At 64.5% G+C, this 57,671-nt stretch carries 54 protein-coding genes and 3 pseudogenes (1 of these 57 running past the window's edge); 25 read left to right on the top strand and 32 right to left on the bottom strand.

Features of this window, described 5'->3' with window-relative positions; translation table 11 throughout:
• A protein-coding gene (locus tag BLW84_RS20305; protein WP_093267505.1) for an IS3 family transposase crosses the window boundary here: on the top strand, positions 1-878 show its 3' portion. It extends 7 nt beyond the left edge of the window; 878 of the gene's 885 nt are visible here — the last part of the coding sequence; its start codon lies beyond the left edge, outside the window; its stop codon occupies positions 876-878.
• 449 nt (positions 879-1,327) lie between these two features.
• On the opposite strand, the gene BLW84_RS20300 is transcribed toward BLW84_RS20305, so the two are convergent.
• The gene (locus BLW84_RS20300) at positions 1,328-1,522 is read right to left on the bottom strand and encodes a hypothetical protein (RefSeq protein ID WP_093267503.1); all 195 of its coding nucleotides are present in this window, start codon (positions 1,520-1,522) and stop codon (positions 1,328-1,330) included.
• Positions 1,523-1,729: 207 nt separating this feature from the next.
• Here BLW84_RS20300 and BLW84_RS20295 point away from each other — a divergent pair, with 207 nt between their 5' ends.
• Positions 1,730-3,307, top strand: a complete 1,578-nt coding sequence (locus tag BLW84_RS20295) for an alkaline phosphatase D family protein (protein ID WP_093267501.1) — start codon at positions 1,730-1,732, stop codon at positions 3,305-3,307.
• A gap of 59 nt (positions 3,308-3,366) precedes the next feature.
• Here BLW84_RS20295 and BLW84_RS20290 read toward each other — a convergent pair whose 3' ends face one another.
• The 4 genes from BLW84_RS20290 to BLW84_RS20280 form a co-directional block, all read right to left on the bottom strand.
• Positions 3,367-3,735, bottom strand: a complete 369-nt coding sequence (locus BLW84_RS20290; RefSeq protein ID WP_177226580.1) for a hypothetical protein — start codon at positions 3,733-3,735, stop codon at positions 3,367-3,369.
• 765 nt (positions 3,736-4,500) lie between these two features.
• A complete protein-coding gene (locus BLW84_RS20285) occupies positions 4,501-4,935 on the bottom strand; it encodes a hypothetical protein (protein ID WP_093267500.1) in 435 nt (144 codons plus the stop codon).
• A 111-nt stretch (positions 4,936-5,046) separates the two neighbouring features.
• Complete coding sequence (locus tag BLW84_RS46310) at positions 5,047-5,301, bottom strand: hypothetical protein (RefSeq protein ID WP_143061011.1); 255 nt, start codon at positions 5,299-5,301, stop codon at positions 5,047-5,049.
• A 70-nt stretch (positions 5,302-5,371) separates the two neighbouring features.
• Positions 5,372-5,842 carry a hypothetical protein gene (locus BLW84_RS20280; RefSeq protein ID WP_093267498.1) on the bottom strand — a complete coding sequence of 157 codons (471 nt, stop codon included), beginning with the start codon at positions 5,840-5,842 and terminating at the stop codon, positions 5,372-5,374.
• 830 nt (positions 5,843-6,672) lie between these two features.
• Here BLW84_RS20280 and BLW84_RS20275 point away from each other — a divergent pair.
• Positions 6,673-7,548, top strand: coding sequence for a helix-turn-helix domain-containing protein (locus BLW84_RS20275; RefSeq protein ID WP_093267496.1), 876 nt, complete (start codon positions 6,673-6,675; stop codon positions 7,546-7,548).
• 19 nt (positions 7,549-7,567) lie between these two features.
• On the top strand, positions 7,568-7,969 hold the full coding sequence (locus tag BLW84_RS20270; protein WP_093267495.1) for a DUF397 domain-containing protein: 402 nt from the start codon (positions 7,568-7,570) through the stop codon (positions 7,967-7,969).
• Between the two features lie 132 nt (positions 7,970-8,101).
• Here the strand turns inward: BLW84_RS20270 and BLW84_RS20265 are convergent, their stop codons facing one another.
• A complete protein-coding gene (locus BLW84_RS20265; RefSeq protein WP_093267493.1) occupies positions 8,102-8,713 on the bottom strand; it encodes a hypothetical protein in 612 nt (203 codons plus the stop codon).
• Between the two features lie 5 nt (positions 8,714-8,718).
• Positions 8,719-9,483: an EndoU domain-containing protein gene (locus BLW84_RS20260; RefSeq protein ID WP_177226579.1), complete on the bottom strand. Its 765-nt coding sequence runs from the start codon at positions 9,481-9,483 to the stop codon at positions 8,719-8,721.
• 107 nt (positions 9,484-9,590) lie between these two features.
• Here BLW84_RS20260 and BLW84_RS49155 point away from each other — a divergent pair, with 107 nt between their 5' ends.
• Both BLW84_RS49155 and BLW84_RS49150 read left to right on the top strand, forming a co-directional pair.
• The gene (locus BLW84_RS49155; RefSeq protein ID WP_245761261.1) at positions 9,591-10,013 is read left to right on the top strand and encodes a hypothetical protein; all 423 of its coding nucleotides are present in this window, start codon (positions 9,591-9,593) and stop codon (positions 10,011-10,013) included.
• A gap of 48 nt (positions 10,014-10,061) precedes the next feature.
• Positions 10,062-10,466: a phosphotransferase gene (locus BLW84_RS49150; RefSeq protein ID WP_245761260.1), complete on the top strand. Its 405-nt coding sequence runs from the start codon at positions 10,062-10,064 to the stop codon at positions 10,464-10,466.
• A 19-nt stretch (positions 10,467-10,485) separates the two neighbouring features.
• Here BLW84_RS49150 and BLW84_RS20250 read toward each other — a convergent pair whose 3' ends face one another.
• The 12 genes from BLW84_RS20250 to BLW84_RS20200 form a co-directional block, all read right to left on the bottom strand.
• Positions 10,486-11,199 carry a GNAT family N-acetyltransferase gene (locus BLW84_RS20250; RefSeq protein ID WP_245761259.1) on the bottom strand — a complete coding sequence of 238 codons (714 nt, stop codon included), beginning with the start codon at positions 11,197-11,199 and terminating at the stop codon, positions 10,486-10,488.
• A gap of 253 nt (positions 11,200-11,452) precedes the next feature.
• On the bottom strand, positions 11,453-13,447 hold the full coding sequence (locus BLW84_RS20245) for an ABC transporter ATP-binding protein (RefSeq protein ID WP_093267489.1): 1,995 nt from the start codon (positions 13,445-13,447) through the stop codon (positions 11,453-11,455).
• 149 nt (positions 13,448-13,596) lie between these two features.
• On the bottom strand, positions 13,597-13,905 hold the full coding sequence (locus BLW84_RS46305; RefSeq protein ID WP_143061010.1) for a hypothetical protein: 309 nt from the start codon (positions 13,903-13,905) through the stop codon (positions 13,597-13,599).
• A 127-nt stretch (positions 13,906-14,032) separates the two neighbouring features.
• Positions 14,033-14,683, bottom strand: coding sequence for an L-threonylcarbamoyladenylate synthase (locus BLW84_RS20240; RefSeq protein ID WP_093267487.1), 651 nt, complete (start codon positions 14,681-14,683; stop codon positions 14,033-14,035).
• Between the two features lie 4 nt (positions 14,684-14,687).
• Positions 14,688-15,455: a phytanoyl-CoA dioxygenase family protein gene (locus tag BLW84_RS20235; protein WP_093267485.1), complete on the bottom strand. Its 768-nt coding sequence runs from the start codon at positions 15,453-15,455 to the stop codon at positions 14,688-14,690.
• Positions 15,439-16,275, bottom strand: coding sequence for a creatininase family protein (locus tag BLW84_RS20230; protein ID WP_093267483.1), 837 nt, complete (start codon positions 16,273-16,275; stop codon positions 15,439-15,441). Before BLW84_RS20230 ends, BLW84_RS20235 begins: the two co-directional genes overlap by 17 nt.
• Entirely contained in the window at positions 16,272-17,069 is a 798-nt protein-coding gene (locus BLW84_RS20225; RefSeq protein ID WP_093267481.1) for a class I SAM-dependent methyltransferase, read from the bottom strand. Before BLW84_RS20225 ends, BLW84_RS20230 begins: the two co-directional genes overlap by 4 nt.
• On the bottom strand, positions 17,066-17,731 hold the full coding sequence (locus BLW84_RS20220; RefSeq protein WP_093267479.1) for an HAD family hydrolase: 666 nt from the start codon (positions 17,729-17,731) through the stop codon (positions 17,066-17,068). The genes BLW84_RS20225 and BLW84_RS20220 overlap by 4 nt, the downstream gene beginning before the upstream one ends.
• Positions 17,728-18,171 carry a hypothetical protein gene (locus BLW84_RS20215; protein WP_093267477.1) on the bottom strand — a complete coding sequence of 148 codons (444 nt, stop codon included), beginning with the start codon at positions 18,169-18,171 and terminating at the stop codon, positions 17,728-17,730. Before BLW84_RS20215 ends, BLW84_RS20220 begins: the two co-directional genes overlap by 4 nt.
• Positions 18,153-19,223, bottom strand: coding sequence for an enolase C-terminal domain-like protein (locus tag BLW84_RS20210; protein WP_093267475.1), 1,071 nt, complete (start codon positions 19,221-19,223; stop codon positions 18,153-18,155). The genes BLW84_RS20215 and BLW84_RS20210 overlap by 19 nt, the downstream gene beginning before the upstream one ends.
• A complete protein-coding gene (locus tag BLW84_RS20205; RefSeq protein ID WP_093267653.1) occupies positions 19,220-21,271 on the bottom strand; it encodes a phosphoketolase family protein in 2,052 nt (683 codons plus the stop codon). The genes BLW84_RS20210 and BLW84_RS20205 overlap by 4 nt, the downstream gene beginning before the upstream one ends.
• Positions 21,271-22,314, bottom strand: a complete 1,044-nt coding sequence (locus BLW84_RS20200; protein WP_218157383.1) for a hypothetical protein — start codon at positions 22,312-22,314, stop codon at positions 21,271-21,273. The genes BLW84_RS20205 and BLW84_RS20200 overlap by 1 nt, the downstream gene beginning before the upstream one ends.
• 989 nt (positions 22,315-23,303) lie before the next feature.
• Between BLW84_RS20200 and BLW84_RS20190 the strand changes: the two genes are divergently transcribed.
• On the top strand, positions 23,304-24,074 hold the full coding sequence (locus tag BLW84_RS20190; protein ID WP_093267472.1) for a helix-turn-helix domain-containing protein: 771 nt from the start codon (positions 23,304-23,306) through the stop codon (positions 24,072-24,074).
• 55 nt (positions 24,075-24,129) lie between these two features.
• A complete protein-coding gene (locus tag BLW84_RS20185; protein WP_245761266.1) occupies positions 24,130-24,528 on the top strand; it encodes an NUDIX hydrolase in 399 nt (132 codons plus the stop codon).
• Positions 24,529-24,534: 6 nt separating this feature from the next.
• Here BLW84_RS20185 and BLW84_RS20180 read toward each other — a convergent pair whose 3' ends face one another.
• The 8 genes and pseudogenes from BLW84_RS20180 to BLW84_RS20145 all read right to left on the bottom strand — a co-directional run.
• On the bottom strand, positions 24,535-25,122 hold the full coding sequence (locus BLW84_RS20180; RefSeq protein ID WP_093267468.1) for an HD domain-containing protein: 588 nt from the start codon (positions 25,120-25,122) through the stop codon (positions 24,535-24,537).
• A gap of 1,063 nt (positions 25,123-26,185) precedes the next feature.
• Positions 26,186-27,217 carry a hypothetical protein gene (locus tag BLW84_RS46300; protein ID WP_143061008.1) on the bottom strand — a complete coding sequence of 344 codons (1,032 nt, stop codon included), beginning with the start codon at positions 27,215-27,217 and terminating at the stop codon, positions 26,186-26,188.
• A 145-nt stretch (positions 27,218-27,362) separates the two neighbouring features.
• Positions 27,363-27,644: a colicin immunity domain-containing protein gene (locus BLW84_RS20170; RefSeq protein ID WP_177226578.1), complete on the bottom strand. Its 282-nt coding sequence runs from the start codon at positions 27,642-27,644 to the stop codon at positions 27,363-27,365.
• A 49-nt stretch (positions 27,645-27,693) separates the two neighbouring features.
• Positions 27,694-28,173, bottom strand: coding sequence for a colicin D domain-containing protein (locus tag BLW84_RS20165; RefSeq protein ID WP_093267463.1), 480 nt, complete (start codon positions 28,171-28,173; stop codon positions 27,694-27,696).
• Between the two features lie 316 nt (positions 28,174-28,489).
• Positions 28,490-29,311 (bottom strand): annotated as a pseudogene (locus BLW84_RS20160) (transposase); the annotation flags it as partial.
• Positions 29,312-29,416: 105 nt separating this feature from the next.
• Positions 29,417-31,198 (bottom strand): reverse transcriptase/maturase family protein, encoded by a 1,782-nt coding sequence (locus tag BLW84_RS20155; RefSeq protein WP_177226576.1) that lies wholly within the window; start codon positions 31,196-31,198, stop codon positions 29,417-29,419.
• Between the two features lie 534 nt (positions 31,199-31,732).
• Positions 31,733-32,134 (bottom strand): annotated as a pseudogene (locus tag BLW84_RS20150) (transposase); the annotation flags it as partial.
• Positions 32,135-32,338: 204 nt separating this feature from the next.
• Positions 32,339-32,446, bottom strand: a pseudogene (locus BLW84_RS20145) (transposase); the annotation flags it as partial.
• Positions 32,447-33,097: 651 nt separating this feature from the next.
• Between BLW84_RS20145 and BLW84_RS20135 the strand changes: the two are divergent.
• The 3 genes from BLW84_RS20135 to BLW84_RS20125 all read left to right on the top strand — a co-directional run bounded on the left by BLW84_RS20135 (position 33,098) and on the right by BLW84_RS20125 (position 35,651).
• Positions 33,098-33,748 (top strand): NUDIX hydrolase, encoded by a 651-nt coding sequence (locus tag BLW84_RS20135; RefSeq protein WP_093267459.1) that lies wholly within the window; start codon positions 33,098-33,100, stop codon positions 33,746-33,748.
• Between the two features lie 78 nt (positions 33,749-33,826).
• Positions 33,827-34,075, top strand: a complete 249-nt coding sequence (locus BLW84_RS20130) for a UDP-N-acetylglucosamine 2-epimerase (protein WP_342743164.1) — start codon at positions 33,827-33,829, stop codon at positions 34,073-34,075.
• 925 nt (positions 34,076-35,000) lie between these two features.
• Positions 35,001-35,651 carry a GNAT family N-acetyltransferase gene (locus BLW84_RS20125; protein WP_093267456.1) on the top strand — a complete coding sequence of 217 codons (651 nt, stop codon included), beginning with the start codon at positions 35,001-35,003 and terminating at the stop codon, positions 35,649-35,651.
• Positions 35,652-36,542: 891 nt separating this feature from the next.
• Here BLW84_RS20125 and BLW84_RS20120 read toward each other — a convergent pair.
• On the bottom strand, positions 36,543-36,782 hold the full coding sequence (locus tag BLW84_RS20120; protein ID WP_093267455.1) for a hypothetical protein: 240 nt from the start codon (positions 36,780-36,782) through the stop codon (positions 36,543-36,545).
• Between the two features lie 536 nt (positions 36,783-37,318).
• On the opposite strand from BLW84_RS20120, the gene BLW84_RS20115 reads away from it, so the two are divergent.
• The 3 genes from BLW84_RS20115 to BLW84_RS20110 all read left to right on the top strand — a co-directional run bounded on the left by BLW84_RS20115 (position 37,319) and on the right by BLW84_RS20110 (position 39,774).
• The gene (locus BLW84_RS20115) at positions 37,319-38,653 is read left to right on the top strand and encodes a NucA/NucB deoxyribonuclease domain-containing protein (RefSeq protein ID WP_177226575.1); all 1,335 of its coding nucleotides are present in this window, start codon (positions 37,319-37,321) and stop codon (positions 38,651-38,653) included.
• Positions 38,654-38,721: 68 nt separating this feature from the next.
• Positions 38,722-39,171 (top strand): hypothetical protein, encoded by a 450-nt coding sequence (locus BLW84_RS46290; RefSeq protein WP_143061006.1) that lies wholly within the window; start codon positions 38,722-38,724, stop codon positions 39,169-39,171.
• 360 nt (positions 39,172-39,531) lie between these two features.
• On the top strand, positions 39,532-39,774 hold the full coding sequence (locus BLW84_RS20110) for a transposase (protein WP_218157382.1): 243 nt from the start codon (positions 39,532-39,534) through the stop codon (positions 39,772-39,774).
• A 534-nt stretch (positions 39,775-40,308) separates the two neighbouring features.
• Here BLW84_RS20110 and BLW84_RS20100 read toward each other — a convergent pair.
• Both BLW84_RS20100 and BLW84_RS20095 read right to left on the bottom strand, forming a co-directional pair.
• On the bottom strand, positions 40,309-41,388 hold the full coding sequence (locus BLW84_RS20100) for a hypothetical protein (protein WP_245761258.1): 1,080 nt from the start codon (positions 41,386-41,388) through the stop codon (positions 40,309-40,311).
• 29 nt (positions 41,389-41,417) lie between these two features.
• Positions 41,418-42,365 (bottom strand): radical SAM protein, encoded by a 948-nt coding sequence (locus BLW84_RS20095; protein ID WP_093267452.1) that lies wholly within the window; start codon positions 42,363-42,365, stop codon positions 41,418-41,420.
• A gap of 209 nt (positions 42,366-42,574) precedes the next feature.
• Here BLW84_RS20095 and BLW84_RS20090 point away from each other — a divergent pair, with 209 nt between their 5' ends.
• The 7 genes from BLW84_RS20090 to BLW84_RS20060 all read left to right on the top strand — a co-directional run bounded on the left by BLW84_RS20090 (position 42,575) and on the right by BLW84_RS20060 (position 49,354).
• Positions 42,575-43,720: a hypothetical protein gene (locus BLW84_RS20090; protein WP_143061005.1), complete on the top strand. Its 1,146-nt coding sequence runs from the start codon at positions 42,575-42,577 to the stop codon at positions 43,718-43,720.
• Between the two features lie 5 nt (positions 43,721-43,725).
• The gene (locus tag BLW84_RS20085) at positions 43,726-44,400 is read left to right on the top strand and encodes a class I SAM-dependent methyltransferase (protein WP_245761257.1); all 675 of its coding nucleotides are present in this window, start codon (positions 43,726-43,728) and stop codon (positions 44,398-44,400) included.
• Between the two features lie 11 nt (positions 44,401-44,411).
• Positions 44,412-45,188, top strand: a complete 777-nt coding sequence (locus tag BLW84_RS20080) for a glycosyltransferase family 2 protein (RefSeq protein WP_177226574.1) — start codon at positions 44,412-44,414, stop codon at positions 45,186-45,188.
• On the top strand, positions 45,185-46,216 hold the full coding sequence (locus BLW84_RS20075; protein WP_093267446.1) for a nucleotidyl transferase family protein: 1,032 nt from the start codon (positions 45,185-45,187) through the stop codon (positions 46,214-46,216). The genes BLW84_RS20080 and BLW84_RS20075 overlap by 4 nt, the downstream gene beginning before the upstream one ends.
• Positions 46,217-46,364: 148 nt before the next feature.
• On the top strand, positions 46,365-47,687 hold the full coding sequence (tyrS, locus tag BLW84_RS20070; protein ID WP_245761256.1) for a tyrosine--tRNA ligase: 1,323 nt from the start codon (positions 46,365-46,367) through the stop codon (positions 47,685-47,687).
• A 9-nt stretch (positions 47,688-47,696) separates the two neighbouring features.
• Positions 47,697-48,377 carry an HAD family hydrolase gene (locus BLW84_RS20065; protein WP_093267443.1) on the top strand — a complete coding sequence of 227 codons (681 nt, stop codon included), beginning with the start codon at positions 47,697-47,699 and terminating at the stop codon, positions 48,375-48,377.
• Entirely contained in the window at positions 48,374-49,354 is a 981-nt protein-coding gene (locus BLW84_RS20060; protein WP_093267441.1) for a zinc-dependent alcohol dehydrogenase, read from the top strand. Before BLW84_RS20065 ends, BLW84_RS20060 begins: the two co-directional genes overlap by 4 nt.
• Positions 49,355-50,105: 751 nt before the next feature.
• Here the strand turns inward: BLW84_RS20060 and BLW84_RS20055 are convergent.
• Positions 50,106-51,056 carry a hypothetical protein gene (locus BLW84_RS20055; RefSeq protein WP_143061004.1) on the bottom strand — a complete coding sequence of 317 codons (951 nt, stop codon included), beginning with the start codon at positions 51,054-51,056 and terminating at the stop codon, positions 50,106-50,108.
• A 348-nt stretch (positions 51,057-51,404) separates the two neighbouring features.
• Here BLW84_RS20055 and BLW84_RS20050 point away from each other — a divergent pair, with 348 nt between their 5' ends.
• From BLW84_RS20050 to BLW84_RS20035, 4 genes are all read left to right on the top strand, one after another.
• Positions 51,405-53,273, top strand: coding sequence for a hypothetical protein (locus tag BLW84_RS20050; RefSeq protein WP_177226573.1), 1,869 nt, complete (start codon positions 51,405-51,407; stop codon positions 53,271-53,273).
• A 1,895-nt stretch (positions 53,274-55,168) separates the two neighbouring features.
• Positions 55,169-56,662 (top strand): phosphotransferase, encoded by a 1,494-nt coding sequence (locus tag BLW84_RS20040; RefSeq protein ID WP_143061003.1) that lies wholly within the window; start codon positions 55,169-55,171, stop codon positions 56,660-56,662.
• A gap of 141 nt (positions 56,663-56,803) precedes the next feature.
• Entirely contained in the window at positions 56,804-57,085 is a 282-nt protein-coding gene (locus BLW84_RS48395) for a hypothetical protein (protein ID WP_218157381.1), read from the top strand.
• Positions 56,997-57,392 carry a CYTH domain-containing protein gene (locus BLW84_RS20035; protein ID WP_218157393.1) on the top strand — a complete coding sequence of 132 codons (396 nt, stop codon included), beginning with the start codon at positions 56,997-56,999 and terminating at the stop codon, positions 57,390-57,392. The genes BLW84_RS48395 and BLW84_RS20035 overlap by 89 nt, the downstream gene beginning before the upstream one ends.
• Before the next feature lie 92 nt (positions 57,393-57,484).
• Here BLW84_RS20035 and BLW84_RS47545 read toward each other — a convergent pair.
• Positions 57,485-57,671: hypothetical protein (locus BLW84_RS47545; protein ID WP_177226572.1), on the bottom strand; the 187-nt coding region annotated here is incomplete at its 5' end.

The following is a 57,671-nucleotide window of genomic DNA, read 5'->3' as shown; positions in this document are numbered from 1 at the left end:
GCAGCTACCGGTTCATCTCCGAACACCGCGCCGTCTTCGGCGTCGCACGGCTGTGCCGGGTCCTGGGTATCAGACGTCCGGGCTTCTACGAGTGGCTGGCCGCCGCGCCCGCACGCGCTGAACGAACCGCCGCCGACGAACGGCTGGCAGCCGAGATCGCCGAGGTCCACGCCGAGCACCGTGGGGCCTATGGTCGCCCGCGGATCGTTGCCGCGTTGCGCCGCCGCGGCCGGCGGGTCAACCACAAACGTGTCGAGAGGATCATGCGCGAGCACGGCATCGTCGGCATCACGCGGCGTCGGCGCCGGTCACTGACCAGGCAGGATGAGACCGCTGCCCCGGTGCCCGATCTCATCGGCCGCGACTTCACCGCCCCAGCACCCGGCAGACGGCTCGTCGGTGACATCACCTATCTGCCCACACAAGAGGGCTGGCTGTATCTGGCCACGGTGATCGACCTGCACAGCAGGGAGGTCATCGGCCACGCGATGGCCGGGCACATGCGCGCCGAACTGGTCGGTGACGCGATCGTTCTGGCCGCCCGGCGTGGCCTGATCGGTAACGACGCGGTCTTTCATTCCGACCGTGGCTCGCAATACACCTCGGCCGCCTTCCGTGCCACGCTCGCCGGTCTGGGCGTGCGACCGTCGGTAGGCAGGACCGGGTCGTGCTACGACAACGCGGTCGCGGAGTCGTTCTTCGCCACGCTCAAGACCGAGATCGGCACCACCGTGTGGGCTACCCGAACCGACGCCCGGCGGGACGTCTTCTCCTACCTCGGCTACTACAACTACGACCGTCTACATTCGACACTTGACCACCGAACACCCCACGAAACGCGCATCAACTATCGTCAAGACCACGCCCTCGTGGCATGAAACCCCGGTGTCCGGTCTTCGGGGGCAACCTCACTCGGGGTAATCGGAAATGGCAACTGACGATCCGTCGGCAAGCGTCGCCGGGGCATCCCGTTGCCGATCAATGGCGTGACCGATGAGTACGCGCGCACCGTTGCGGCAACGCCAGATTGCCGGAGAGCGGCGCCCGTCATCAGCAAGCGCTCCCTGAACTGGCAGCGGGTGTTCCCGAGCGTCGACGCCCCCTGAGGCGCATGGGTACACCCGCCTCCCCGATATCGCTCAGAGTGCCGTTGTCACATCCAGCGTGCGATAGGTCGCCCGCGCTTGGCCGGCGCACGCGAGCGCGAGGCAGATAGGCCAGCAGCGATGTCGGCCCTCCTGCAAAGTCGTCCGTGCTCCCACAATCCTGTAGGGCGACAAGGGATGTCCGTCGCTTTGTTCGACGCTGAAGCAGCCTGAGCCGTTGCTCAGGGGATCGGCTTACGCAACTCATCGAGGCGACGGGCGAATTGGCTCTCGAACGCGTCGAGAAGGGCGGCGCCCTTCTGCGCGCTGGCCAGCGAGGGTTGGCCGACCACGCCTGTGGAGGTGTAGGCGCGAAGCCCGTGCAGGAGTAGGTCGGGGGCGTTCGTCGGCGCGGTGGTCGGCCGTTTCGTATCCATCGCGGACGAGTGAGGGAGCAGCGTGCAGCAAGATGCTCGATCTTGGGGGTTGCCCGCTGCGGGACGCCAGTCCCTACCCCTCAGGTACATCGGGGGGACAACGCTGGTTCGTCTGTCGGCCATCTGGCGGAACTACCGTTCGTCCGAATTTCCCGATCCTGCGTGGACGCACGCCGTGTGGACCGCGCACTGCCGAACAGGTGGCACATGTCAGAGAATCCGGGCCCCAGCCAAGCAACCCCGTCCCGCCGCAAGGTCCTGTTAGCCGGCACGGCAGCCCTCGGCGCGGCAGCGCTGGGCAGCACCGGTCTAGGTGCCGTCGCCAGCGCCTCCCCCGGCGCGGGAGTCAGGCCGATCCGCTCCCCGTTCTCGCTCGGCGTCGCTTCCGGTGACCCGCTGCCCTCCGGCGTCGTGCTGTGGACCCGACTGGCCCCGAACCCGCTCGCCGAGGACGGGCTCGGCGGCATGTCCGACCGGATCGTGCCGGTGCAGTGGCAGGTCGCCACCGACGAGCAGTTCCGCCACGTCGTGGCCGACGGCACCGAGATGGCCCGGCCGGAATCCGCCCACTCGGTGCACGTCGAGCTCGACCGCCTCGAGCCCGCCGCCGACTACTTCTACCGCTTCCGGGTCGACGGCGAGCTCAGCCCGGTCGGCCGCACGAAGACCGCGCCGCGCTTCGGCGCGCGGCTCGACCGGTTCGCGTTCGCCTTCGCCAGCTGCCAGAACTACCCCGTCGGCCACTTCAGCGCCTACTCCCACATGGTCGAGGAGGACCTCGACCTGGTCGCCTTCCTCGGCGACTACATCTACGAGAGCGGCGCCAAGGGCACCATCGGCCGCGCGCACGTACCCGCGCGCGAAATCTTCGGCCTCGCCGACTACCGCACGCGGCTCGCCCAGTACAAGACCGACCCGGACCTGCAGGCCGCGCACGCCGCCTTCCCGTGGGTGGTCGTCTTCGACGACCACGAGGTGGAGAACAACTGGGCCGGCGACCGCTCCCAGCCGGACAGCGAGCCCGACCAGGACCCGGCGGTCTTCCGCCAGCGCCGCGCCGAGGCGTTCCAGGCCTACTACGAGAACATGCCGCTGCGCTCGACGCAGCGCCCGTCGGGCCCGAACATCCGCATCCACCGCCGGCTGACCTTCGGCGACCTGGTGGACTTCCACCTGCTGGACACCCGCCAGTACCGCGACTTCCAGGACCAGGCCAAGCGACTGGACCCCGAACGCACGATCCTGGGCGCCGACCAGCGCGATTGGCTGCTGCGCAACCTGGGCGGCCAGACCGCCCGCTGGAACGTGCTGGCGCAGCAGGTCTTCTTCTCGCAGCGCGACTTCACCGCAGGCGACGACGACTCCTTCAGCGACGACGCCTGGGACAACTACGTGGTGGAGCGCAACCTCGTGCGCGACCAGCTGGCCAAGGCTTCCAACCCGGTCGTGATCACCGGCGACGTGCACGCCAACTACGTCGCCGACATCAAGGCCGACTTCGACGACCCGGCTTCGGCGACCGTGGCCACCGAGCTGGTCGGCACCTCGATCACCTCCAATGGCAACGGCGTCGACCAGAACCCCACCGACGCGGTCCAGCTCCAGGAGAACCCGCACATCAAGTTCATCAACCGCAATCGCGGCTACGTCCGCAACACCATCACGCACTCCGAGTGGAAGGCCGACTTCCGCGTCATCGACTACGTCGAGACCCCCGGTTCGCCCATCCGCGACCGCGCCCGCTTCGTGATCGAGAACGGCCACCCCGGCGTCGGCCAGGTCTGACCGCCCGGGCGCGGGGGCGTTTTCCGCGCCCGCGCCCGGCTTTCAGCTCGGGGGCTCGGTCAGCGGCCCGGAAAGCGGGATGACTCGCCGGTGCAGCAGCCGTCCGGGTGCATCAGCCAACCGACGCGCTTGCGCGTCCGCAGGATCACCGAGCTGTTCAGGATGCCGCCCTGGCGCAGCAGGCGTTCGAGGCTGTCCTGCATGTTCATCAGGTCTGCCATGTCCGCCGTCCACGCGTTCACCACGAGGTTCGCCGACCCGGTCACCGACATGCACAGACGCACCCGGGAATCTTCGCGAATTGACCTGTCCATCGAAAACGCCGCCAAACTCCGCGACTCGCTGGCGGCACGCTTTACCGGGCACTGGCACCACGGCTGCGCGATGCCGGGCACGGAGTCGTCCTGATCACCCAGCACACCCCGCACCCGCTGGTTGCTGGAGGGCGTCCGGGTACCCTGAACCGGCGGGGGCCCTGGAATCAGACGGCAGCGGCCAGCGCGGTACACCTCGGTGAGGCGTGCCAGGTTCGAGCTTGCAGGCTCCACCTTTCGGATCCTCCGCCCCGATGTCCAGCGCCGCTTGGAAAGCGGCGACGCGCACCGTGGCGTCCGGATCGGTTGTGGGCCACATGATTCGCTCCGGCTGAGGCCGCCCCTTTGGCTCCCGACGCGCGAGATCGGTACACGCTTGGCACACCGAGAGGTAATCTGCAGGAACTTCGTCACCAAGGCGACGGTGAAACGGGCCGTAAAGGCGGTTTCCGCACAACACAACGATGGATCCGCCCGCATCATTCACGTCACAGGCATGCCACAGAGAGGTATGCACGCTGTTGATCCACGCGCGCCCGCTCATCGTGGACGCCTGGCGCTATCGGACGGCCCCCACGCCAACAGCCCGAGAACGAGCACGAGGACTGACAGAACTGCCAGGAACATCACCATGATGCTCTCCCATCTCATTTCGGCGGAGCCGAAACCGCCCACGTCAACCCGAACAGTTCAGTCCACTTGGGACTTCTCGGACGGGTAGAATCGGCAGCCAGGTTGTGCACTACGTGAGCATTTGGTGTCGTGAAGGGGCATTCGCAGTGCGTCGCCAAAGCGGCTATGAACTGGCCATCGGTTGGTGATATCCATTCGCGCCAGTTCCCGTGGCGACCCTCTGGTATCAATCCCGTGCGGGGGTGATCACCCTGGGCGCTGACGGTAACGGCTTATGAACTCCTCGATGACCTCGGCTGGTTCCCAGCTGTGGGCCTCGTAGTCCCCGCCAATTCGCAGTCGCATCACGTCCGTGACCGAGACGGCAAAGAGGTGCAGGCGAGCGAGGACCCCGCCACGATCGATGAAATCGACGAAGCCGTGATAGGCCGTGATTTCCTCGATCTGCAAGCACGTTCCTGCGGCGAGCCCGCGGTCGCTGGCTTGCACCAGGTTCTCGTTGTCCGCCAGGCGGGCCACGGGGACTTCCCAACAGCCAGGCCGGAGCTCGCTATCGACGCGACGCCGTACAAGCAGCACCCGCCCGCCATTGTCGACAACGGCACCGATGTAGCGACGCGCGATGCGATCAAAGTCGTCACGGACGGCGAAAATCTCCACATCGGGCAACTCCTGATTCATTGACGGTCCTTGTCTTCTGGCGTGGACAATTTGTGCGCCCGGTACAGGTTCAGGCAGAGCGCGTGTCGCTGGCTAAGAGTCGGTTCATGGAGCCGTCGGCCACCGGCGCGATTAGCTCGTGACCAGACGCGGTGTGATGCCGGAGCAATCGACCAGGTGCTCGGGGTCCTCGTCGAGCGGTGGCACGAGCAGGGCGTCGCAGCAAACGGTGAGGATGACCTGCCGTTGCCCTTGGCCGTACGGGAGGTCCAGGTACGGCATCGTCACCGGCTCCCCATTGGGAGTGGTCCTGGGTCGGTGCCGGACCCGGCCGCCGTGGACGCTCGGGCACCGCGTTTCTTCGGTGACAGAATCGGTGGCAGACATGAGAAAACTCCTTGGTGACGAAGCGAGTGATCCCTGCGCGCAGCGCAGCGGTACTCCGGGCATTGCGCAGTCAGCCACGACGGCTGAGGGCTGAGCGGGCCACTGCAACAACCGCGGACCAGGGAGGCAACGAACGGCCGGGCTGCGGCTGGCACCACCACCGTGTCGTTGCAGCGACGGGCGGGACGACGACTTCGCGCCCTCGAGGGAGGGCGTAAACGGCGCGGCTGTGGAGCAGGTCATCTGGGAGTGTGATCGGCCTGCCTCTGCGGGGCGCCGTGATGAACGTCCACCAACCTGTCTCATCGCGGCAGACCGGGCCGGACATCAGGCTGACGGCCAGTTCGTGCGCGGTCGGCTCAGCCAGGTGCTCGCGCATCCGAATTGCATCGAGCACGCACCCGGTCCGCGCGACCAGCCGCTGGTGGCGAGTGTCGAGGCTGACCGGCCAGTTCAATTGGTCGATGAAGAAGGTCATCTCGGCGGCGAGCGTGTACTGGCCAAGGTCCGGGGAGTTGGGCGTAGTGGCAGGTGTCGACATCCCGGGACTCCATTCATTGATGGGCGCCGTGGCGCCTACGGCGGGTTGATCTGGGCACGGCGACCCCGCCGGCGGTCGGGGCAGCAGCGGGGCCGCCGTGGCTAGGGCTGCCCGATCCGTCCGGGGGAGCGGCGCGATGGCCGACGGATCGGGCAGGGCTGGGAACAACGCAGCGCAGAACGGTCGTGGTCTGGATGCATTGGGGTGCAGATCGCGCTGGTGATAGCGCGGTGCCAGCCAGCGTTTGGCCGTGACGGGTATGGCGTGCGGATGAGCTAGGAAGGGGGCGGCGCGCGGAGTCGGGGAGGGCGGGTTGACTCGACGCAGCGCCGCCCGCCTCATGTGCCCGAGCCGGTTCGGGGTCCGGCTCAGGCTGGCTTAACGGCAGGAGGAGCGGAGAGCTCGACCGCGCTTCTGGGACTTGGCGCCACCGTCGGGCTGCTGCGGCAAGAGGTCGGCACCGATGCGTGCGTCTGCAGGACGCATCGCGACCACTGCACCCGGTGGCACCACCACGACCTGGTCGCTTCGGCGGTAGATCGACAACCACAGTCTGCCGGAATCGGCAGCCAGGACATTGTCACTGATCAGGGGACTGCCCAGGTGGAGCGTGGAAGTGGACATACTGCTCACCTCAATTGGCTGTCGCCTCCGCATCCGAGCTGGATGCATTGAAGCCTTGCAGTCACTGAGCATGCTCGCGTAAAGCTTGGTTAGCAAGTTTTGATATGGCCTCCATTTGGGTGATAATGAGAGGCGCTCCGTGCTTGGGATGAAAGCTTGCTAGCACCTGACTTGCCCATGCGCCCTTGACCTGGAGGTCTGCATCGATGCCAGCGACGGTTCGTACAGCCAAGAAGCTGCTGCTCGGACGCGAGATCGCGCATATGATCGAGAAGGCGGGAATCTCGCAGAGTGAGGCGGCCAAGCTCATCGAGACGAGCCAGTCCCGTATCGCGCTGCTGATCAACGGCGGCGGCAGCATCGCGCCCGGTGATCTGGTCATGCTCGCCGACAAGCTCGGCTTCGATGACGAGGGATACAAAGAAGCCCTACGCGAGCTACGGCGCGACAACCACAAGCGCGGCTTCTGGAGTACCGGGCACAACCGCGCGTACGCCGAGGATCTTCGGTTGCTGGTGGACTTGGAGAAGCACGCCGACCAGATCCGCGCGGCGCAGGTCGAGGTCGTGCCTGGGCTGCTGCAGTGCGAGTCCTACGTCCGGGCGCAACACGCTGAGCAGCCGGAAGCCAGGGACGTGTCGCTGGAAGACCGGATCAAGGCCAGGCTCGCTCGGCAGGACATCCTGGACAAGCCGGAGCCGCCGGTTGTGCAGTTCGTGCTCTCCGAGTCCTGTGTGCGACGTACCTGCGGTGACGCCGATGTTATGCGCGAGCAAATCGACTACTTGATCAGGCTTTCGAAGCGGCCGAACATCATGCTGCAGGTCATGCCCTTCGACCAGCCAGCCGGCCAACGCTCACCTATCAAGAGCCCGTTCAGTTTGATCCATGTGCCCTCGCCTGGTGCTGCTGGACCGCTGGAGTTGGTCTACGTCGAGGGTGAAGGCGAGATCAGATATCTCGACGACAAGAAGGCACTCGCCGCGCATGAAGCAGCCTGGGCTCGCGTCTCCAACGCCGCGCTACGGTTCGAGGAGACCCGCAAGTTCCTGAAGTCGGTCCTCCAGGACTTCAGGAAGTGAGCATCCGAGGAGAACGCTGATGACCAGCACCCCGCCGGCCTTCGCCGAACGCGACTTCCGCAAGGCAAGCGCCAGTCACGCGAACCAGGAGTGTGTGCGTGTCGCCCGCCGGGACGGCTGGGTCGGACTCCGTGACGACAAAACGCCCTTCGGAGCGCATGACGACCTCCGCCTCGTGTTCACCGAGCCACAGTTCGACGCCTTCCTGGCTGGTGTGCGCTCCGGGCAGACCGCTGGCCTCTGCCTGGAGATGACGCGCCGCTCCGACGGGATGTACGCCTTCCGCAGCGCCGCGCCTCAACCTAGTGGGACGGCCGCGGAGCTGGAGTTCACCGAAGCCGAGGTCCTGGCCTTCCTGGACGGTGTCGCCCAAGGAGAGTTTGATCGGGACACCACGCCGGACATGGCCGTGTGCGGGTAGCCCCTCGCATCCTGCATGAAGCGAGACGACCTTCGCGGCTGTTGATGCGAAGATCCCTGCCGGAATCTCCGGCAGGGATCTCTTTCGTAGTGCTTCCCGAACGGGCTCGCGGCAGGTCGCTGCCCAAACCGCTCAGGGCTGGTCGGTGACGTTCAGCGAGGCGAGAGTGTTCTCGCGGTCGCGGATGTATGCGAGATCGGCAACCGCTGCCGGGCGGAACCAGTTCAGCAAAGCGGCGAGTGCGTCCCGTTCAGAAGGGCTGACCGGGATCTGCCGGGTAACCAGGCTCGCCGACAACAAGTCGACCAGCATCGACCACTCACCGACATGACTCAGGGTGCGGTACTCCTCCAGCCGGTCTGGTGGGAGGCGATCGGCCAGACGCTCCAGAAGGGTATGCGAATCCGCACTGAGCTTGCGCAGGTCCTCACGGGTGACGACCCGCGGCTGATCGGCGACCTCGATCGCGGCCAAGGTCTTGTCACGGTTACGAAGGTAGTCATAGTCGCCGGTGGGGACGGTATCCAGCAGCCGCGTCAGCGCTTCCTTCTCTGCGGGTGTCACTTCGGTGTGGCGAGCGACCAGCATTTTGCACATTTCGTTGAGCAACTGAGCCGTCTCGCCGGCTTCACCGAGTGCGCGGTACGGGGCCAGCCGACGCTGGGGGAGGCGATCGGAGAGCTGTTCCAGTAGCCCGAGGGTCGCCTGCTGGGCTGTATCCATCGTCGTGTGGTCTCCGCTCACTTGTTTCAGGGTACCGGGTGCGGGTTGCCGAACTCATCGTTCTGAACGACGCCCTCGCCACGTACGGGGAAACCGGTCTTGACCTGTCCGCCGGGGGTTACATAGCCCTCGATCTCCACACCGTCCCTGGTTCCGCTGAACTTGTAGTTCCCGCTCCTATCGGACAGGACTGGCGGGCTGTCCGGGTTCTTGGCTACATCCTCGACGGATTCGAGGATCTTGGCGTCGTCCCAGGACTCGGGGAACTCGGTCTTAAGCGGGATTCCTGTGCCGTAAAAATGACCACCCGTATCATCAGCTCCGCCGTCGAGGATGTGAATTCCGTCGAGTTCCGGGAGATGGATGTCTGCCGGATTCGGCGCATCCCCGACGACATGGTCCCACGCGCCGGCCTCGGCAGGCTGCTGGAGAGGAAGGTCGGCAGTGGGTCGAGGCGGGGCCGAACGCGCGCGGCCGTCAGGTTTGGCACGTGCGCTACTGGAGGAAGCACCCGTCGTGGGAGCGGGGCTCGCTCCGATGCTGCTGCCGTACGTCCTGATCTGATCAGAGCAGCGGCCAAGCATCTGCTGCGCCTGGATGAGCTGGTTACAGGCCTCGCCGTAGCCCGCCAGAACCTGTTGTGCCTCGACGTCGTTGGTTCCGTGCAGCACCGCGAGGCCAGTTTCGGCCTCGTCCGAGGCGAGCAGGGCGGTGTTGATTTGTTCCGCCGCGTCGGCGAGCTTGGCAAGCACGATGCCCAGTGCCTGGCCCACGTTCTCCACGGCAGACATGGGCGGGATCATGCCGGAGGCCCCTGATGCCGCTCCGCAGTTGAAGGACTGCTGCTGGTCAGAACCGAGGGCGACGGTTGTGGTGTTGCGTTGGTGCGTTGACCTGCATGGCCGACACCGCCGCCTCTGTCGTCACGGCTAGGCAGTCGTCTGCGGTTTTCGACGTACGTGAGAACCGGCACGAAGACGTGCTCGACCGTGCCGAACGAGCGTTGGACGTGCGGCTCGATCGGTCGTCCGTGGTGTACGGAGAACACGGGGCCACGGAGGGCTTCCGCACCGCGGACGGCACATGGGTACGAGTCGAGCGCCGCCGGCGGTGGCGGATCAATAGCGCGGTATGGATCGGCTTGGAACCTGCGGCGACCATCCGTAGGGTCAAGAAACCCGAATGGTTCCAAAGCGCTACGCGGACCGACCAGGCGAGGGACGTCGTGTGGAGGGCAGACGAGGTAGAGCTGATCACCGCTCCGATGGTGGGCGATCCTGCTACAGCAGCGACGCTCCCGGATTCGTGGTGGACGGGCTAGCGTGAGTCGCTGGCCGCGCTGGGGGAGCACCCGACCGAACGGGTCGGCATGAGCCAAGCTCACCTCACCAAGACGATCATCGAGGTCTTCGATGGCGTCGACACCACTGTGGACGAGTGGGCGACGGCGCACACGGACCTGCATTGGGACAACCTCTCGCTTGAGGGCCACATCATCGACTGGGAGGACTGGGGCGTGGCTCTGCGTGGGCACGATGCCGCGACTCTGTGGCAGTCGGCACTTCCTGATCCCCAGCTTGCCGCGCGGGTACAGCACGAATTCGCCGCTGATCTTGAAACTCGTTCGGGCAAGCTCGCGCAACTGTTGCAGTGTGCGAACGCGATCCGGGTTGTCGCCCGTCGCGGAGCGCCGACCCCCTGTCGGAGCCCGCGAGGGCGGCTGCGGACGTTCTCCTTGCTGAGCTACAGGGTGCGTGAACCTACACCGACGTAGCCTGCCGCCAGTTCCTCGGTCAGCTCCCCGCACAGCCCTTCACTGGGCAGAGCCCTGGCGAACACATCGGCATTTCGGTACCGAGAAGCGGTAAGCAGGGCTGCAGACCTTCAACCTCTAGCGACCATGGCGGTCGGTAATGGTCAAAATCGCTGCGGCGCAACAGCATTCGTATGAACGAGCCAGGGTGTCCGCGCCGCACGCCGCGCTCGGTGCCGTCTGGGCGATACCCGAGCTTACGGCTGACCTGCTGGGAGGCGTGCGCGTCTTCCCAGGCGGTGGTGCGTGCCTGAACGGCGGCGAGGTAGTCGAAGGCCATAGTGAGTACGGCTGCACGGGCCTCGGTACCGAATCCCTTGCCCTGAAATGGTATCCCGAGCCATGATGCGGTGGCGACCTCGCGCTTGACCGCGAACTGGTTGGCGGAGATACCTTGGAACCCGATCACCTGGCCGCCTTGGCGGACGAGGAAGTTCAGTGACCAGTCCACAGGGCTGAGGTTCGCGCGATCACGCCAGAGCGCCTGCACCAAGCCCTGGGCGATGTCTTCGGTCGATTCGTCGCGCCACAACCTGCCCAACGGCAGCCCCTCCGGAGGGTGTACCCCAGTGACCGCGACCTCGGCGAGTTCGAGCAACCCTTCGTCGTCATCCGGCCGGAGTTCCAACCGCGGTGCGCGTAGCACGAGGTGTCGAAAGGGCCATGGATCTATCCGGTCAGCCAGCTCGGTCATGGGGTGGCTCCCAACAGCGGGAGGCACGGCTGCAGGCCCTCTACCGCCACGGGCCAGTCCGGGCGATGCCGTGCGAAGTTCTCGTGTGTGAGCAGCAGGCGGACCGCGGATTCGGGTTCGCCGCGGCGTTCGTCTGTCTCGGTGTCGTCGGGCTCTTGTGAGTGTGGTGGAAGTTGGTTTGCCTAGCCAGGTCGACGGCTGCCGGACAGTGTCTGTTGTCTGGAGAGGCCGTGGTGTGTTGGTGCGATCGACGTCATAGGGTATCGGCGGCGTTTCGGTAGGCCTGCGCTTGGAGTGAGTACAGCTGGTGGTAATGGCCGTGGCTGCCGAGCGCCATGAGTTCCTGATGTGTGCCGGACTCGACGATGCGGCCTTGATCGAGAACGAGGATGCGGTCGGCGCGAGATACGTTGGCGAGGCGGTGTGTGACCAGCACGGTGGTTCTGGTGGCGCGGTCGCTGTTGGCCGAGCGGCTGATGTTGGTGGCGTGTTGCAGCCCGGCGAATACGCGTGCCTCGGCTTTCGCGTCGAGTGCGGCGGTGGGCTCGTCAGCGACGAGGATAGCGGCGTCACGGTAGATGCCGCGGGCGACGCCGATGCGTTGCCATTGGCCGCCGGAGAGGTCTTGGCCTTGCCGGAACTGTTTGGATACCACCGTTTTTTCGCCGTGTGGTAGGGCGTTGAGCACTTCGTCGGCTCCTGACTTTGAAACGGCTGCATGCCATGCTGCGTCATGTGTGGCGCAGTCAAGGCGCCCGATGCGGATGTTGGTTCCGGCGATCATGGGCCAGCGTGCGGGTTCCTGGGCGATCACAGCGATCTGCTCGTAGACCGAGCGGGTGTCGGCGGTGGCCAGGTCGACGTCATCCCACCTGACGGTGCCGTGTGTGGGTGGGTAGAGGCCGGTGAGGATTTTGCCGAGGGTTGTTTTGCCGGAGCCGTTTTCGCCGACCAGGGCGATTACTTCGCCTCGGCGCAGGGTCAGGTTGATGTTGTGCAGTGCCGGCTGGTCTTGGCCGGGGTAGGTGAAGGAGACGTTGTCCAGGCGGATGGTCTCAGGGTTGCGTGGTGCGGTGATTTCCGAGACCGGCGGGTGGTGTCCGCGTGCCTCGTGGAGCAGTTTTTCGTAGAAGCGAAGGTAGAAGGAGTGTTCGTAGAGCCGGTTGATCGCGACCATGGTGCTGTTCAGTGCGGAGGTGGCGGTGCGCATCGCCATTACGGCGGCGCCGGCCAGTCCCAGTGGCATCACCGTCAGATACAGCAGGATTCCTAGCACGATGTAGGCGAGTGCGGTGCCGGTACCGGACAGAGTGCGCCCGAGTAGGCGGACGAGGCTTTTGCGGTGTTCCAGGCGGATCGCTTCGTTGGTGACGTCGGTGGCGACGCGCCGGTGCTCGGTCAGCAGGACATCGTGCAGGGTCAATGCTGTGCGTTCGGCGGCCACATCGCGGGCGACGAGGAGGTTTTCGACGACGTGAAGCCGCATCCGGCGGGAGACCATGTTCAGAAACGAGCGGTAGCCGAGTTTGGCGCTGGTCATGGCCGCCCAGGCATCGGCGGCAGTGGCTAGCAGCAGGACCGGAACCAGCCAGGGGCTGAGAAGCCCTGTCGTGACCACCGCTGCGGTCAGGGACACCAGGGAGGAGGTGACTTCGGCGATGTTGCGGACACTGTTTTCCGTAGCCAGCACACCGTGATAGCCGCCCTGACGGGCGAGCTCGCGGAAATCGGCGTCTTCCCACGTGATCAGGGCGACACCGGCGACGGCGGTGTTGATCTCATTTTGGGCGGCGTGCCGTACCCGGGGTGTCAGCGTGCCCTGCACGGCGCTGACGGCGGTGTCCAGCAGCCCGCGCAGCGCGAACGAAGCGACTACGACGGCGATGGCCGGAAGCGAGTCGATGACCCGCTGCGGGGTGGGTCCGGATTCCAGCAATACGGTCAGTGCGTTGGCGGTGGCGAACAGCCCGAAGGCGGTCGTGCATCCGGACAGCAACTGGACGATGCCGGCCAGCAGCGTCAAACGCGGCGCGGTGGCCCAGGACAAGCGCACGATGATCGCGGCCGTGGCAGGCAATTCCCGCAGCGTCTGCCACAGGCTTGCGTCAGCGACCTGCTCATCGACCGAAGCCCACCGGGGTGGTTCGAGGTCATCGACACCGATCAGCGTTCCCGGGTGCCCTGCGGTGCGATCACCGGTTGCCGGGGCTTCTGTCGGGGCTGTGGCCTGGGCCTGATGCTGAGACATCAGCGGTTCTGATCCTCCCCGTTCGCAATGACAGGATGCCGCCGAGACCGGCACGCGAGTGGTGTGTCGCGAACCGGCCCCTGCTGGATGCCGGAGGTGACCGCACGACGTCCGGCTCTCCCGGAGGCCGGCCGCCGCCGGGCGTGGTTTCAGGCGGTCTCGGCGGCTGATTCGGTGTCGTCGCCGGCGGGGCCGTCATCGGGTTCATCGTCGTGCGGGAGTCCGTACTGGTCGGTGAGTTCGGCGAGATGCTGGATCAGCGGCAGCCCGAGGGCCTCGCGGTAGTCTCGTGCGTTTCCTATCGTTGTCGGTTTTATCGAGATCACCTCGAGAGAAGGCCGACGATCTCGCTGAATCTGAGGCCAGCGTTGATCAACGGTCGATGAGTGGTTGCTGCGCTTCAGGACTACCTGCCGCCAGCGTGAGAGACATCGTGATTCGCTGGATTGAGTGAGCAACGACGATGGCTCGCGCGGCGCCGAAGCTCTGGGGCCGGGAGCTGGAGCTTACCTGGCTTGCGACTTCGTTGACGGGCATTGCCCGGTTTACATCGGTGAGGTTCGGCCGAGAAAGGCGTTTTCACCATCAGGAAGCCCGGACCTCTCGGCCAAGAGTCGCGGCGACAGCACGCTGGTGAACCAGGCCAGTGCGTACGAGTTTCGCTTCCGGGGTGAAGCAGTCGATGATCGTCATGTGGTTGGCGGTGGGGCAGACGCCGCCGTCGACGATGATGGAGACGGTGAGGTCGGAGGTTGTGAGGAAGGCCTGTACCTCGTCGAGGGTCACAGCGGGACCACGGTCGTCCGGGCCGGCGTCTCCGGAGATGTTCGCGGTGGTCGCGGCGACGGGAACGTTCGACCTCGCTGCGAGTTCACCGAGGAATCCCGGAGCCACGGTGGTGAGTGCTGGGGAGCCGACTGCCGCATACCGAGCGGCGTCTTCCGGGTTGCGCCATGGCAGGAGCAGTGCAAGGTCGCCGGGCCAGAACATCTTGGCGAGCTTCCGTGCCTCATCGCTGAGTTGGAAGTGCTCCTCGCAGGCAGTGAGTGAGGGAGCGACGTAGGCGAGGGATTTGGTGCTGGGGCGTCGTTTTCCTGTGAAGATGGTGTCGCACGCGTCCCCATTGCTTGCGTCGGTGCAGATCATGTACCAGCGCTGTGTGGGGACGATGATCAGTTCTCCGGCCTCGATCGCGCGGGCTGCGGTGTCGAGTTCGTTGGGGCTGGTGACGCGCATGCGGCTACTCCTGGGAAGTTGTGGAGGAGGGCACATCGGTGAGGGGCGGGTAGTCGAGCCAGGGGTCGCGGAGGGCTTCGAGTCGACGGGTTGCGTGCTCCGGGTGGGAGACCCGGAAGTACGCCATCACCCGGGGGAGTGGCGTGAGGTTGTGCGCGACCGAGTGCGGGACGAGGTGGTGCATGAGCAGGACGTCCCCGGGTGCACCGAGTAGGGGCGTTCCGTGCTCGCGGTCGATCTCCGGCGGTACCTGGTCTGTCATCCCGAGTGACCACTCGTTGGCGAACCAGCGGGCCATGGTGAGGTGTCCGCCGGGCAGGTAGTGCAGTGCACCACCTTTCGGATCCTTGATGTCGGACAGGACAACGCCGACGAGCAAGGAGAAGGTGCGCAGTTCTCGTGGATCGAGGTGGGGGCAGGAAACGCCGTCGACGTGCATCGCCTTGGCCTGCTGCACGCCGGGGAATTCGCGTTCGGGCACACGAATCTGGATTTGGGTGGTGGTGACCGGACTTGTGTCGCCCAGAAGGTCGGAGGCCAGTTGTGCGGCGTCGGTCTCCGCGTAGAGGGCGAGGATCTCGGGGTGATTTCCTAGATTCGGCACAAAGGTGCGTTGGGTGTACGCGGGTATGGCGTCGGGGGTCAGTTCTTCGCGGTACTGCTCATCAATGAGGGACACCGCGCGTTTGACCGGGTTGGGAGCGATCGCCCCGCGTCGTATGACGACGCCGTCCCGTTTGAAAGCGGCCTTCTCATCAGCGGTGAGGAGCATGAGTTCTCCGATGTTCGGGCGGTTCGTGAGGGGCGGGTGGCGCGAGCCGGTCGAGGACAGCGGCGCACGCGTCCAGGGCGGCGGCGACGAGGGCCTGCCCGAATTCCGCATTGGCCTTGCGTGGGTCGCCGCCGATGACGCCGTTCTTGGAGATCGCGGGATCGTCCGACGACCACGGCCAAGTCGCGCCCCGGTCGAGGACGAGACGCTGGATCTCCTCCCGTTGGCCAGGGTCGGGGCAGGAGTCGCTTGGGAGGAGATCCAGCCGTACGTAGTCGGGCGCAAGCGCGAGCATGAGCGAGGTTTCCCAGACGCCGGCGTGGACCTCGGGGAATTCGTTGCCGGTCTTGATCCGGCCAGCGGCAACGGAGCCGGGGTTCACGACACAGATGGCCACGTCATGCTTGCGTTGGAGCTGGTGCACGAGGGCTTCAAGGGAGCCCTTGTTGCCACCATGGCCGTTGACGATGAGCACGGCTCGTGCAGGGGTAGAACGGAGGTAGTCCGCTACGAGCGTCTCGATCAGCGTGGTGTAGAGCGGGATGTCCAGGGTCACGGTGCCTGACGACGACGCGTGCTCCGGGGACAGCCCGTAGGGCACGGGCGGCACGACCCATACGTCGTGCCGCTGCGCGACGTGTGCGGTCAGGCGGTCGGCGAAGCGCTCGGCGATCACGGTGTCGGTGTTGAGCGGCAGATGAGGGCCGTGCTGTTCGAGCGATCCGACCGGCAGGCAGAGGATCGACCGCTCGCTCAGCTCCACCGCGATGCGCGGTGCCGTCAGCTTTCCGTATGACTGCTTCTCGCCGGCGGCTGTCATCTCCGGCCTCGCCGTCCGAGACGGATGAGGAACTCGTTGTCCTCGGGGAAGGTGTCGTTGTCGTTGAAGTCGGCCAGGCGGTTCTTCACCGCGGCCTCGAATTCCTTCAGCTGGTCGCCGAAAAGGTGGGGTGCGGCAAAGGATGTCGAGTAGAGGTAGCCGAGGATGCTCTCGGTGGTCCAGGTGCGGTGGACGGGGACCCGTACTTCCTCGACCTCATTGAAGGGCGATTCCTGCATGATTTCGCTGTAGGGGCGGTTGTGGTGCTGGAAGGTGCCGGCACCGGCGCGTCGCTGCTCCCCAAGGAAGCTTTTGATGACCTCCCGGACCGCTTCCTTCCACGGGCTGCCCGCGGCCCAGAAGCTGTTGTCCGCAAAGATCGCGACCGTGCCATCCGGGGCAACCTGGCGATCCAGGAGGGTCAGTATGGTGGCTTGGTCGAGCCAGTGGAACGCTCGGCAGATGGTGACGAGTTCGGCCTGCCAGTCGGTAGGCGGGGTGAAGTCCTCGGCGCTGCTCTCCACGAGGCTCAGGCGGGAGTTCTCGGGCAACTTCGGCCGCAGCGACGACTCGGCCGCAGCGAGCATGTGGGCGTCGTTATCGACCGCGATGACGTCGTTGAAGCGGCCAAGGAGCGCCTCGACCACGAGGCCAGTTCCGGTGCCGACGTCCAGGAGCCGACGGGGGCCGCTGGGGCGTACTGGGGCAGCCTGGTCGAGAACCACTGCCACGTCCTCTGGAATGCCGGGGCGAAACTGCCGGTAGTAGGTGGCGGTCCCGGTGAAGAGGCTCATTCGACGCTCCCTGTTGCGAGGTGTTGGGTGTGCATGGCGGCCGCCGCCAGGTCATGGGCGACGAGTACATGGTGGTCAATGCCCCAGGATCCATGAGGCATGGAGCGGCCTCCGGATATCCATATTGCCGTGGCACCGGCTTCGACCGCCCCCACAATGTCGCAGGCCCAATCGTCGCCAATGTGGATCATGCGGTCAGGTGTCACGCCGAAGTGGTTGGCGACAGCATGGAAGGCCTGCGGGTCAGGTTTGGAGTGGCCAAGGCGGCAGGAGGGGAAGAAGTCGCTCACCCAGGCAGAAAGCTGACTGCGCAGACCTTCGGTGTCGGCGTCGACGCAGGTGACGTTGGACAGCGTGGCTACGGTCGCCACAGCGCTGATGCGGCAAAGTGCCGCCGTCGTACAGGGAAAGAGACGGAACGGGGCCGGCACCACATCGCGGGGAAAGGCTTCCGGCGGCACCTCCAGCGCCTCGCAGACCTCCGCCACCACGGTGTCGGTGAGCGCCGGCTGGGTGTGGAGGCCTGCCCGCATGATTTCGCGAGCGCGCGCCGCGGGCAGCGGGGACGCCTCGGTCAGCCGCATCGCCAAGCCAGGACCCTCGGCGATGCCGAGGGTCCCGCCGACGTCGACCGTGACCAACAGCGACGGGGACGGTGTCACTGTGGACTCCTCGTGTTCGTCGGCAGCGCGGAGACGATGGCATCAACGCGGGCGCGGCGGATGGCGATGGTGGTGGACTCGGACAGGAAGGTCAGGGCGTAGCGCAGTTCCACCTCATCCAGCCTCTCCAGGGACCGTTCCTCGCGGATGGCCGCCTGCTGGAGATCCGGTGGAACAGTTCGCGGTCGTAGGCCGTGCGGCAGGTGAAGCGTGCCGTGCCAGTGCGTTCCCACTGGGGCGCCCGCGGAATCCGTCGGACGCAGAACGGTCACGTCATCAAGAGTCAGGATTCGTACGACGATCGATGCTTCGCCCACCTTGAGGCTCCCCGTGAGGAAGGTGTCGTGCCCGTCGAGCCGTTGGGAGAGCACCAGTAACGGTCCGTCTGGACCTTGGCTGACCATGCCGCGAACCGAGATGTTCATCGACGTGCTGGACATGCTGTGCTCCTCGGTGTCGTGCCGAGACCGGGGGAGTCCGGCAGGGGAACGCGCCCGTGCTCGGGCTGGAGGGCAACGTCGTAGAGACGTTGACGCCGTGGCTCCCACTGAAGCCGGTACTCGACGGCCGGTATCGCGTCGGGGAAGGCTGCTGCGAGGTGGAGGCCGGGAACCAGCGAGCGGCCGTGCGGGCATATCGGGATGGCCTGGGAGCGGGCTACGTCGAGGATCTGCACAGCTCGGGTCAGGCCGCCGCAGCCGACGACGTCAAGGGTGAGAACACGGGGGCTGACGGAGTGGATAAGCCCGGCGGGGTCCTCATCGCAGTGCGCGCGCTCGCCGACGGCCAGCGGCACCCCGGTGGCTGCCAGAAGCCCGTAGGTGTGCAGGTCATGGTGCGGCAACGGGTCCTCCAGCCAGAGAAGGCAGGAGACATCGACGCTGTGCGCAAATGCCATCGCTGCGGACGGGCTCCAGGTACCGACCGCGTCGACGGCGAGCGGGGTGCCGACGGCCTGGGCGCAACGCTCCACGGCTCGCGCCATGCGTGTGGCGGCCCGATCAGGCGCGTCATCTGCCGTCCCGCGTAGCCCCCATTTGGTGAAGCACCAGTCGTCTGCCGCCGCCCTGCGCAGCACATCCAGGTCGTCGACGCTGGTGAGATCCTGGGATAGCCACGAGGCGTACGCCGGCACCGATGATCGGGGCTTCTGGGCTGTCAGGAGGGCGGCGACAGAGCGGGACGCCAGTCGGCCGTGGAGATCCCACACCGCGCAGTCGACTGCGCCGACTGCCCACGAGGCGATGTCAGACGGGGTCGTGCGCGCTGCGGCACGCATCCGCTCCAGCAGTCCGATGTGGTCTGCGACGCTGGCGTCCTTCACCACGGACGCCACCGTGCCCCGTGCGTAGACGGCGATCCGTTCGCCGACTGGGCCGTAACAACCGACCGCTCCGGCACCGTGGACGATGACAAAGAATGAATCATCTCCCAGGGACACACCCTCCCGTACTTCGGTGATCTCCAGACGCTCGATGGTCAGCGGGGTCACTGGACAACCCCGCGCGACGCCAGCAGGAGCCCGGCGGCGCGCTCCACTCCTGCCCGGTCCATGCCGAGGGTGTGGGCGAGCAGTCTCTGGGGTATGGGACCGGGCGGCTCCTGCCAGCCGATGACGTCCACGGGGCGCTGGAGGCGTCCAGCGAGCAGTCCCCAGACGGCCGCCGAGTGGCCAAGGGTGAGCACGAGCACGGGCGCATGGGTGCCGAGATAGTGGCCCATCTCCTGTGCGCTGAGTCCGGCCGGCCACCGCGAAGGAGCACCGAGGACTGTCAGGTCGAGGAGATTCACCACGCGAACGCGGCATCCGTGACGGGCCCGGATGCCATCCACCGCTTCCGCGGCGACGGCGGCGGGGATGTCTCCGGCAGTGATGATCACAAGGTCGGGCTCACCGTCATCGCTGAGATGAGGCCAGATAGCGATGCCCCTCTCGCATTCCTCCTCGATGTTGTCGACAGGATGAGCGGTGCGGATGTGCTTTCCCGCGACCACGAGATTGACCCGGCCGACAGAGTCGAACGCCTCGTCCAACGCGGCCGCAGTCCTTACCGGGTCGGCCGGTGTCAGCACGCGGACCGCGGGAACACCCAAGGCGAGGAGCGCGGTGGTCAGAGACGGGTCGCCGTGAGTGTGGATGTTGTGCCAGCCATAGGACGTGAGGAGCACGTTGAGGCTGGGCAGGTCCCTCGCGCCGGCGAGCCGTCGTTGTTTGATGTGGCTTACCAGGCCACTGGTGAGCAACGAGGCGAAGGCCTCATACGAGATCACCACACCGCGGCGCCCGCTCGCGGTCCAGCCGGCAAGCCATTCCAACAGCACTTCCTCGGCGAGGAGTTCGTGTGCCCATCGCTCGCCGACGAGGTCCGGGAGCCGGTTGGAGGACAGCTCATCCGGGCTGAAAACTCGAAAATCTCCGCGCGTGGCGTGTCTTCTGACGACATCGGTGACCGCTTCAGTGAACGTGCCAGCTCGGTCGTACGCCACGATGCGGTTCTTCACCGCAAGGTCCACGGTCGAGCGCAAGGAGCACCAGCGAGCCGTGGCTACTGCGTCGGCGAGTGCATCCCGAGCACGCCCGTCCGGGCCGAAGAGGTCTGCGGGCCGGTAGGAGGCGAGCCAGCGAGCCAGTCGCGTGAGTTGCTCCGGATCGGCGCGTGGGTCATCCAGCGGTGTCTTGTGCAGGCTGGGGGTCCCCAAGAGGGCGCGATTTCCCAGCGATGCGGGGCCGCCCCATCCCTTCATGCAGCGCAGGACCAGCGCCGTACGTTGCCCGAGGCGCGTCTGCTCCAGAACGTCAGACAACGCCATGTGGAAGATTTCGTGCTCCTGCAGGGAGGCCGTCACGACATCGACAACCTTGACCGTCCAGCCCACGCCACCGAAGTAGGCGTGAATCGCGTCGTCATTCATCTCCCCGAGCAGAGAGCGGCTCCCCATACGGAAGCCGTTCAGGTGCACGATGGGCAGCACCGACGTCCGTGATAAGACCGTCTGCCCCAACCAGCTCGCGGCGGTTGTCGGAGTCTCGCACTCTCCATCCCCGATGATGGGGACGACGATCCGGCCTGGGGCATCGAGCGCGGCTCCCTGGGCGAACGGCAGGCAGCCACCGAGCCGTCCACCGAGAAACCCGCCTGCGGGCAGAGAGGGGACGACCTCGGATCCCAGCCCGTCCACGTCCGGAAATGCCCGGGCCAGTCGACGCAGCCCTTCGGTATCCGCGCCGAACTGCGGATGGCTCTTCCCGAGCTCCCCCGTCACCCAGGCCGCGGCGAGCTGAACAACACCGGCGTGTCCAGCACCGAGGAGCGGAACCAAGTGCACTTGCCTGTCCACTTGGCCAGCGCAGAGCACGACGTGGGACAGGGACCACGCCGTGCCGGGCACCGTACCCCAGTGACCAGAAGGGCGTTCTTTCACATGCTCGGCGGCCAGCGGCCTGCCGAGCAGAACGTTGTCCTGCAGGTGCAGCTGGCACACCGAGGCGTAGACGATGGCTCGCCACAGAGCGTCCGCCAGGACGGCGGTCTCGGCCATCACGAACCAACCAGCGGCTCGTCGGCAAACGTGAAGTACCACAACGGCCGGTAGCACTCCCATGCCACTGGTCGCAGTCCGGAGGGACCGATGATCTCCTCGATCACCACGCGCGCACGGAGGTAGTACTCCAGGTCTTGGGCCCCGGGGTTACGCAAGCCCGCCATGATCGAGTTGTGAGCCTGGTAGACCTGGAAGTTGGGGAACTCGGTGACGTACGGGGCGAGCGCACCGACACCCGCAATCAGCGCGTCGATGCCGTCCAGCCCCACGATGTAAGTGAACGAGGTGCCATGGCCGGCATCCGACGCCCGCCGGAGCACCCCCGGCATATCTGACACCGCCAGCGCGGCTTTGCTGGCCTTGAGCAACAGGTCTCGGCGAGTGAAGCATTCCGCGGTCAGCCGGAGGACGAACGGCGTGACGTCAGCGGCCAGTCGTTCGAATGCAGACCTGGAGCCGAGCACTGAGGTCAGGAAGCCAATGCGCGCTTCGACGGCGTGCTCGGTGAGCACGGTCCGCAGCGCCTGCAGGTGACGGACCGCCGCCGACTCACGCTCGAAGCAACCGGTCGAGACGGTCACCTCGCGAAGTTCAGTCAGGTCGTGCCGCGGATGCTGCTCCCGCAGCGCCGCGAACAGCTCCCCTAGGTCCCGCTCTTCCGAGAGACGCGGATCAGCCGCGGCCTCCAGGGTGTTGGGGCAGAAAGCGCAGCCCACACAACGGCTGCGGGCATTCGGATTGAGCGTGACCGCCCTGCCCGTGTCGCGGAAGTACCCGCCGACCGCCTCGTCCGCGTCAATACGCGCGACCTCGCCCACCAGTGTGCCGCCCAGCGTCAGCTGCTCGCCCTTGAGCCTCAGCGGCGAGCCCGTGACATTTAACGGGACAATGAGCTGCCACGAAACCTCCGGTGCACTCGCGAGCCGGACCTGGACCCGGGCCCGATGACGGGGCCGATCAGAGTCGACGCCGTACAGGTTGATCGCGATGAGCAGCGCGTCCTCGATCGGTACACCGTAGTGGGCCGCAAGCCGTTCCACCTCCCCAAGCGTGGAGGCCGTGCTGGTATGTCCGCTAAGTCGTGCCGTCATGCGCGTACTCCGTCCAGTCAGCCGGAGGGGCAGTAGCGCGTCGGCGGTCTGTGAAGGAATTCGTCGACGACTACACGGAGAGGCTCCCGTGGCACACCGGGACGCCGAACGCCCTCCGGTGATTTCTTCAGGACGTCCCGGGACGTTTCCAGTCCGAGACGTGAGCCGAGGTCTGCAGGTGGCTCACCAACGCGGAAACATCGCACAGTTCGCGGAGGACGACGGAAGCCCCCGCTGACCGCAGTTCTTCGACACTGTGTATCCAGGAAGCCACGGCGACGACATGGGCATCGGAATCGAGGCGGCCCGGACGTCACGAGGGGGTGTCCCCGATGAGAACGACAGGGCTGTCGGAAGGAGGCCGTGGGCCTCCTGAATGTGATCGCGGCCACCTTCACAAGGGCCTCGCGATCCACCGAGTGCTCGCCGTACGCCCCGCACTCCATATCCAGAAGCACGTCAAGGCCGAAGGCCCGCAGCTTCACAGGCGCGTTGGCGGAGATGTTCCCGGTCAGCACGGAAGAGGCCATGTCTCGTTCCGCCGCCACCGCCGCGAGAGCTTCACGCGCGCCAGGGAGAGCATGGCCGCGTTCCACGAGGTCCACTTCACGCTCGGCCCGCAGCTTCCAGCGCGAGCGCAATGCGCTCCCATGCTGGCAGTTCCATCCCGTGCTCCCGGTACATCTCGGCGAGGATCACGCGGTCGGTCCGGCCTTCAGTACGGGCCGGTCGGACAGAGGTACGTCCGGCGGTAGCCGCGAAGGCCGCCGCGTAGATTTCCTTGCTGACACCGGAGTTCTCGATCAGGGTGTGGTCGATGTCCAGAGCATAATGAGCGGCACACCACCAGAGTAGGCAGACCCGCAGGTTCCGCTGTTCTACCGCGATATCGGAAAATGGTCTTGCGGCAAGCAGAACGGTCCGGTTGGCTTAGCTGAGTGAATGAGCGACTTCGTTCAGCACTCGTGCAACGCGGGCTATCCGTAGATGAAGTGGCCCAAGCCTGCACCGTCGACCCCAAAACCGCCAGCCGTTGGATCAGCGGCCGGATTCCTCACCGTCGACACCGCTGGACCGTCGCCAACCTGCTCAAGGTGGACGAGGCATACCTGTGGCCGGACGCAGGCCAGAAGACATCGCGCTTCGGTGCCTCTCAGTCCGAGATCGTCGACACCTACCCGAACCGGGCGAGCGTCCCTCGCGACGTGTGGATCTCCCTGATGTTAGGGACAATGAAGCAGATCGACGTCCTAGTGTACTCGGGCACCTTCTTCGCCCAGACGAACCCCCACGTCGAGCGCATGCTCCAGGAGCGTGCGCAGGCCGGCGTACGAGTGCGGCTGTGCTTCGGCGATCCGGAGGGAGAGGCGGTACGGACCCGTGGACGCGAGGAGGGAATCGGCGACACCCTGGCAGCCAAGATCAGAGCCTCGCTCACCTACTACCGGGGCCTTGCGAGCCACCCAGGCTGTGAGGTCCGGCTGCACGACACAACGCTCTACACCTCGCTCTTCCGCTATGACGACCTGCTCATGGTCAACCCCCATATATGGGGTCAACCAGCTAGCGCGAATCCGCTCTTCCAGCTCAGGCGGACGGATAATGCCGAGTGGTTCCAGCGGTATGGCGAGGGCTTCGAGGCTGTCTGGAAAGTAGCGCGCCCGTGGGCGCCCGATCGTCAGGAGCACAACAGCAGTGGGCAGAACTGAGTATTATTACGACCCGAAAGCCCCCAAAGCTAACACTCTGATCCCCGCCAGCAACATGCTCGTCGTGAACAGCGAGGCCGAAATCCTCCTCCAGCGGCGACGCGATACCGGTCAGTGGGCTCTGCCCGGAGGCGCCCAGGACATCGGCGAAAGCCCGGCACAGTGCGCCGTGCGCGAGTGCGAGGAAGAAACCGGCATCATCGCGGAGGTTACCGGCTTCCTCGGCGTCTACTCGAACCCCGAGCACATCGTCGCGTACACCGACGGGGAGATCCGGCAGCAGTTCGAAGTCGTCTACATCGGCCGTCCCGTTGGCGGCAAGCCCACCATCAACGACGAGGCGGACGGGGTGCGTTGGGTGCATCCAAATGACCTCGGGACACTCGATATCCACCCGAGCATGCACGAACAGATCGGGCACTACCTGGCCGGCACCTACCCCTACCTGGGGTAAACGCCGTCAGAGCATCACACCGGCTGCGTCCGCTGCTGCCCGCACCCGGGCCACACTGCTGTGGATCTCGGGTGCGGCCCGGCGGATGAAACGCCCGATGACACTATCCGCGCCGTAGCGGCTTAGGATCTCGCCGATCCGCTCCTCCGGCGCCGTACGCTCGCCATCCGGCGTGGTGGTCATGTCGCAATACACCAACCCGTCCACGAGCAGCGGATCGTCAAGCAACGGGAACTCGCCAGCTAACTCCGCTCGGAGCGCGCGTTCCTCCGCCTCCAGGAGAGCGAAGGAGTGGTTCGCCACCAGCCGTACGACGCGATCATCTGCCGCGTTAACCGCCCGGAGATAGCGTGCACCGTCGAGTGGGTGGAAACCGGTGTCCACAAGCGATTGTGCGTACCCGATGTCGTGCAACACGGCCGCTGTCTCCAGGACTTCGCCCAAGTCCCCTATGAGAGGCGCGAGCCGCCTGGCGCAGGTTGCAACGCCCCGTGTGTGTTCCCACCTTCGCGGCAGATTCTCGCGCAGAAGTGCTTCCGCCAGTTCGTACGCCCGCCCGACCGTCGTCACGGTTGGAGGATACGGCCCGACCATCCTGTTGCGTGTTCCAGGCGGAATGCCACCCTGTCAGTCGGAGCGCGATTCCTTCCCGCTTGCCGCTTCTGTGTCGAGGATGCGGCAGACCTCGGGCCACGGTACCGGTAACGGCACGATTCCACTCCAGTAGGCGTGTGCCCACCGGACGATCCTGCTCAGCCCAAGCCCGTCGATGCGCTCGGCTTCGTTGCGGAGCAGACGGCGAACGGCGCTACCAGGTCCGCGTGAGGCAGGGCAGATGCCGGTGCCGACGATAAGAGTCGCAGTCCGCACGGCGTCGAGGACACGGATGTCCGCCTGTGAGTAGCCAGGCCAGTCGTTCGATGCCGGAACCGATGTCGCTGGCCAGCTTCGATGGGTCCTCGCTGTTCCACAGCATAAGGCCGCTGCCCGGGACGATGACGGGACATGCCGATCATCCACCACGGGATCCCGGGCGCGTCACTGGACGATGACGGCGCGGCCAAGTACGGCGGTTCGGCGGCGCGCGTCGGCGCTTGGTTCGAGCGCTAGGTCGCCCCCGCACTCCAGACGTGGTTTCACCACCGACCTGAGCAGGTGAACGTCTTCCACGACCTCGTCGACCTTGATACCGCCATCGCCGACAGCCGGTTCGCGAAGCAGTCGATCGTGCTGAGGTGGCGGTTGGGCGTCGTGCTCGATCGCGACCGGGCGGTGATGAAGCGGTGCTCGGTCGGAGCCCCGAGCCAGCGAGGCACCTGTGTTCGGCTGACCGCGCAGCGCCTGGAGACGTTTGGCGAGCGGGCTGGAATCGTCTGGAGTTGTGCTCGGTGCTGCAGGAGGATGGCCAAACCAGACTGGCACCAAGGAGTTTCCTGGGTCGACCGCGGGCGTGGGTGGATGTGGCGTGCCGATGAGACTGAACTGGTGACGGCCCCGCCGTGGCGAGCCGTTCATGGTGACCTTGCCTGGCAGAACATCGCGGCTCCGCACTTCCACATCCTCGGCTGGGAAGACTGGGGAGCCGGTCCGGCCGGCGTCGACGCCACCAGCCTCTGGGCATGCGGCCGATCAGGTGGTGATCAAGCTGTTTTTGTGGTTAATCCCCGGCTTCTTGAGATGGTCGCACAACCGGGCTGCCATATGTCCTCTGTGGATTCCCAGGCTGGGCCGGTCGGGCGTTTTCAGCGGCGCGGTGCAGGTCGTCGCCGAGTGCTTCCTGGAACTGCGTTCGCAGCGACTGCCATTGGGGGGTGGGGCCTGGGGTGGCGGTTCGGAGAATGTCTTCCAAGGAAACGGTGAGGCTTTTGGCTTGACGGCTCAGGTAGAGGCACACTGTGTGGAGCCGAAACTCGTCGTCGCGATCGCACAGGACGTAGCCGAGTATCTGGTTCAAGGCTTTGTCCAGCAGTGTTTCGGGTTGCGCTGCGGTCTTGATCTCTATCAGGGTCTGGTCGGTAATCAGGTCGGCGGTGGCGAAGCCGGCAGCGAGTTCTGGAGAGGTAAGGACCGTTCCTCCCTCGGTGTGGAGTTGGTCGCGGCCTTGTCGCAGATAGAGATCCCACAGATCGGTGAACGCATCGATCAATGCGGGTTCGTGCCGCCGCTGAGAGGTGTGATCGGGGTCGTCCTCATGGACTGCCACGAAGAACGAGCGTCGATAGTCAGGCTGGCGGGTCGGGCCCCAGCGGTGCCCCAGGGAATCCAGCTCGGCGGCGTCCAGACACAGCCCAAGCGCTGCGCGCTGCTGTTCATCGATCTGGGTAGGGCGAGACGTTCGTCGCCAGTGCTGCAGCAGCGGATCCACGTCGCCGCCGTGGGGTGAGATCGGTGGCATGGTCGTGAATCCGGCGGCGGCCATCAGCGCACGGTAATGCTCGGCGGGAAGGAATGACACCAGGTTCCAGTACCCGGGATCGGCGCCAAGATCGAGGCCGATGCGTAGGTCGGCGGCGGATCCCAGCCATTTGGCATTGACACCGTCGAGCACCTGAAGAGGCCTGTCCTGCTCGGCGGAGAGCTCACGCGTCCACTGCTCAACGATGAGATTCCGTTGGGGCAGGCAGTCGTCGAGGAAACGGCACAGCGGACTCGAACGGTTGCACGACTGACCGGCCGCACCGACAAACACACTGTTCCCAGTTCCTGGCTGGAGGCCCATTGATCCCTACTACCGCATCGTGGTGGACTGCGAGACATGGAGGAGCGGGACTGCTGGTCCCACCGGAGCTGGTGCTCTAACCCGTTTCGTGTTCAAGCGGCGCCCGGCATCGGCTTCAGTTCGTGGTGCGGCCGGTTTCCAGTTTGGTCAGGGCCTCGGTCGCACGTTCGTGGAGTTGCTGGTCGTCGAGGTCGTCTTCGTCGCGGAGGTCGGGGTCGGCGACGTATTCGTCGCAGTCGAGGAACAGGTCGTTGAGGATCTCGTAGATGGGTTCGGGGAAGTGGCGGGTCGCTGCTTTGAACATCGCCATGTACTGTTCCTCGAACCGGGGTGCTGAGATCTTGCCCGATGTGAAGGCGCGGATGAGCCCAACGTAGTCGGCGACGTCGTTGCTCATGCTCTGTCTCCTGGCTGGTTGCATTGGTGGGCGCACCGTGTTGGCGGCATCATAGCTTTCCTCTGGTCAGGACGTTGGTGAGCTGGTCGGGGTTGAGTCGCCAGCCGCTGAGGAACTCGCCGGTGGGTTTTTGCATGACGAACAGCCCGGTGTTCTTGTCGACTTGGAAGAACACCGGGTCTCCGCGGTAGGTGCCGGACATGCGCTCGAGGTCGGGTCTTTGGGTGAAGTCGCGGATGGCGTTCTCGAACTCGTCGAATGCTTCTTTACTGCGTGGCTTGTCGACGCCGAAATCGGGTGCGTGTCGGTCGTATTTCTTCTCGATCTGCTTGCGGTCGATCTTGAGTTCCGGTGCGCTCGTCTCGCCAGTGCCGACCCGTTCGCCGACCTGGGTGGTTTCGGTCTGGGTGACGTTGGGGTCGGGGGTGTTGTTGATGGCCATGGCCAGAGTGGCGTTGGCTTCGACGGCGACCACGGTCGTGACCGCGCCACCGAGGGCGATCACGAACTCCGTAGCGACTGCGGCCATCCGCACACCCGCGGCGTCCAGGACTGCAGCCCCGGCACCGCCTTCCACCGCAAAACCCCCGACCGGTGTGGTCAGCAGGGAAGCGACAAACGCGATGCCGGTGACGACGGCGAGCTCCAGGCTTGTTTCCTCAACGATGTCGCATCTGATTGACCGTCTCCCGGGCCGACGGTGACGACTCCGCGGCAGCCGTCCCCAACGGATCCTGACCTTGCTGCTGCATATCCGTCATGGGCCGTACTCCAATCACAAAGTGATCTCATACACAACCCATCTGGCTCTGTCGCACTTTCGGTGGTGATGGAGTGCCCGAGTTTCAGGCGAGCAGGATGCGGTGGCGGAGCAGCTTGAAGCCTGCGCGTCCGTAGGTTTGTCGTTTGAGCATTTTCGTTTTGGTGTTGACGCCTTCGGTCCGTCCATTGTGGTGGGTCAGGGTGAGTGCGGCGGTGACGGCGGCGAGGTCCTGATCAAGTCCGCGGGTGAAGGAATGCACGTGGAGCAGGTCCATAGCGCGGGCACGGGTGATCCACTCCCGTAACCGGTCGTCGTTGTCGTCGGCGGGTTTGAGTAGTGCGGCGAAGGAACCGATGAGCGTGGCCAGTTCGGTGATTTCGGGGCAGGCCGCGGCGAGGCGATCGCGGGTGGCAGTCTGCTCTGTGGTCAGGTTCTGTGGCTCGGTCAGCAGCGGGCGGGTGGCCCGGCGGGGTGAGAGGTGGGGCTGGTCGTCGAGGTGTCGTCCCTGGTTGAGGTAGCGGTAGAGCAGGTTCGAACTGCCCTGATAACCCAACTTGCGAATCTCACCGAGCAGTTGTGTGACCGGCACGCCCGGGTCCTCGGCTCGGCGGGTGCGGAGGTGGTCGCGGTAGGGGTCGACCAGGGTGGGCCGGTATTTCGGGACGCGCTGGATCCGTTCCGGGGTCTCGGCACGGGCATAGCGCTTGACCGTGTTGAGGGCCAGCCCGAGACGGCGGGAGCAGTCCAGCAGACCCACCCCTGCGTCGAGCAGGTCGTGGATCTGTTGCCAGCGCTGGAGGGTGGTCTCGGCCAACCGTCCCTGCCGCAGTCCGGTCGCGCCGGCCCAGCAGTGACTGTGGGCGGCGACTTCCTTGCCGGCGGCCTCGGCCAGCCCGTGCCAGAGAGCACTGGTGAGCCGCCGGCGAGGTGCCCGCAGTGCGGGTCCTTTTCCAGCGGCCCCCAGCCCGAACGACGCATGCGACTTTCACCGCACGTCGCTCTCCGGTGACTACTGCGTGAGACGCGGAGCGGGCTGTCCAGAGTGGATTGCATTGTGGCACTCGCGACAGACCACCAGGGTCTTGCGCCGCCGCCGTGCCATCAGTTGCGCCCACTCCGGCTGTGGCTGTCCTGGTCGGTCGAGGTCTGCGAGCTGTCGGACGTGGTGCACCGAGATGCCGTCCGTGCCCTTGCAGAGTTCGCAACGATCCGCCAGGAGCCGGGTGACCAACTCCTTATGGCGGACGACTCCCGGGACCAGGACACGGTCGGAGATCGCCGTGTCCTTCTGCCTTCTCAAAGGAATGCCGCCGAACCGTGCGACCAGTGGCTTCCTGCCGCTGCGTTCAAACCTGGCCTCGAAGCACTTGCGCAGCCCGTGCGGGGTGTTGACGGTGGCCGCGCACTTGCGGGCCATCGTCGACACCGACGAGCGGTGCTTGTTGGCCAGGGTCTTCAGCAGCGAGGTCTCCATGACCCAGAGCAGTCGGTAGAGACGATGGACGTTCCCGGCCAGCAGGTAGTACTGGACGATGCCCCTCCACTCGGCCCCATAGGTGTTGACGATGGTGTGGTCGTCCTCGTTGATCAGATGGGGCCTGCGCTCGGGTTTCCCGCGCGACAGGTAGGGGGCTTTCTTGGTTTTGATCACCGATTCCGGCACCCGCAGGCTGACGACGCCGTTGGCGCTGCGACGGCCACGGGTGACCTTGCGGTCGTTGTGGAGCACGGTGATCTCGTAGCCGAGGAATTTCGCCGACCCTGTACGGGCGTGCGTGATCAACGTCTTCTCGGACGAGAGTTCCAACTTGAGGTCATCATGCAGGAATGTCGTCAGGCGCTGTTTGATCTCCTCGGCTTCGGCCTTGGGTCCGGCGAAACCGAAAAGGGTGTCGTCGGCATACCGGACGTAGTGCAGCCGCCGGAAGCCCGGGTCGCGGGGATCCCCACTGGGCATACCGCGCAACTGCTTACGCAGTTCCCGCGCCGTGACGCGGTCGCCGCGCTTGTGCGCTCGGTCTCGTGCCGCACGCACCCGGGCGTACTCAGTGTCTTGCTTCCTGATCCGCCCTCGGGTGTATTCCGGGATGAGCAGTGTCTCGACGAATTCGTCCAGTCGATGCAGGTAAATGTTGGACATGACGGGCGAGACCACGCCGCCTTGCGGAACCCCGCTCAACGTCGCGTTCCATACCCAGTCCTCCAAGTATCCGGCCTTGAGCATGTTACGCATCAGGCGCAGGAACCGGTTGTCCTGGATCTTCTCCGCCAGCCTGGACAGCATGATCTGATGATCGAAACTCCCAAAGCAGTCGGAGACGTCTCCCTCAATGAACCAGGTCGTCCCGGTCCAGGTGTTGGCCACGTCGCGCAGCGCGGTGTGGCATCCCCGGCCGGGACGGAAACCGTGTGACCGGTCGGAGAAGGTCGGCTCGTAATACGCCTCCAACAATAGGCGTACCGCCTCACCGACCAGTTTGTCCGACCACGACGGCAAGCCCAGCGGTCTGCGTTTCCCGTTTTTCTTCGGGATATATATCCGCCTGGTGGGGCTGAATCGGTAGCGCTCGTGGCGCAGCGCATCAATGATGCGCTCGATCTTGCCCAGCGACATGCCATCCACGGTTTCCCCGGAGGTCCCAGGCGTCATCGCCCCATGGTTGGAGTAGATGCGCCCATAGGCCAGCAGATACAACTGCGGGTTGAACAACTGCCGATACAGCTCATCACACGGCAGGCCACGCCTGCCACGCTCACGCAGGACACCCAGCACCGTTTCGGCGCTCTGCATTACGCATACCTCCCGGTCATTGAGTGTCCGATCACCTGGTCTGCTTCGCCCTGTGGACGGCCTTCCCGTCCGCCTTGGCCGGGCGTGACTCCGGCGACTACTATCAGACCTCCGTCGCCATAGGACTCGCGTCCCGTAGGCGATCCCATGTTCGTCCTGGCCGTACATGACAGCGTGACGTAGGCGTCCCACTCATTCCCTTCAATGTCCTCATTGGACATCGTTCCGTGCTCCGGAGGTTGCCCCGGCCATGGCACCAAACCGGAGCAGAGCACGGCGTCGGCTTCGGGCGTCATTTCCGACGGATGCGACCTTTCATCAACTGGGAATTGGGATTCAGGCAATCCAGCTTTCGCCGTATCACGCGGGCCCCACGACGCGCCGCCTCCAACGCCTGAGCACGGCCGTCGCTTCAATGGCATGCTGTTGTCCCCTTCGCCTTTCGGCTCCAGGTAAGCCATCGGACCCAAGAACCTCCCTCCAAGTTCATCCCGGCTGAGCCGGGGATACAACCAGGCGCCTCATGGCGCACTGCCACCGGTCGGCTACCTGCACCGCGCCGGGCAGTGCGTCGCGCACGGCCTGCGCGTAGGTGGTCGATCCGTCCCGGCAGACGACCTCGACCCCGGGATGGGCCCGCAGCCACTCGGTGACGACCTTCGCACCCCCGCCGGGCAACACGTCGACCCTCCGGCCGGTGTCGGCGTCGATGAGCACGGTGGCGTAGTCCTGACCCCTGCGCAGCGCGAAATCGTCAATGCCCAGCACCCGAGGCACCCGCAGCTCCGGCAGCGGGATGCCCAGCAGGGTGCGCAGTGCGGTGTCCCGGCCGACGTCCATCCCCAGGGCCTGCAGTAGCCGGGCCGAGGCGCGGCCGGCGAGTTCCCGCACCGTGGCCCGGATCTGCTCGGTCAACCTGATCGTGCGCCGCTGATGGTTACAGGTATCATGCCGCCAGCTTCACGGAACCACCTCCAAGCGACCGTCTTCGACACGCGGACAGCAGCCGCTGCCTCCTCAAGCACAACTCCGGTCCGCATCACAGACCAAAACCGGCGCTGGACCTGCAACGGCAACGCAGGACGCCCCATCATGAACACCTCGCAGCAGACGAGGTGTTGCGCTAACCCGTTGAACCCACGCGGCCTGTTCGGTCGGGAAGTGCCCGCGTGCCCGCACAGCGCGGCGGTAGCGGGCATTCAGCGACTCGATCGCGTTGGTCGAGCAGATCATTTTCCTGATCTCGATATGGGCCTGTGATGGCGGCTTGTGACATCTGGACCGCGTACCTCGGCGACGTGGAGTTCGCCATCACCGCCCCCGTCGACTGGGCGGCCGCCCAGCGCCACTACCTCGCGCACTACCTCCCCGGCCGACTTGGTGACCACGCTCTGCGGACCTTCCGGCTCGACATCAGGGTTGACGCCGCAGCGTGCCGGGAACTCGCCGAGCGCACCGTCCGAGCACCGCTGCGGCGGCTGGAAACGGTCCCAGGCGTGGTCCTGGTGGAATCACACAACCACAAGGAGCACTGCTTCGCTGTAGTCGCGGACCACCTGGAGCACCAGCACAGCGCGTGGGCGGATCATCGACACCGACCCGCACCAACCGGACTCGGTCACCGCGATCCGGCAACGCCCACATCCGAGCACAGTGGACGAGCCCTTGGCTGTGGTGTCACGACTGATCTTGCGCCCCACGATCCTCGACCGACTGACACCGACCGAGCGGGCAGATGGTGAAGTGGACCTCGGCATCGCCGTCGGCGACCTCGCCGCCACCGCAGCCGGTGCACCGCGTTGAAGGCTGCTGGGTCACCGTCGGCGACCCCGACCACTACGCCGACGCACTACACAGTTACCGAAATCTCGCGAAAACCGAACCCATTAAAGGACAATCGTGCCCCTGATCGACATCTTCAACGACCGTTACGAACACATCGGCATCGAAGACAAGAAGAAAGCCCACCACGCGGGCCACTGGCACCGCACCTTCTCCGCCCTCGCACTCCACCCCGAACACCAGCGCGTCTACCTGCAGAAAAAGGCACCCGGCCGATACTCCTTCGACCGGCCCGACTACGCCGACATCACCGTCGGCGGCCACTACCACGCCGGCGAAACCATCCCCGAGGGCATCCGCGAGGTCCACGAAGAACTCGGACTGCCCATCACCCACGCCGACCTACACCCCATCGGCCTACGCCAAACCGCCGTCACCCTCGCACCCGACTACATCGAACGCGAATTCCAGCACTGGCACCTGCTTCCCCTCGACGTCGACCTCGAAGCCATCCCGTTCGCCGACGCCGAAGTCACCGGCCTGGTGGAACTCGACCTCAGCGACGCCATCCGCCTCGCCGACGGCGGCACCAGTACCGTCCCCGCCCGATACGCCACCCGCACCGACCACGGCGTGACCTACACAGAAAGCACCCTCACCCGCAGCGAGCTTGTGCCGAACTACCTCGCACTCGACCAGCTCTACCTGCGGCTGTTCCTCGCCGCCCAGCGGTACTGCGCCGGCCAACGACGACACCTCTTCTGGTAACCGAGCACGAGAAGACACCCCCGATGCGCATCGCGCTCGTGCTCGGCACCCGACCCGAAGCCATCAAACTCGCCCCCCATCGCCGAACTCCTCGACGACGAAGCGATCATCATCCACACCGGGCAGCACTACACCACCGGCATGACCAGCAACCTCACCCCACATCTCACCCTCAGCACCCAGCTCAGCAACGAGCGAGGGAACCAACTCGGCTACTGGATTAGCGCGCTGGACACCATCCTGCGTGACTACGCGCCCGACGTCGTGCTTGTGCAAGGCGATACGACCAGGGCCGCGATGACATCGAGTTCACTCCGGACGAGATGACCGACCTCATTGCAGAAGTCGCGAACCCGTTGCTGTTTTGGGCGATCACGCCCGAGTCGATGAGGAATCTGGCTGACCGGCTCAGTTCGTTCGGCGTCGACACCTGATTTCCGGGATGACCTGAGCTGTTCCGGGTCATCAGACTAGCGTGGACCTGAGCTGTTCCGGGTCATCAGACTAGCGTGGCCCAATGCGATTGACTTGTGCCAAAGGTTTTCCTCAGCCATGGCCTCCCCGGCGGTAGTCAGCTGGCAGGCTCGAGTGTCGGGCGCCTTCCATACCGAAGGGCAGGTCGGAGCCACACCAGCCGACCAGGATCATCCCCGGCCAGATCATCTGGTTGCGATCCTCTCCGGCCCTGGCGGGCCAGAGCCACCTCACGCGTTCCAGCAGCCGTGTGCCGGATCTGAGGCGGTTGCGATCCTCTCAGGCCCTGCGCCCGAACGGCTCGGTTGGGACCCTCGCCAGCCCCGAAGGACTGGCGCCACTGACGTGCATGTAGGTCGTTCGGTAGGAGCAGACGACGTTGCGATCCTCGCGAGCACCGGAGGGCTGGCGCCACCAGCCGGCTGCTGCGGCGCGAACTGGCCGGGGAACAGGTTGCAATCCTCGCCAGCCCCGGAGGGCTGGCGCCACCTGACCCACTCCATCGCCGACAACCTGCACGTGTCCATGTGGCTCCGGCCCGCCAGGGCTGGAGTGGATCGCAACCCAGCGCTGTTGGGCGCGGCGCGCTGCGAGGTGTTGTGGCTCCGGCCCGCCAGAGGGTTGGGGTCGCAACTTCGGCTGTCAGCGGCCAGCCCGAATTCCCCGTGGACGGCCAGTTGCAATGTCACTGTTCGTAGTTGCATGCGGCCCTGGTGAGCCCGCCAGCAGGCCCGAAAAATCGGATGATCTGCAGCCGCCCCGCCATCATGATGGACGCATGCTGGTCGACCATTTCCCGCTGGTCGGGCTCAGGTTGAGAACGCCGCGGCTCGAACTGCGCCTGCCCTCGCCCGATGAACTCAGTGAGCTGGCCGAACTGGCTGCCAACGGCGTCCATGATCCAGACGCTATGCCCTTCATTGTGCCGTGGACCGACCACTCGCCCGAACAGGTCGCACTGAACGTGCTCCAGCACTACTGGCGGCAGCTCGGCAGCTGGACCCCGCAGAACTGGTCGCTCAACCTCACCGTGTTTTGCGGCGACGGCGTTGTCGGGCAGCAGAGCATCGGTGCCCGTGACCTGGCCATTACCCGGGAGGTGCACACGGGCTCGTGGCTCGGGCAGCGCTACCACGGGCAGGGAATCGGCACCGAGATGCGCGCCGCAGTACTGCACCTCGCCTTCGCCGGCCTTGATGTGGAAGAGGCCGTCTCTGCCGCGTTTGAGCACAACGTGGCCTCCCAGGCCGTTTCTCGCAAGCTTGGCTACCAACCCGACGGCCTTCAACGCCGCGCTGTCCGTGGGGCCGTGTCGGTTGAGCATCGACTGCGGCTTACTCGCGCGGCTTGGGAGTGGCATCGCGCCGTACCGGTCGACATCGAGGGACTTTCCCCGTGCTTGCCGCTGCTCGGGATTGACCTTCCGTGACCGCCGGTGGCCAGATGATTCCCCGCTGACTGGCCGCCCGCGGGGAATTCCACTGGCCACCAACATTCGGCCCCGATGATGGCTATCGGACTGAGAACGTGTGGCTCCGGCCCGCCAGGCCTGGAGAGGATCGCAACTTCGTGGGGATCGCCTACCCCGGTATCCGCACTGGTCGGTGGCTCCGGCCCGTCAGGGCCGGAGAGGATCGCAACCTGCATGAGTCGGCCACCCGGGCGGGCCTACTGACGCAGGTGGCGCCAGCCCTCCTGGGCTCGAAAGGATCACAACGAGGGCTTGACAGCAGTGATGACCTAGGGCGTCTGTGGTAGCAACGCCGGCAGGCTGGCGAGGATCGCAACTCGGGTACTGCGCTGATGCTGGCCGTCACAGTAGGTGGCTCCGGCCGCCGGGGCTGCAGAGGACCACAACGTCGCGGACAGCCTCGACGCCCACCTGCTGTGGTCGGGTGGATCCAGTCCGTCAATGCTGGAAAGGATTGCAACTCGGAGAGCGTGCCAGCGGTGGCCCAGTCCCGTCCGGCCGTGGCTCCATCCACCCCGCGAGGGCTGGGGGGGATCGCAGCAGTAGTTTGGGCTTACCGAAGTCCGTGCTGCCAGCAGCGGCTCCAGCCCGTCAGTGTTGGAGAAGATCGTGACTTTGTGCCGGAATCTGAAGCGCCCTGGTTCGTATGCACCAGCAGGTCCGGCGCTGGCGGCGCCACCGGATCCGGGAAGTTGGACCGTTTGCGTTTGCGCTGGTCGCGGTCGGCGATCTGGGACTCCTCCGCGCGGCGCCACAGGCGGTCGACGTAGTGTTGCCGCGAGTTCCCGTCATCCGAGCACCGAGCCGAGGTGCAGCAGGTCGAGGCCATCCAATGTGGCCTTGACTCATTCACTGCATCGGCTCGCGATCGCTTGGCCGTTGCCGGTCGGCGGCGAGGCGTTCGACGGCGACGGTCCACGGGTCGGTGTGGTGGGCGCCGTCCTGGATCTCTGCGAGGGCTACGCGGAGGGCTTCCCAGGCTTCGCCGTCGGGGATGCGGAGTTCGGCCATGCGGTCCCAGAACCGCGCCTCGGCGGCCTTCGCGGGTTCCATGCTCGCGCGCAGCTGGTCAAGGTCAGGGGTGATCACGGCTCGGATCTTTCAGCTGCTCGTGGATCGGCTCCAGCACGACACGGCTCGTACACGGGTGAAGTCGCCCGATCATGCGGCAGCTCTGCGAACACCTGCTGTCTCTGGCGACCGGCTGCAACGGCGAAGAGCACCGGCTGGCCGTGGAACTGCTCATCGACACCGGTCGACGACCACAAGAGGTTTGCGGGCTGTCTTTGGACTGCCTGACCCGAGATGCCGACGGGCCGTATGTCGCGGGGTAGTGCTGATGAGACATTCGGATGAGCCCTGCTGGCCGATTTTCGAAATCGCGCAGTGGTAGAGAAAATCAGCGACTGAGACGAGTCACATTCTCTGCTCGTCAGCCGCGCACACGGGTGGGAGGTACCCGTGTCGACGAGCTGAAAAGACCTCTGCTGTCCTCGTCGGTGTGATGCCAGCCACTCGACCTGCGTCCGTCCGTGTGAATTGCTCTCATGTTCGTGGATCTTCCCTGCTCCTGCTCGTACCGTGTTTCACGGGCAAAGTGCCCGTGTGATGGAAACTGGGGAAGAATGATAGCCAAAAAGGGTGCGGCTACCGCTTTCTTTATTTCGGCAGTTCTTGCTGCAGGTCTGCTTCCAGTGGGTCAAGCTGCTGGCGCGGATCGTGCCGAAGAGGGGGGGCGACTAGTCATCACGAAAGTCCCTTCGCCCGAATTCTATAGCTTGCCGCCGCGAGGGGAGCGGGTGCCGAGTCAAGGCGAAAATGCGTACGTATTTCCCGATGTTCCTCCGCTTCCCGCTGTGGAAGTGCAGGATGGGGGAAAGGAGAAACTGCGCGAGCTGCTGCACGCCAGGAGTACTCCTTCGGGGGCGATCTCAGCCGATGATGACCCTAACTTGTCGCCGGACCAGAACTTCTGTGTCGGGTTGCCTGAAGCTTACAATGACGGTGGTGTAGCGGTAAGTTATGAGCGGCTCTGCCAGGTGCAGAGGGTTCGGGTTGACAAGTATATGTCCGGATGTGGCCCTACCAGCTGTCTTCCCAGTGGTACGGCAGAGTTTCGATTGATTGTCGTGGGCTACGGGGCCCGCGGAGACCGTAGCGGCGGTTACGTTGTCCGGGCCGACAGCTGGACTTACACGCCCGGAATGGAGAATGAGTACTTAGCCATTGGTCCGTACTGCATGGCTGCGGCCGGGCCAATGTGTGAGCCTGATTATCCATTGGAGACTGACATCGCGAGCTGGGCGATGGATGGCGGCCAAGGTGGCACCATCATCGTCACTTCCTTCGAAGACGGCGGCCTCGGGCCGGACAAGGTGAGTCTCAGTAACGTGGGGATCTCCATCGCTGCCCGGTTCAATACCGGAGCGATTTCGGATACTAGGCTACTTTCGCCCAGGCGGTTCAGGTGCGATTCAGCCAGCTATTTGGCCCTGGGGCGTGGCTGTTCCTTCATTGACGCGGTTCAGCTCTTTCGTCTCGATGCAAAAGACTATCCTGAATCTGTTCGCCATATCGCCGATGCTCTTTATGAGAGAGCGCCAGTGGTCCCTAACCCCGGAGGAAGGAAGTTTCCGGGGTCCATCGAGAGCGGTCAGCCGCTGACTCGGAATTTTTTCGACGTGGAACTCCAGGACAAGGCCACTCGCGCGAAAGATGCAGCCTGCGCTCAGTACTTTCCGAACAAGCCCAGCGACTTTGACTGCGACGAATACCCATTCAATAAAACATATCAAAGTGCTGGATCGGGAGGCCCGTTCACAATCCGGGCTATTCCGCGATCTGACAACCGTGGTGCTGGCGGCAAGTTTAGCGCTTTCATGACTGATACACGCATACTGCATGCCGACCCGTTCTTCGTTGTCCTGGACAACATGGAAATGGTGCCGCCTATCCCGTAAGCGGTATGCCCGGTGTGGCGCTACACTTCCGTGTAGCGCCACACGAAACTTTCTGGCAGGATCACGCTATGCGCATAGAAGTCAGTCACACCCAACCGCGGGTCGACGAGCATATGTTCATTGTCGGCGACAGGGACAGGTGGTCTGAGCCGCTCTCGAAGCTCTCATTCGAGGATGACATATTTTTCTCTCACGATGCTGGCTTGGTTCTCTACTCCTCGGCGACCAGTTTTTACGCTGACCTTTCTCTGGAGGTCTATGATTCAGAACCCGGTCCTGGTGTCGAGAATGACCAGATTGACGCGCGCAGGGAAACGAGTGCACGGTTCGATTCTGGCGAGATCACTGTGCGGGATTTGAACGGTCTTGAATATGACACATTGGCACTGCCAACCGAAGGTCGCTGGAACATCAGATTGATCGTTCGCGGCAGGGAGAGGGCGGAAGAACGAGCAAGGGACGAATACTTCTTTTACGGCGAAGAAGAATGGACTATTCAACTTTGGCCAGGGGAATGATGGAGTTCCGTCGCGATAGGCCGTTCCGCTCCAGGGTGGCTGCGCAGTAAGCCTTGCCTCAGCGGCTGGGATATTCAGTGTCACCGGTTACACGCTGCTGGTGTGGAGGCGAATGACGAGAATACGGGGGCCAGGCAGCCGGAAACGATTGGCACCGACTGGGGCAGTAAGGATGGGAGAGGCAGCAGTAGCTAGCTCGTCATCGACAGCGCGTACGGCACTCTGCGGGCTGCGGGGTGCCCACCTCCACGGTGATCGGGGCGGTCGTGATGATCATCAGCCAGGGCGTGTATCGGAAGTGGATCTTGAGCGCGGGGGAGGATCTGGTTCCGTGACGCGTGGGCATCTGACGGATGCGCAGTGGACCCGCTGGAACGGCTGTTGCCCAGCGGCAGGAAACCAGGCCGCCTACCGATTTTGACGAGGCGGCAGCTGATTGACGGCATACGGTGGCGGACCCGGACCAGGACGCCGTGGCGGGATGTCCCGCAGCGTTACGGGCCGCGGGCTCGGGTGTATGACTTGTTCCGGCGCGGCAGCGAGACGGCACCTGGAGACGGATCTTCACCGAACTACAGGCCCAAGCCGACGCGAAGAACGTGATTACCTGGGACATCAATGTCGGCTCCACCGTCTGCCGGGCCCACCAGCACGCTGCCGGCGCCAAAAATTCGGGGTTTCGGGTTGGTTCTGCGCAGCACGGCCACCTCGTGACGCAGCACTAGGAGCTCGACGTCCTTGGACGCCGACGAGCGGCCGAGCAGCCACAGTCAGCCCACAATACGCACGAAGATCAGGTAAAGCAGACGCAGTGACATGACCTGCGATCATGTCCTGTCTGCCGGGGACACCGAAAGGTGCAGGTCGCTGCACGTGGACCGACTTGTGAAACCCACAGGGTGGCGTTGCCGCCGTACTCTTGTACATCTTGTCGTAGCAAACGGAATCGCTCGCGAACGCTTGTCGTGGCGGCTGCTTCGGCCCGCGGGCGGTTACGTTCGAACGCCTCGAGGATGAGCGACGGAACCAGGAGTTCCAATTTGTCACGACCCCACAATAAATCGCATTGCAACGATCGACTGTTGACCGTTCCGCTGTTTGGCAAGGTCGAGCCACACTGAAGTATCGACAAGGAGGCTAAGCATGAGCTTTGCCGGTTCGTCCGTATATTTGGGCGTGCTGGTCCAGAATTTGTTTGTGCTCCGCTTGCCTGTATTCAAGAAAGTGTGAATTCGGTTCGAAGTTTTCTGTGGCTAGCCGTTCAGTTGCGCGCTCCAATGCGGCGACGAAGCGTTCACCGAAAAGGTGTGGATTTCCGCGTGACCAATCAAACCATTCCGGCTCAGTTACGAGACCCTTGTGTTGATCGAACTGATCAGAGAAATAACCTACGGACGAACAGATGGGGAGGAGGTTGAGGTCGAAGGCGAGTTCGAGCTGTCCGGAGTGGCTTCCCCACAGGTAGGGCAGCAGCAGCGCGTCCGCGGCTAGTCCGGCAGTGATCACCTCGTCGTCCGTCGGGTAGCCGCGCATGGTGGTCTTGATGCGAGGATCGGTGTGGATCACATCAAGTAGGCGGGGCACTTGGCTTGAGGGGTCGCTGAAGTGCGCTGGGCTGAATCCTCGCATTAACAGATGTAGCTCGTGTTCGGGTTTCTCCGTAAACAGGCTCCAATTCACGACTGTGGAGAGTTGGTCGCGGTTGGGACGTGCTGCCCCGAATAACAGGTACCGCTGTCGGCCTTGAGTGGGGTCGCGTTGTTTGTTTTCGAGAGTAGCCGGGTCGGCGACGTATCCGTGCGGGATCACAGTCGCGTTGACATCGCGGCCCAAGAGGCTCGTCAGTGCGGTCGCGGAGCCGTGAGTTAGGCAAATCCAGTCAATGTCGGCGGAATCGAGCAGGCGCAGACGCTTCTGCAACTCGTCGTTACCGCGGAACATGGCATGAATGTCGTGCGCGGTGTGCACGACGCGCACGCCCGAGTCAGCACAGGCGTCGAGCAGTCGTTCTAATGTTTCCAATTCTTCCAGCTCGATATGGTGCAGATGCAGCACGTCGAGCCACGTCAATGGACGATGTTCGAGTAACCACGCGGCTGTCACATCGGGTGGTACGATGCTTCCGTCATCTATCGTGGTATTGTTGATGATCTGGAAACGCTGATCGTGCAGCTTCCACACGTATGGGGTCCGGGCGGGCAAATGCACCACGCGCATAGCGTTGCTGCTTGCTGATTGGCTCACCATTAATTCTCCGTCGGTGTCGCGTGGTCGTTTGAATTCGATGCCGGGAACTGTGTGTCACGTAATGCGAATGCTCGGCGAATCAAGGGTTCGAGACCGTCTGAGAGCATGTTGCCGAGCACAGCGTTGCGCGGCGCCGCCACGCTGCCGAGATCGGCCGTGACGGTGCCGTCTGCGAGAATCCATGCGCGAAATGGGTACGGGTCGTCGGGTGCCCTCGTAGGCTGCGCGAATACTTCAAGGTTACCAACGATGCCCCGAACTTGGTCTACCGCAGCCACAAACGTGGCGGGGTCATAACCATAGATCTCGGACTTGCGACTATTGGGTCGTCCGATTGGGCGATACTGGGAGATGAGCCAGTATTCGACGCTCGTTCGAGCGGCGATGTTGCTAATCTGCTGTCCAAGCTGAAGTAGCCATCTTACGCTCTCGGTGGTCGTGAAAGTGTTGAACGCTAATCGTCTCTGGTCGGCTACCAGCATTTCGACATTCGATAGGAAACGTTCAAAGAAACCGGTTCCACGAAACCAGTCGGCTGTAGTGGCATCGGGTCCATCAATGGCTAGTGAGTACAGCGTCACGTACTGGCGGAGGCCCGAGTACCGGTCGGCGAGCAGCAGTCCGTTGGTGTGCAGGTTCGTCTCGAAACCACGGTCCACTGCGTGGGCAAGGGCAACTTCGAGGTGGTTGTCGTAGGGCATCAGCGGATCGCCACCCGTGAATACGATCCGCTGGGCAGCCGACTCGTGACGGATGAGGTCGATGACGCGGCGCACCGTGTCTGGGTCTGCGAACACCCTGTTGCGTTCGCGGTAGCAAAATCGGCATACACCAGGTGATCCCGGAGTGTTGGGACGATCCCAAGCGTTGCAGTCGGTGTTGAGGACCAGATGCACGATCTTCAGCTCATCGCGGGTAAGGATCGTCGCCCCCTTTTGCTCGATCATCCACGCACAGCGATGCTACTGATCGACTTCGTGATCAGCAGCCTAACCAGTGTGATCGCTTTGAGTAGTCAGTTGCTCCGTTTGGGTACCACACGTTCGAGGAACGCCGCGTGATCGCAAGATCCCAATAGGGTCGTCTGGTGTCCAGATTGACGCAGTCGGTGAATGTTCGAGATAGCCAGAGCGGAGGAGGATCTTCGCTACCGATCGTGCCTGAGGCGCGGCAAATCTCGCCAACGCTGTCCTATAAGGACCCTGCGGGCGAACACGTCTCATCGTCGTCCAACCCCGAGGATCTACCTGCTCCGATCCGTATGGTGCTTGGCCGGATCTCGGTAGGTGATGACGTGCAACCCGCACAGCTCTCCGATGCGTTCCAAGCTATGCCGGAGGTGCCTGCGCCGACCCGAGATGTGGTGCTGGGATCGCTGCTGACCGCTGTGATCACGCGAGGCCCGGCGGCTGATGAGGTGGAGGCACTGCTGCGCAGCGCGCTCGCGATGGACAACTACACAGCGCCGACGATGCTCGGTGGTGATAGTCACCGAGTGTTGTTGCTGGCGGGCAGCGGTAAGAAGGGCTTGCGGACACTGAACGTCTCCACCCCTGCCGCGCTGGTCGCTGCTGCCGTTGGCGCACGGGTGATCAAGGTCGGGTCAGCCGCGACATCCTCGACGCTGGGATCGCGTGATCTGGTTCGTGCGCTCGGGTTACGTGAGCATCGAACGGCGACGGGCGTGCGTGCTGACCTAGACGCATGCGGGTTCGCCTTCGTTGCGATCGAGCCAGAGATCCCTGCACTGGATGGCCTTTATGGCGGCCGGTTCCATGCGCCGAATCCGTTCTCCTTTGGACTCGCGCCGCTGGCGAGCCCGGTTCGGGGGGATGTCACTATCTTCGGCTTGGCCCATCCGCGCGTGGACGTGGCCGCAGAGGTGCTGAGCCGGTTTGGCATGGGTGACGTGGACGTACTGAGCACGCGGTTGCCCAGTGGCCACTACCTGGACGAGATCGGAATGGTGGGTGAGTTGCGCTGCTGCCGGGTGCGGGATGGGGGCGTGGGGCCGGTCGCGGTAAGCGCGATCGAGCACGAAACCGCTACCGGTGCTACAGCGGCGGGTCTTCCGACGCCCTGCGGTTCGGCCGAGGCCGTCGATCGCACTGCAGATCTGCTCGCTGGCAGTGGTCTGGACAGCCACCGCGCCGTGGTAGCTGTTAACAGTGCGTTCCTGCTGGTACGCAGCGGTGTGGCGAGTTCATTGGTTGAGGGGCGTGAGTTGGCCGAGGACGCGCTGCGTAGCGGCACCGTTCTGGCAAAGACCGCGGCCTCTCCGACTCCTGCCGGGAAGGCGTGATCCGAGTGGGTTTCGATCCCGATCTTCATTACCTTCGGCCTGGCTACACGTCACGCGTGCCGCCGGAATACTTCGTAGACATCGATGACGGGATCACCTGGCAGCCCGATGTATACCCCGAAGTGCTTGTGCTGGCTCAGAGGCACGACCGCAGTGTGATCATCGATCTAGGTTGCGGACGAGCTGGCAAGCTCGTCGCCTTGGCCGAGCAACATCCTCATCTGGATCTCGTTGGCGTCGACTTTGGCCCCAATATCGAGTGGTGCCGAGCAAACCTGCCGGTAGGGCGATGGCTCGACGCCGACCTGGAGACAGCGACGACACTGCCGCTCGGCACCGAGATGATTGCCCGATCGGTGATCGTGTGCTCGGACGTGCTTGAACATCTGGTCGACCCGCGCCCAGCGATGCGGTTGATCTGCTGGTTACTCGACCGGGGCGCGGTGTGCGCGGTCGTCTCCACCCCGGCGCGTGATAAGCGGGCTGGCACGGAAAACCTCGGGCCGCCGGCCAACCCGTCGCATGTGCGGGAGTGGACGCAAGACGAGTTTCGGGCGTTTGTCGAAAGCTTCCCCGCCGCGATCGAACGGTTCGAACTGACTCGCAGCGACGACAGCGGCGGCGGGATGACCACGCAGCTCGTCGTACTCGGCCCATGCAAGGGACAGCGCACCGGATGACGCAGCCTTCGGTGTCAATCGTGGTGTTGAGCCATAACTACGAGCGCTACGTCAGCGAGGCATTGGAGAACGCGGTCAGCCAGGAACCAGGCGACTACGACCTGGCCGAGATAGTTGTCATCGATGACGGCTCGACCGACCGCAGCCACGACGTGTACGCACGCTTTCCCGGCGTCCGCGTCGTGGACAAGGCCCACGAAGGGTTCGCCGCCACGCTCACCCGTGCCGTTGATGAAGCATCCGGAGAATGGCTCGCGCCACTGGATGCCGACGACGCTTTCACGCCGGACAAGCTGCGCAGACTGGCCCCACATCTCGCGAACCCCGCCCTCCTGCTGATCCAGCACGCGGAGTACGTCATCGACGCCGACGGCTTGCCGTTCGTCGAGGGCACCCATCCGGGCGGTTCGACCAGCACGCTCGTCGTCCGCACCGCTGCCGCGCGGGACCTGCTGCCAGTCACCAACGAGTTGTTCTTCCACGTGCTGGCAGACCTCGGCCACGGCATCCGCTTGTCAGAGCCCCTGACCCGCTACCGGGTACATGAGGAAAGCATGACTGATCGCCGCACACCCGGCGTCTTCGCCGAGTACATGGCAAACGTCAGCGATGAGGTCGCCGCCCGGCTCGGCCAGCTCCACGATCGTCCGCCGACCTGGGCACGCGCCGACCAACTCACCGGGCTAGCTGTCCGCTATCACGAACAGGCTGCCGAACACCGCGACAACGCCAAGCATCAGCGCGAGCGCGACGCGCTGGGCACTCCCCGGAAGGGACCCTCCGCGTGACCAACGCCGTGTTGTTTTCAGAGTCCTACTACCGGCAGGTGCTCGCCGAGTTCGGTTACACCCCATTCGATCTGCGGCAGTTCGACTTCACCCTGGCCGGCCTAGACGCCGACACCCTCAATGCCCGCTACCTGTGCCACCACCACGGCGACCATTACCTGCGTGCTAGCCCGCAACGACGGATCGTCACCACCGGGTTCGGCATGTCCGGCGTGCCGCACCTGGCCACGGTCTCCCACATCCTCAAGATGATCGAACTTCAGCTCGGTGGCGAGCGGTGTCAGATCGTGCTCGGCGACCTTGACGCCTACAACGGCAAGGCCAAGCCCTACGCGGAGGTACGCGAGCTGGCCGAGCGGTTTCGGGAGTACAGCCTGCGGCTGGGCTTCGACGACACGGCCGGGATCGTGCGCTCGCAGGAGAGCCACCTGCCCGCACTGGAAGCGATGTACCTGATCGGCCGCTACGTCGAACAGGCCGACTTCGACGCCGCCGAAGAAGACAACCACGGCTACTACGTCGACCGCGGGCTGGTCGACGCGGCGATGACCTTCCGCCGCGCCCTCTCGCTGTCGCTGATGGCCGCCGACTTCCTCGCCCTGGGGCAGGACCACGACGCGGTGCTGGTGATGCTCGGCGTGGACGAACACCGTTACGTGCGCTTCGCCCAGAAGACACTGGCACGTCTCGACGAACACGTACCGCTGCGGTCGGACTTCGCGCTCACCGCCGCCTACACCCGCATGGTGCGAGGCTTCGGCGGTCACCCGAAGTTCAGCAAGAGCCTCCCCGGTTCGGCCCTGGACGTGACCACCCCGCCGGAGGAGGTAGGCCGCCTGCTGACCGCCGAGCCACCGATCCCCGAAGAGTCGGCCACCTACCAGCTCATGTGCCAACTGCCCCGCTACGATGCGGCCACATTGCTCGACCTGCACAAATACTGCCGGGAGGCTGGCCCAACCTGGCAGCGCGCTGTGGTCGACCTCACAGACTACGTCATCGACGTGATCAGTCAGTGGCCCTGTTAACCAGGAGGAATCGGCTCGCCGCGCCCCGCTAACATCGTCATATCACGCGCAACCCGATATCCGGAGAGCTTCGATGACCCGACTGAGCCAGTCCGTTGACCGCGCCACCGCCCTGCTCAAGGACGCGGACCTTGCGGCCGACGCCACCGTGCGGGAGCTGCTGACCGAGACCACGCAGCGCCGCAGCCTGGATCTGTCGGACCTGCCTCCGGCGGAGCAAGCCGCCCTGATCGCCGCCCGCTCGCAGGAGCTTCAACCGGCCGCCGACGCGCTGGCTGAGCGGATCATCGAGGCGGACAAGAAGGGTCGCCGGTTCATCGCCAAGTTCGGCATCGACCCCACCGGGGCCGAGGTGCACCTCGGGCACACGGTGCCGATGCTCATCCTCAGCCGCTTTCAGCGGATGGGGCACCTGGTGGTGTTCATCGTCGGCGACATGACCGCCAAGATCGGTGACCCCTCCGGCCGGTCGGACGAGCGGCCGGCGCTGACCGACGAGGACATCGCTCGCAACCTCGCCACCTACCGTGAGCAGGTCAGCCCGTTCTTCGACTTCGAGCGTGCTCAGTTCCGGCACAACGGCGACTGGCTGCGGCAGATCACGCTACCAAAAGTGATCGAGATCACTGCTCAGATCCCCGTGTCCATGCCGCTGCAACGTGAGGACTTCCGCAAGCGGCTCGACGCTGGGCAAGGGTTGTCGCTGGCCGAGTTGCTGTACTCAGTCGTCATGGCGCTGGATTCGGTGGAGACCAACTGCGACCTGGAAGTCGGCGGGATCGACCAATTCCTGAACATGCAGATGTGCCGCAAAGTGATGGACATCTGCGGCCAAACTCCTGAGTTGGTCGTCGCCACCTCGCTGATCGAGGGCACGGACGGCTCCGGGGCCAAGATGAGCAAATCCAAGGGCAACTACGTGCCCTTGACAGCGCCACCCGGCGAGATCTTCGGCAAGATCATGTCGGTACCCGATCGGCTGCTGGAGCCCTACTTCCAGGCACTGTCGGAGTGGGTGGACTCCGAGTTGGCTGTTACCCGAGAGCGGATTAGCAGCGGCTCGCTGCATCCGATGGACCTGAAGAAGATCCTGGCAGGGGAAGTCACCGCCGCCATCCACGGCGTTGACGCGGCGATGAAGGCCCGTGAGGAGTTCGTCGCCCGCTTTTCCAAGCGCACCTTTGGTGAGGTGGACGACCTGCCCACGGTGGCGGACCTGAGCAAGTCGATCACAGAAGTGGTCAAGGCCCTGGGCTTCGCCTCGAGCAATGGGGATGTTCGTCGCGTCGCACAGCAGAACGGGCTGCGCCTGGTAGTCGAATCCGATGGCAACCAAGAGCAGGTGACGCTCAGCGCCGATGAGGCTCGCGAGCCGCTGGCGGCCGTGGTCAAGGACAAGCTCGACGGCCAGCTCGGCGACTTCTACCTCAAGGTCGGGCGCAAGCTCGCCCGCATCAACCCCACCGTCTGACCCTCGCCTGTGGACGCCGTGGCGTTCGATCTGTTCGGCACCCTCGTCACCGCACCTACGCCCCAGGAACGCACCCGCGCGGCCTCCCGGCTGGCTGCCGTGATCGGATGCGGGACCGCGACGGTCGATCAGTATTTCCGTAACACGTGGCATGCTCGCCACAACGGCACCCTGCCGACGTTACGCGACCTCGCCACGCATCTGGTCCATGCCGTCGACGGGCCAGACGAGGTGATTGGGCCGGTCGCAGACCGGTTACGTGTGCTTGGGCAGGCCCGTCTCCTCCCCGCTCCCTCGGTTGTCTATGCGCTGCAATCATTGCGCAGCAAGGGGCTACGGGTCGGCGTCCTCAGTGACGCCAGCGCGGAGATCGCCGCCGCCTGGCCGAAGAGTCCGCTGGCTGCGCTCGTGGACACAGCGGTGTTCAGTTGCGCGGCCGGCGCACTCAAACCCGACCCACGGCTCTACCGGCGCATTCTGGACGAGTTGGGCGTGCCAGCCCACCGGACGCTGTACGTGGGAGATGGCGGCGGTGACGAGCTGCAGGGGGCGCTCGCCGCAGGAATGGCCGCCGTCGCCGTCCGGCGCCGAGGCACTGCCGATGCCCTTGCGTTCGGCGATACCGACTGGCACGGCCCTGTGCTGGACGCGGTAGAGCGCGTGCCGCCTTACTTGACGGAGCAGAAATGAGGGCGTGGGAGATCCGCAACGGCAAACTCTATCTGCACGAGGTGGCGCCAGCACAGGCAGCCGAGGGTGAGACGGTCGTTCGCATCACGCACACCGGCATCTGCGGCAGCGACCTACCGAAGTTAGTGCGTCCCAACGTTTTCGCTCTGCCTGAGCCGTGGAGACCCGGCCACGAAATCGTCGGTACCGATCCCGCCGGCCGCGTGGTCGCTATCGACCCCCTCATCTCCTGCGGGACCTGCAATACGTGTGCGGCAGGCGACAGCCACTTATGCCCCTGCCTGCGACGCCTCGGCTGGGACCTGCCCGGCGGTTTCGCCGAACAGGTCGTCGTACCAGCGGCAAACGCTCACCCTCTGCCGAATGGCGTTGATGCCCTCCACGCGGTCCTTGCCGACCCTGCAGCCGTGGCAATCCACGGGCTGCGCTGCACTCCCATCTCCCCACCAGGTCGGTTGGCCGTTATCGGCGCGGGCACGGTCGGCCTCCTCACCGCGTTGTACGCCAACCAACACGGGTGGGAGGTCACCGTCATACACCGTGACGGCCGCCCGCCACGGCGAGCGATCGTCGATGCCATTCCCGCCACATTCCAGCCGCCACGAGTTCCTGAAAAGTGCGGCTTCGATGTGGTGGTGGACGCGGCTAGCGGAGCCGACTCAACGCCGCTGGAACTGGCTCTACATCTCGTTCGCGAGAGTGGCACCATCGTCGTTCAGAATGCCTACCAGCCCAACGTAGTGCTGCCGCTTCCATTGCGGGACATCTTTCGTCGGTCGATCAGCCTGATCGGCTCCTTCTCTTACTGTCGGCGCGGCCTCGGTGACTTTGAAATGGGGCTGAATCTTCTCGACCAGTGTTCGGACGCTGTGGGACTTCTGGTGATCCAGGCCGGCGGACTCGCGGACCTCAACGTTGTCCTTGAACGTCTGCGCCTCCGTAGCGGCCGTCAGGTGCTCACCGTCAAGGACATCTGATTCCGGCAACCTCCGAGTGAAGGCCTGTCGGTTGACGACGACCGTCAAGCCGCTCGGTGCTTCTCTACCGAAATCGCCGAGTACTCCGTGTAAGCTGGGAGGAGAGCTAGAGCATCCACCACGGGATCCCAGGCGCGTCACTGGACGCCGTCGGTGGCGGTTCGGTGGTCTGGTGGGCTTGATGTATGGCAAGTGCGGAACATTTCGCAGGCGCAAGAGCCCACCAATACACTGCGGCACCGCTAGACACTGATCTTGTGGGGCTAGTGGTGGCGTTGGCTGGAAAGTCGCCGCCACCAGCGTCGCTTCTGCGACGATCGGGAGTTCGGGTGTCCATGCGGCGGGTATTTTTGACTTGCGCAAGACCTATCCTGCGACGGTGTGCTCTAACGTGCTCCGAGTTGTCGTCCTGATCATCACGGTTGGTCAGTGCCGAGAAGCGGTAAAGCAGGGCTGCAGACCGTCAATCTCTAGTGACCACGACGGTCGGTGATGGTCAAAGTCGCTGCAGCGCAACAGCATTCGTATGAAGGAGCTGGGTCGTCCGCGCCGCACACCGCGCTCGGTGCCGTCTGGGCGATACCCGAGCTTACGGCTGACCTGATGGGAGGCGTGCGTGTCTTCCCATGCGGTGGTGCGTGCCTGAACGGCTGCGAGGTAGTCGAAGGCCATGGTGAGCACTGCCGCGCGGGCCTCGGTGCTGAGTCCTTGGCCTTGAAACGGCATTCTTTTCCGGACTAAGAGTTGTCCGTTATGTCTCAGTTAGTTGGTTGTCGAGCCAGCTCTCGTAAGCGAGATCCTCGTCAACCGGGTAGTAGTCCTCGGGGTTGTCGACGTCGAGATGGTGTTCCTTCTCAAGATCGGCGAGGTCAAGCTCGTCGCCTTCGAGTTCCAGGCCACAGACGGCGCAGCTGAAGGCGGACGCGTAGATCGTCACCGCGGGCACTGGTTCCCCGGCCTCATTTTCGGTGGTATTGCGCCAGTCGACGACTGCACCGTCCTCGCTGTGCACCCATCCGGTGCCCTCGCATGCGGGGCAGTCGATCGACACGTCGTAGCCGGTATAGATGAATTGAGTTGCCCCGAACGCGGCGACCACGCTTTCCCGTTGCGGCGACAGGAGGTCACCGAATCGCTGCTGGAACGCGCGCTTCGCTCGTGCGATTTTGGCCTCGAACGTGACACGCAGTTCGTTGTTCCGCTCGTCGGCTAGCTTATCGACGAGGGCGGTGTAGTGACCCCAGTAGCGCTCTAGGTCGATCTTGAGCTCGGCCAGGACGGGCGTGGCGATTCTGATGCAGGTGCCGAGCACTGCTCGCGCGGCGTCGGCATCGTGTGCGCCAACATGCGCAACACCGTTCCGAGCTGCGAAGACCCGCTCGAATGCCGAATCGGCGACCGTGATCTTGGGCTTGAGCAACGCTCGCGTGCGATCGAACGCCACCTTCAGCCCGATGGATTTGGTGCGGCTTGCCGGGACGCCTGAGCGGTCGCCGTGCCCGACTGCGTGCAGCAGCGACGCCCAATGCGTTGCTTCGATGATCAGTGCCGGGTGCAGTGAGCAGAGGTATGCCTTCAGCAGGTGCTCCAGGCCGACGCCGGCATGGTGGACAGCGAAGTCGAGGGACTCGCCGCGGCCGAACGCCTCGAACGCGGCTTGCATCCAGCGTCGCGAGGATGACTGGAGTGACTTCTGGTCCATTGGCCTGACACTAGCCGAGCCCGGGGCACTGGAGCTGAGGGTCGACACCCCGCAGACTTGCTTCCGGCAGACGGTCGTTGATCGAAGTCCTGGGGGATCGCTGGTGGGTGGGCAGGAAGCCGCGCGTGGGTTCGAGTACCAGTACCTCCGCACGTTGGAATACGCGCTGCTCGCGATCACCTGGACGATACGGAACTCACGGCCGTCCAGATCGAGGGCGTGCTGACCGCAAATCTGAAAGCCGACCAGGAGATCGTTGACTTCGCGTTGGTATCAGGAGAACGCGTTCTCACTGTCGCGCAGGTCAAGAGCGGCGGTCCCGGAAGTTCGCTGTCAGCGTCCGATTTGGTGGGGATGCTGTTGCGGTTGTTGCCCGGCCACGTCGCCGAGTGGTATTTGGTGGTCACCAATCGATCAGGTGCGCGGAACCTGCATGAGCTGCTGGCGCTGATGAAGTCCAGCAAGCCGGATGTCTGCGACGACGTGCTGTCGCTGATTCGGCGGTCGAAGATCTCCGAGGAGCTCCCCGCCGCGGGGCACGAGTTCTGGGAGCGGTTGCGGCGCACGGAGGTCGTGCTCGACCTGCGGGACATTGAGCAGGTGCGGGCGGACGTCCAGGAACTGGTCCGCGCCGCGCGGCACCGGGCAGCGCCGTCGTCGGTCGGATGGGACGCGACCGGGCTGTTGACCGGCTATCTGGTGTGGGAAGTGATGGCCAGAGCGGCCGGCACGCAGGGGCCGGAACTCACCATGACGGACTTGATGGCCGCGCTGCGCATGGACCCCGACGAGCTGAAGTCGTTGATGCGCGAACGTGACTGGGCTGTCCCCGTGACGCCGGCACCACGGGCCACCGACATCGCCCGCCCTGAGTTGCTGGCGCGCATCGCGGAGCATCTCCCCGTCCCGGTTCCGCGGGACGCGGCGCCGGTGTGCCTGCTCACCGGGTTGTCGGGGATCGGGAAGAGCAGCCTGGCTGCGGCGTGGGCGGACGACAACGCCTACGCGTACGCGGCGATCATGTGGATCGACGCCACCAGTGAGTCGCAGATCAGCGCATCGTTCAGCACGGTCGCCGCGTGGCTGCAGGCCAACGGCTTGGCCAGCGAAAGCAACCTGGGGGCACCGGTGCGGCAGCGGGTCTTCGCCGCGCTCGCCCGCAGTGCTCGGCCGTGGCTCATGGTGTTCGACAACTGCTCCGATCAGGCTGTGGTGCGCGAGTGGATCCCGCCCAGGGGGCACGGGCACACGATCGTGACGAGCACCGACCAGACCCCGCTCACCGGACCGTCCACCGCGAAAATCGACGTGCGCGGCATGACTGACGGTGAGGCGACAAGGTTGCTTGTCCTCCGCGTGCTCGGCGGCCGAGAGCCGAACGACGACGAGCAGCAGTCACTTCGGCAGCTGGTCGCTCGGTTGCATCGCTGGCCGCTGGCTCTCGAACTCGCCGCCAGTTACCTCGTAAGCACACAACTTGAGCACGCCGATGATCTCGCGCGTGCCGTCGCCGACTTCGAGGATCTGCTCGCGCGGGCGATGGATGATCGACCGTCGGTTCCGGTCGGTTATCCGGACACCGTGGTCGGCGCCGTCACCATGACGTGGTTGCGGGTCGTCGGGCGCACCGGGCCCGCCGAGACGATGGCTGCGAATGCTCTGCGCACCGCGGCGTTTCTCGCTTCGCGGCAGATTCCGCTGCACTTGTTGCTGGCATGCGCGGTCGACGAAGTCGACCTCCCGTTCCCGCACTACCCCCACACCGATCCGCCGGTGGGTGAGGTGCTTCGGGCGGTGAGACGGGATTCTCTCGCTACGGCGGATGAACCGTTCCCCGTCTCGACGCGGGCCGCGCGCGGTTCCGTAAGGTCGTTGGACGTGTCAATCGCGATGAACGACTCGTGCAGTTCATCGTGCGCGGATTGGTCGAGCGTGAGGGGCGCACCGCCGACGTGCTCTCACGCGTCACGTTCTGTACGCAAGCGTGGCTGCAGTTCTTCTCTTCGAACCACGACATGCAGCAGGCCGTCGGCATGGTGGGGCACGCGATCGAGCTGTCCGAGCACGCCATCGACCAAAGCGCGGTCAGCCAGGCCAGCGCACTGCTCTGGGGCAACACGGCGGGAATTCTCGGCTATCTGGACGAGTGGACAGGTGCTGCTCGCTACCTGTCTGCGGAGCTGGCCTGCCTCGATCGACTCCCAGAAGCTGAAGTGATCCACCTGCGGATCCAGACCCTGGTGTCGTTCGCTCGTGCGCTGCACGAACTTGCTGATCATCCACGTGATGCAGTACAGGAGATCGTCCCCCTTTTGGAGCGGTTCGTCGCGGTGGTCCCCAACACCATTCATGTGCACGAGAAGGCTGCCGGTGAATCAATCCGCGTTGCACTGGCCACGGTGAGAAGTCTCCGCCTCCACAGTGTCGATCACCCGCAGTTGACGGCCTTGGAGTCGGTGCTGAACGACTTCCGCCGGATGGTCCCGGTAGCAGGTGAGGTCGACTGGTTCTATGAACTGACCCAACTCATAGCGACGATCAGGAAGGGACGAGATACCGAGGCCCGTGCCAAGGCCGAAGCCCTGCTCGCCGCCATGAACCCGGCCCAACCCGAGTACCCCCAGGTGCTGCGAATGATGGCCGAGTTGTGTGTGAGCGTCCGCGATTGGCGGGGCGCTCGCGAAATCCTCATGCGCTTCATGGAGGCTGCGCAATCGGGCCTCCTGCGCAGGTTCGACATCGCCATGCTGGTGCGCAACCTTGGGTTCGGCTGCATGGCCGCGATGGCGGATCAGGAGACTCCGGCGTTCGAGTGTTTCGACGCCGTCATCCGTATAGCGGAGATCGCTGACCGCGACCGAGTGGTGATTCAGGCAGGCGACCGCGACGTGATCTCAGTGCTCCGCGCCCTGCACGCCTATCTCAACACCGACAAGGCCGCCTGCGCCACTTGGCTCAACCACGCACATCCCAACGAAGTCGACGCGGTCGAACACACGGGCCTGATCAACTTCGTGCATCGGCTGCTGCGCAACTGGTGCGCCAAGAAGGCCACTCGCTCGCAGTCTTCAACCCTCATTCCGCCGGCCGATGTCGTGGACGACACCTTCGGCGCCAGCCCTGTTCCGGTGCCCGACACGGTGTTCGCGATCGACGAGAAGTCCGTTCACGATAATTTGCTGAAGTTCGGTGCGGAGTCCGCTCCTGGCCGGGCGATCGCTTCGGTCCAGGTCACCCGCGCAGCCGGGCGTCCGCCGCGCGATCCGATGGAGATCGCGGTGGAAACCTGTCTGGCAATGCAGATTCTGGGTCTGCCCACACAGATGGCGATGATCGGACTGCAGTTCCTGCGCGACAGTGCTGGCATCAAGATCGACGATCCCGAGCGGCTCATACTCGACAACCCCACCAACGCGCACGCCTGGCGGCTTCCACATCACGTTGCCTGGGTGACGTCGTCAGGTCACCTTGTTGATCCGGTGTTTCCGCAGCTCTACGCGGTTCGTGCGGTCGCGACGGTACAGTCATCGCTCCGGCATCCTGTTGTTGCGCCATTTTCGACGACGAGTCACTTCCCGGTTGTGCGCGGGCACGGTCTGGTCGCGGGGTACGTGCACCTCGGCACCTACGACGTGCACGACATCGCCGAGGCGCTCCCGCCCGATCGGCGCGCGGCATGCGAAACCAACGCGCTCTTCGTCGCATTTCAAGCGATGTTCACGCTCGCGGCGACCGGTGACCGATTCATCTCGATGATCGAAGCTGCCCATCCCGAGTTGGACGGGTTGATCATCCGGCCGCGCCAGCTTATCGACCTCGGGGAGGCGCTCAGTCCTGACAACGGTTGATCACGGCATGCGTCAGGAACCCCTCGCTCCCACGATTAGGTCGCTGCCGTCGAGGTCGATAAGGGCGCGTGTCATGGTCCGTTGTGGCCCTTCTTTTTGGGTGTCACTTGATCACGACGCAAACGATTCACAGTACAGCTATCTGGCAGGCGCGTGGTCGCCGCCACTCGAATGGACTAGATCAATCGGCGAGCTGCGGCCATAGTGGACAGAGGGGTCGGACTTCCACGTGATCACGAGGTGGGCGCGCATTGTGCTGCCCATGTGGTCACGACGAACGCTATTGGCGGCGCATGCGAAGAACTGGCTCACGTGCTTCGCTTGCCAGTCAGGCCGCTGGGATCGGCACAGGAAGACTTCCGGAATCTGCATCTCGTGGCGGGTCCGGTTGGCGAACCGACGATGTTCATCAAGCTCGTCGAGAAGCGCGCCTTTCATGAGGCAGCACTCGCCGTGTCCGCAGTCGTTCGCCCGATCGGCATCAGGACGCCGAGACTGCTCGATCAAGGCATCCTCACCGACGGGCGAGCGTGGTTGGCGTACGCCTGGTACGAACTCACCGAATTCGAGCCTGCCGTGCCATCCTTGGTGGAACGCGCCGGCGCGCTTCTTTCCCAGCTTCACGCCCACACCACCGCAGCTACACCTGCGGGTCTGGCCACCACCAGCGAAAGCTTGATGGATGACCTGCGGAAGCGAGCTGACCACCTCGCCGGTATCGCTCCTAGGTACGGTCGCAGGGTTCGCCGGTTGATCCCGTTATGTGTCGAGGTTCCTCAGCCCAATCGCTGCGTCTTGCACGGAGACTTCGGCTGGCGCAATCTTGGCCTCGACTTGGACGGCCAGATCTGGCTGTTGGACTGGGACACAGCTACTTGGGGGCACCCGATCGTCGATCTCGGCAAGCTGATCGACCGGGAGTTCGCCGAGGATCATGTTCGTGACCAGTTTCTCCGTGGCTATCGCCGGCACCATCCAGTGATCAGCTATCCCTGGCCTGCCTACGTGGACACCGTGCGGTTGTGGGTTGCCGCGGGGGCTGCTGAACTACGGACTTCTCCGGAGCGTCGCTGGGTTGACCCGACATGGCCTCCGCATCCTCGACGAGATCGAAAGCCGATGTGGCTAGGCGTCGGTGTGGGAGCGCTGGATGAGGTCGGGCGACTCGTAGACTTCCACCTCATGACGCGCGTTGGGACTGAGGACACCTGTCTGGTTGTGCTCCGTGGCCCCTCCGGATCGGGCAAGTCGTCGACAGCCCGTCGGTTGCGCGCTCACCTTGGCGGCAGTGTCGCGCTCATTGAACAGGACTATTTCCGGCGCGTCGTGCTCAAAGAGCGTGATGTGCCGGGTGGGGCCAACATCGAGCTGATTTCCACGGCGGTGAGGTTCGCGCTCGGCCATGGATGGAATGTGATCGTCGAGGGCATCATGCACGCCGAACGCTACGCAGACATGCTTCACAAGCTGCGTCAGGACCACCTTGGCAGAAGCGTGTTCTACTACTTCGACGTGACTTGGGACGAGACGCTCCGGCGCCATAAAACACGCCCCCAAGCCGAGGAATTCGGCGTCGACGAGATGCGAAAGTGGTACCGCGCCGGGGATCAGCTTGGTTTTGCTGAGGAGCAGAACATTCCTCAGGGGTCCACATTGGATGCAACCGTGCATCGAATCGTGCATGAGGCTTTCGGCGACGCGCCGTGCGAACCAAAGGCCGGCTCACCCGTCCCGGTGGGCTGGTTGGAGCAGCCCTGACGATCGCAACCGACCTGATCCACTGCAACTTACCAACGCCTCGATCAAGCCCGTCGACCTTGTCAAACAACTCGGCGTGTGCAGCAAGCGCAACTTGGACCCGGGTCTTCGCCGCGATCGCCTGCGGAGGATGATCAGGGCATGGAGGTTGAACGCAAGCGCGAGCTGCCCAGCCACATCAACCCCCAGGCGTTGATTAACCGGCTCGTGCAGATCGGGTTCCGCGACGACGGTCATTTGGTCGAAATCGACACCTACTACAGCCGTCCCGATGTGGACTTCATGGAAACGGTAGAGTGCCTGGCGGGTTCGCGAACGAGACGAGTTCGCAGAGATCACCTACAAGCCGGCGTCGAATGCCGCCACGCACAGCACGGCCGACATCATCACCAAGCCGGAAACCAACGTCTCGATCGGCGCTGACCAAGCGAAGCAGGCGAAACAGTTGCTTGCAGCGATCGGGATGGTGCAACTAGCCCGGGTCGCCAAGACGCGCATCGCGTTGCGGCACCCCCACCACGACACCGTGACCGTCGCGATCGACACGATCGCCGGCGTCGGCTCATTCGTCGAAACCGAAGTGCTCACCGACGATGCGGCCGGCATCGACGAGCTGCTGGAGGAAACCGAACATCTCTGTGGCTTCCACCAGCTTCCGGTGGTGCACCTGCCGTACCGAGACCTCGTCATGCAGCACGATCAGACCCAGCCTGTTGCGCCGACCACGTGACCATCTCGCCTCTGAAACTGCGCGGCGACAGCCTAGATCGATCGATTTAACGGAGCCTGGACAGGTCCAACGTCGTGACCTTCGGCAGATGATCACTCGCCCGCCCAGGTCAGATCGGTCTCGAACACGTCGCAGACGGTGATCGCCGACGCGCGGGAGCTTGTCACGCGGTGGCCGTCAATTTCCCTGGACCCCATGTCCGCATGGCTGTAGTGGCCTACCGTCCGCTGCCACGGCTTGTTGACCAGGGCTGCGGTGTCTTTCAGCCCGGTCGCCAGA

This window comes from Saccharopolyspora shandongensis, from assembly GCF_900106995.1.
Taxonomy (GTDB): Bacteria; Actinomycetota; Actinomycetes; order Mycobacteriales; family Pseudonocardiaceae; genus Saccharopolyspora; species Saccharopolyspora shandongensis.
Note: the sequence above shows the minus strand (reverse complement) of the source record. Positions and strands in the feature narration are given on the sequence as shown.

Bases quoted from the DNA above. Each gene is read 5' to 3' on its own strand.
- BLW84_RS20170 (WP_177226578.1), bottom strand. From the start codon at position 27,644: ATGAGCAACGACGTCGCCGACTACGTTGGGCTCATCCGCGCCTTCACA.
- BLW84_RS20225 (WP_093267481.1), bottom strand. From the start codon at position 17,069: ATGAGCCTCTTCACCGGGACCGCCACCTACTACCGGCAGTTTCGCCCC.
- BLW84_RS20295 (WP_093267501.1), top strand. From the start codon at position 1,730: ATGTCAGAGAATCCGGGCCCCAGCCAAGCAACCCCGTCCCGCCGCAAG.
- BLW84_RS20260 (WP_177226579.1), bottom strand. From the start codon at position 9,483: ATGTCTGCCGTGGAGAACGTGGGCCAGGCACTGGGCATCGTGCTTGCC.
- BLW84_RS20275 (WP_093267496.1), top strand. From the start codon at position 6,673: ATGCCAGCGACGGTTCGTACAGCCAAGAAGCTGCTGCTCGGACGCGAG.
- BLW84_RS49155 (WP_245761261.1), top strand. From the start codon at position 9,591: ATGGCCGACACCGCCGCCTCTGTCGTCACGGCTAGGCAGTCGTCTGCG.
- BLW84_RS20165 (WP_093267463.1), bottom strand. From the start codon at position 28,173: ATGGCCGCAGTCGCTACGGAGTTCGTGATCGCCCTCGGTGGCGCGGTC.
- BLW84_RS20250 (WP_245761259.1), bottom strand. From the start codon at position 11,199: ATGACCGAGCTGGCTGACCGGATAGATCCATGGCCCTTTCGACACCTC.
- BLW84_RS20055 (WP_143061004.1), bottom strand. From the start codon at position 51,056: ATGGACCAGAAGTCACTCCAGTCATCCTCGCGACGCTGGATGCAAGCC.
- BLW84_RS48395 (WP_218157381.1), top strand. From the start codon at position 56,804: ATGGAGGTTGAACGCAAGCGCGAGCTGCCCAGCCACATCAACCCCCAG.
- BLW84_RS20285 (WP_093267500.1), bottom strand. From the start codon at position 4,935: ATGAATCAGGAGTTGCCCGATGTGGAGATTTTCGCCGTCCGTGACGAC.
- BLW84_RS20185 (WP_245761266.1), top strand. From the start codon at position 24,130: ATGCTCGTCGTGAACAGCGAGGCCGAAATCCTCCTCCAGCGGCGACGC.
- BLW84_RS46290 (WP_143061006.1), top strand. From the start codon at position 38,722: ATGCGCATAGAAGTCAGTCACACCCAACCGCGGGTCGACGAGCATATG.
- BLW84_RS20300 (WP_093267503.1), bottom strand. From the start codon at position 1,522: ATGGATACGAAACGGCCGACCACCGCGCCGACGAACGCCCCCGACCTA.
- BLW84_RS20125 (WP_093267456.1), top strand. From the start codon at position 35,001: ATGCTGGTCGACCATTTCCCGCTGGTCGGGCTCAGGTTGAGAACGCCG.
- BLW84_RS20095 (WP_093267452.1), bottom strand. From the start codon at position 42,365: ATGATCGAGCAAAAGGGGGCGACGATCCTTACCCGCGATGAGCTGAAG.
- BLW84_RS20115 (WP_177226575.1), top strand. From the start codon at position 37,319: ATGATAGCCAAAAAGGGTGCGGCTACCGCTTTCTTTATTTCGGCAGTT.
- BLW84_RS20240 (WP_093267487.1), bottom strand. From the start codon at position 14,683: ATGCGCGTCACCAGCCCCAACGAACTCGACACCGCAGCCCGCGCGATC.
- BLW84_RS20155 (WP_177226576.1), bottom strand. From the start codon at position 31,198: ATGCAGAGCGCCGAAACGGTGCTGGGTGTCCTGCGTGAGCGTGGCAGG.
- BLW84_RS20180 (WP_093267468.1), bottom strand. From the start codon at position 25,122: ATGGTCGGGCCGTATCCTCCAACCGTGACGACGGTCGGGCGGGCGTAC.
- BLW84_RS20230 (WP_093267483.1), bottom strand. From the start codon at position 16,275: ATGACAGCCGCCGGCGAGAAGCAGTCATACGGAAAGCTGACGGCACCG.
- BLW84_RS46310 (WP_143061011.1), bottom strand. From the start codon at position 5,301: ATGTCTGCCACCGATTCTGTCACCGAAGAAACGCGGTGCCCGAGCGTC.
- BLW84_RS20235 (WP_093267485.1), bottom strand. From the start codon at position 15,455: ATGCTCCTCACCGCTGATGAGAAGGCCGCTTTCAAACGGGACGGCGTC.
- BLW84_RS20280 (WP_093267498.1), bottom strand. From the start codon at position 5,842: ATGTCGACACCTGCCACTACGCCCAACTCCCCGGACCTTGGCCAGTAC.
- BLW84_RS20245 (WP_093267489.1), bottom strand. From the start codon at position 13,447: ATGTCTCAGCATCAGGCCCAGGCCACAGCCCCGACAGAAGCCCCGGCA.
- BLW84_RS20060 (WP_093267441.1), top strand. From the start codon at position 48,374: ATGAGGGCGTGGGAGATCCGCAACGGCAAACTCTATCTGCACGAGGTG.
- BLW84_RS20205 (WP_093267653.1), bottom strand. From the start codon at position 21,271: ATGGCCGAGACCGCCGTCCTGGCGGACGCTCTGTGGCGAGCCATCGTC.
- BLW84_RS20100 (WP_245761258.1), bottom strand. From the start codon at position 41,388: ATGCGCGTGGTGCATTTGCCCGCCCGGACCCCATACGTGTGGAAGCTG.
- BLW84_RS20215 (WP_093267477.1), bottom strand. From the start codon at position 18,171: ATGTCCAGCACGTCGATGAACATCTCGGTTCGCGGCATGGTCAGCCAA.
- BLW84_RS49150 (WP_245761260.1), top strand. From the start codon at position 10,062: ATGAGCCAAGCTCACCTCACCAAGACGATCATCGAGGTCTTCGATGGC.
- BLW84_RS20270 (WP_093267495.1), top strand. From the start codon at position 7,568: ATGACCAGCACCCCGCCGGCCTTCGCCGAACGCGACTTCCGCAAGGCA.